We start from the raw sequence: 40,718 nt of genomic DNA, 5'->3' as shown, positions 1-40,718 counted from the left end.
CCAAATTACGAGAGTAGACGCGATCCGGCCAAAGTTTACAAGCACGGCTTTCAAGTCATTGAATGTAAACGGCTTGCTGGCGCGGGCGGCTGCCGCAGCGAGATGTGTATAACGCTATGACCTCCAGGCGCGTCCTTCGGAGGTCTCTTCGGCAGTGGATCGCGTTCTGATCATTGCCTATCGGAAGAAGAAAAAAGAGAGCCAGCGCCGTTTCTGGGCTCGCTTTGGCGTCACGCAATCGCGCGGCAGCCGCTTCGAGTCGGGCGCGGAGATCCCGGCGCCGGTGTCGATCCTGCTGGGTTTGTACTTCATGAGGACCGTGTCGGACGCCGATCTGGGTCGCGCCGAGCGTGTGATGTACAGCCGCGACGCGGCCGCGCTGCTCAACCCGGGTCAATAAGCCCAAGCTGCGCCGCGATCACGGCTGCCGCACGCCGCGAATTCACGCCGAATTTCGCCCTGATGTTTTTCATATGGAAGTTCACCACCGCTTCCGAGCAACTCAGGATGTGAGATATCTCCCACGTGGATTTGCCGCGTGCGGTCCATTTCAGACATTCTCGCTCGCGCGGCGTGAGCTTCGGCATCAAGGTCTGCGCATGTGAATTCAGATGCTGTTTGCTGGTGTCGATCACCAGGTCGCGCAACAGCACGAGGTTCGGCAACGCGGCGTTCACATGGCGCCTGAACCCGTCTGACGGCTTGTCGTCATTGACGAAGCACATCATGCCGGCTTCCTGATTCGGCCCATGAATTGGCAGCGTCACGCCCGCGCTCAGGCCGTACGAGCGAGCTTCCTCATACAGGGATTGCTGCGCCGGGCTGGCGAAAATCTCGGGCGTCCAGACCAGCGGCGATGAGCGTGACAGGCAGTGTGCGACCGTCGGATCGATATGCACCATGCCTTGCTCGTCGTACGTCTGGCGCCATGCCGGTGCGTAAGTGCTGCGCAGGTAAGCGTCCTCGAGACGCATGGTTGGCCGCGGCAGCATCGCGACCAGAATCTTGTCGAAACCCCACGTTTCGGCAAAGCCCGTAATCACGCCGAACCATTCCGCCTCGTCGGCGGCGTCCAGTAGCGGTGCCATCTGCTCGATAAAGTGTAGCGGCAATTTTTTGGCTCTCTCAGGCTCGCAAATATCCCGTTCGCGGTTATTGGCAGACAAACTTCGGTCCGCTCTTTTGGTCCGCATAATCTATCACTAAAAACTCGAACGCAATGCGCCGGTGCTCCGCGGGGTAAACGATAGCCGCCACGTGATAGCAACGCCGGCGTCGCCTATTATTATGCTGATTGAAATAAATTTTTAACCCGGCCGGGCTTCTCGGGTGCGCGGCGCGGCTAATCGGCATCCGGCGACAGATTTTAATATGTTTCGTTGACGGCATTATTTCGTCGCGCTTTAAACTAAATCGTATTTACTCGATTATCTCGGAAAGCGGGTTATTGCTCGCCGTGTCCTTGTTGCCAAAAAAAGCCTGCGCCGATTCCGCTGCCTACAGGCCCGCTTCATTGTTATACAAAAGGAAATTTCGTGATCGGCTCCCGCGCAATTCGCCGCCGACGGCATGCTGGGCGATCGTCACGCGCAGGTTGTTTGACAACATTGTGATGCCGATGCTACCGTGAAACCTCCGCCTAGCGCGTTTCCGCGTCAACCATCATGAACGAATCACCGCTTAGCGACGGCGAGTTCGCCGCGTCGGTCATGGCCGTGCCGCCGCTCGCGCGCCGGGCCGACTACACGCTCGACCCTGCCCAGAATCTCGCGCTGATCCGCCATATCGAAGCGGGCGGTGTACGCACGCTACTGTATGGCGGCAATGCGAACCTTTATCACGTCGCGGTCAGCGAATACCGCGAGCTGCTGGACCTGCTCGCCGAGGCCGCGGGTCCCGGGACACGGGTGATTCCGGCGCTGGGTCCCGACTACGGCAAGATGCTCGATGAGGCGCGCATCCTCGCGCAGACGCGTTACCGCACGGCGATGGTGCTGCCGCTCGGCGGCTTCACGACGTCCGAGGGCGTCGAGACGGGCCTCACGCGGATCGCCGACACGGCCGGCATGCCGCTCACGCTGTATATCAAGAGCGAAAACTACGTCGCTGTCGATACGCTCGCGCGGCTCGTCGAGCGTGGGACGCTGAGCGCGGTCAAATATGCGATCCCGCGCGACAACCCCGCTGACGATCCGTATCTGCGCCGGCTGCTGCAACGCGTGCCGGCCGCGAAGATCGTATCGGGCATGGGCGAGCGGCCGGCGCTCGTGCATCTGCGCGAGTTCGGGCTCGCAGCGTGGACGACCGGAAGCGGCTGTATCGCGCCGAGCATGGTGATGGCGCTGCTGCGCGCGGTGCAAAGCGGCCGGAGCGCCGATAGCGCCGGTAGCGCCGATCACGACACCGCCCAACGTCTCTACGATGCGTTCATGCCGCTCGAAACGCTGCGCAACGACATCTCACTGATCCGCGTGCTGCACGACGCAATCACGTTCACGGGCCTCGCCGACATGGGGCCGCTGCAGCCGCTGCTCAGTTCGACACCGCGCGAGCATCATGCGAAGATCGCGCAGACCGCGCGCACGCTGCTCGCTCTCGAGCGCGAGTTCGCGCGCACCCAATCGAACCGCCCCGACACGCAGACAACCCCATGACCGACCACAGCCGACGCTATCCCGATCCCTCCATCCGTGTGTTCGATCCGCGCTTCAAGTCGTTGATCATCGCGTCGGCGTCGGTCGAATGCTTGTATCAGGGCACGCGCTGGTCGGAGGGGCCGGTGTGGTTCGGCGATGGCCGCTATCTGCTGTGGAGCGACATTCCGAACGACCGCATCCTGCGCTGGGACGAAACGACGGGCGCGGTCAGCACGTTCCGTCAATCGTCGAACAATGCGAACGGCCATACGCGCGATCGCGAAGGGCGTCTCGTCAGTTGCGAGCACCTGACGCGGCGTGTGACGCGCACCGAGTACGACGGCTCGGTCACCGTGCTCGCCGATCGCTATCAGGGCAAGCGCTTCAATTCGCCGAACGACGTGGTCGTCAAATCGGACGGCTCGATCTGGTTTACCGACCCGACCTTCGGCATCGAAGGTTTCTACGAGGGCGAGCAGCAGCAGTCCGAGCTGAAGGCGTGCGTGTATCGGATCGACGGCCAGTCGGGCGAGGTGTCGATGGTCGTCGACGACGTGCTCGCCCCGAACGGTCTCGCGTTCTCGCCGGACGAATCGCTGCTGTACGTGGTCCAATCGCGCGGCGAGCCGCGCAAGATCCGCGTATTCGATGTCGAGGCCAATGGCAAAGGCACGACGCTGTCGAACAACCGCGTGCTGATCGACGCGGGTCCGGGCACCCCGGACGGTTTTCGTGTCGACACGCATGGCAACTTGTGGTGCGGGTGGGGCATGGGCACCGACGAGCTCGACGGCGTGCGCGTGTTCAGCCCGCAAGGCGAGCCGCTCGGCCACATCGCGTTGCCAGAGCGTTGCGCGAACGTTTGCTTCGGCGGACGGCATCGCAACCGTCTGTTCATGGCGGCGAGCCACGGGTTGTATTCGCTGTTCGTCAATACGCAGGGCGTACGCGGAGGTTGAGCGGTTGTCCGCTAACCAGACAACATGTATTGCTATCGCGGCGAGGGCTCGGGTTTGCCCTTAACCCGCGGTGCCGGGCATTGAACGACAAGGATTTCAGGTAAAACGAGCCATTTTCTCGTCCGACTCACACTCTCGACTATTTGCTTGACATCGGCTGTTGCGCTTCGCTATGTTCCCTTGGTAGAAAGACACCGCCCGCAACGCATCGACCAGCGGGCTTCCATACCAAGAAGCGAGGAGACGCAATGACTGTTTCGCACAGGTTGTCGTTCAAGCTGGTATCCGTCTGTATCGCCGCGAGCGCGGCGTTCACCCTTGCCGCGCACGCGGCCGATCCGGTCACGATCAATATCGTCGACGTGGCCGGCGATCTTCAACTCACGCAGAAGGGCTTCGAGGCGTTCAAGGCGAAGAATCCGAATCTCGTCGCGAACATCACGTTCACGAACGCGCCCGCGCCGCAATTGCCCGGCAAGATCAAGGCGATGCAGGCCGCGGGCCGCTCCGATATCGACCTCGTTTTGACCGGCACCGACGCGCTCGCGGCCGGCATCGAGCAGAACCTGTGGATCAAGCTGCTGCCCGACAACGCGGCGCAGTTCCCCGGCGTGCTCGACAAGTACGCGCCGGGCCCGCGCAAGATGCAGGATCTCGCGCAAGGCTACGGGCTCGAGGTCGCGTATATGCCGGCTGGTCCGCTGCTCGAATACAACCCGGCCAAGGTCAGCGATCCGCCGAAGACACCCGAGCAACTGCTGCAATGGTGCAAGGCCCACCCCGACAAGCTGATCTACGCGCGGCCGGCCAATTCCGGTCCTGGCCGCACGTTCCTGATGGGCTTGCCCTACGTGCTCGGCGACAAGGACCCGCAGGACCCGGTGCACGGCTGGGACAAGACGTGGGCGTTCCTGAAGCAGTTGAACGACTGCATACCGTACTATCCGGGCGGTACCTCGGCGGTGATGAAGGAACTGGGCGAAGGCACGCGCGACATGACCGTGACCGTGACCGGCTGGGACATCAATCCGCGCGCGCTCGGCATCGTGCCGGCCGACTTCCGCGTACAGCCGTTCGACAACATGACGTGGGTCAACGATGCGCACTACATGGTGATTCCGAAGGGCGTGCCGAAGGAAAAGCTCGACGTGCTGTACAAGATGATGAACTTTATGCTGGAGCCCGCGCAGCAGGCGCTGACCTATGACGACGGCTACTTCTATCCGGGTCCGGCGATCAAGGGCGTCACCGTCGAGCAGGCGCCCGCGCACAGCCAGGAGGTGCTGAAAAAGTATGGCCGCCCCGAATACGCGAAGATGTTGGCCGATCATCCGCATGCGTTGCCGCTGAACGCAGCGGCGATGGTCGCCGCCTTCAAGAAGTGGGATAGCGAGATCGGCGCGCAGAAGACCCAATAGGCCTTCACCAATGCGACGGGAAACGGGGCAAAACGCAGCGCGGCGTGAGGTTCCGCCGCGCTGCGTGTTTTCAGCGATCACGCGCGTCTCGGCTTGAGTGCCTGATGCGCCGCGCCCACCGCAAGCGCGGCACTCGCGACATCCGTCGCCTCACGCGGAGCAGGGAACCGCCATGAAGCATCACTTTGAGCAGTTGCGGCTCGATTCAGTGAGCCGCAGTTTCACGAACCCGCAAGGCCACGCGATCGCCGCGCTGCAGGGTCTCGATCTGACGATCCGGCGCGGCGAGTTCATCGCGCTGCTGGGGCCGTCGGGATGTGGCAAATCGACGGCGCTGAACTGCATCGCCGGGTTGCAGCCGCTCACCGGCGGCGGCATCTGGCTCGACGAGCGGCGCATCGACGTGCTGCCGCCGGAAAAGCGCGGCTTCGGCATGGTGTTCCAGAACTACGCGCTGTTCCCGCATATGAGTGTGCTGGAGAACGTCGGCTTCGGGCTGAAAATGCGCGGCGTCGGCAGAAGCGAGATCGCGCGCCGTGCACGCGAGGCCTTGAAACTGGTGCAACTGACCGGTCATGAGCACAAGCTGCCCGGCCAATTGTCCGGTGGCCAGCAGCAGCGTGTCGCGATCGCGCGTGCGATCGTGATCGAGCCGCCGCTGATCCTGATGGACGAGCCGCTGTCGAATCTCGATACGAAGCTGCGCATCGAAATGCGCGCGGAAATTCGCCGCATCCATACGCAGCTCGAACGCGCGACGCTGTACGTGACGCATGATCAGGACGAAGCGCTGTCGATGGCTGATCGCATCGTCGTGATGAGGGAGGGCCTCGTGCAGCAGGTCGCGACGCCGAAGGAGGTCTATACGCGGCCGCGCAATCTGCATGTCGCGCGCTTCATGGGTTATCGCAATGTCGCCGAGTTCACGCTGGAGGGCATGCAAGGCGATGGCGTCGTGGTCAGTGCCAACGGCGTGCGGCTCATCGGCACGCCGATGGCCGGCTTCGACGGCAAACGCGTGAGTGTCGCGCTGCGCCCCGAAGACATGGAGCGCGCCGAGCCCGGCGCCGACAACGCGTTCGAGGCGCTGATCGACGCGGTCGAGTATGGCGGCCACGATTCGCTGCTGCGCGTGAAGACCGCGTTCGGCGACGTGTGGGCGCGCGTGACCGGTGAATGCGCGGAGGGCGAGCGCATCACGCTGCGCGTGCGGCCGTCGTGCGTGCTCGTCTACGACGCCGAGGCCGCATGAACACGCCGACGCTTGTCCCCCCGCTTACGTCCCGCGCGCCGCGCGATGCCAAGGCCTGGCTCGTCGCGCCCGCGCTGCTCTTTATCGTCGCGCTGTTCATCTATCCGTTCGCGTATGGTCTCGCGCTGTCGTTCCGGCCGATGAACGGCGGCGGCGTGTGGGCCAACTATCTGACGTTCTTCACCGACACGTCGATGTGGCCGACGATTTTCGTTACGCTGAAGCTGTCGGTGCCGGCCACGCTGATCAACGTCGGCGTGTCGGTGCCAGTCGCGTTCGCGCTGCGCCGCTACTCGCGGTATCAGAAGATCGTCACGACGCTGTTGGTGATCCCGGTGACGCTCGGCACCGTGCTGATCGCCGACGGCATGCTCACGTACTTCGGTCCGCACGGCTGGCTGCCTCAGGCGTTGCAGGCGCTGCATCTGTACACCCAAGAGGTGCGGCTCACGCACAACTTCACGGGCGTGCTGCTGTCGCTGATCGTGTCGGGCTTTCCGTTCGCGTTTCTGCTGACGCTGTCGTACGTGACCGGCATCGACCCGACGCTCGCAAGCGCGGCCGCGACGCTCGGCGCGAGTCCGTGGCAGCAGTTTCGCCGCATCTATCTGCCGCTGCTCGTGCCGGGGCTCACGATGGCCGCGTGTCTGTCGTTCGTGCAGGCGTTCTCGGTGTTTCCGTCGGCGGTGCTGCTCGGCGCGCCCGCGGGTCCGACGCGCGTGATGTCGATTGCCGCGGCCGAAGCCGCGTTCGAAAGCTACGACTATTCGCTCGCATCGGCGATCGCGATGGTGATGGGGTTCGTGCAACTGCTGGTGGTCGCCGCGCTGCTCGGCGCGCGCCGCTGGTTCTATCGTGGTCCCGTAACGGGAGGCAAAGGCTGATGACGACCGATCGCCGCGCGACGCAGCCCGACTGGTCCGCGTCCACCTCCGCTTGCGCGGCGCCTCAGCCGGGCGACGGCGCCCGCGAGCCAGCGCAACGTGCGCGTCAGCGCGCGAATCTGCCGGGCCGCATCTGGCAGGTGCTGGTATGGGCCGTGATGGCGTTCTTCCTGATCAACGTCGTGCTGCTGATTGCGACCGTCGCGGTGAATTCGATCGCGACGCGCTGGTTCGGCACCGCGTTGCCGCAAGGCTTCACGTTGCACTGGTATGCGCAGGCGTGGAGCGACTTCCAGCTCGCGAGCGTGCTGTGGGTGACCGTGCAGGTGGTCGGCGCGGTCGTGCTGCTGTCGGTGCTGCTCGGCGTGCCGGCTGCGTATGCGCTCGCGCGCGTGCAATTCCGCGGCAAGCGCCTTGCGATGCTGATCTTTCTGCTGCCGTTGATGGTGCCGCCCTTCACCTACGGCATTCCGATGGCGACCGCGATGTACAAGGTCGGACTCGCCGGCACGCTATGGGGCGTAATTCTTGCGAATCTCGTACCGGCGCTGCCGTTCGTGATTCTCGTGATGACGCCGTTCATCGAGCAGATCGATCCGAATCTCGAAGCGGCCGCGCGCATTTTCGGCGCGAACACGTTCCGCTATTTCCGTTACGTGCTGCTGCCGCTGCTCGTGCCGGGCATGCTGGCGGCGGGGCTGCTCGTGCTGGTGCGCACGATCGGCATGTTCGAGCTGACGTTTTTTACGGCCGGTCCGGCCACGCAAACGCTGGTGGTCGCGTTGTACTACGCTGTGTTTTCGACCGGCGTGCGCGCGCCGCAATCGATCGATGCGATGGCGATGATCTATATGGCGATCACGTTGGTCTGGGTGTTGATCGCACTACAATTCGTGAGCCCGACGCAGATCGTGTCCCGCGTGAAAGAACAGAGGCGCTGACGCGTGGTCGGCGCCAATCGTGGAGTAGACGTTGACGAAGAGAAAGACCCCCGAGGAATTGCGTAGTCATCGCTGGTACGGCGCGAACGATCTGCGTTCGTTCGGCCACCGCTCGCGCACCGCGCAGATGGGCTACAACCGCGACGAATACGCGGGCAAGCCAGTCATCGCGATTCTGAACACGTGGAGCGAGATCAATCCGTGCCACACGCATTTCAAGCAGCGCGTCGAGGAAGTGAAACGCGGCATCTGGCAGGCCGGCGGCTTTCCGATCGAGCTGCCTGTGCAGACGCTGTCCGAGCCGTTCCAGAAGCCCACCACGATGCTGTACCGCAATTTCCTCGCGATGGAAGCCGAGGAGATGCTGCGCTCGTATCCCGCCGACGGCGTCGTGTTGATGGGCGGCTGCGACAAGACCACGCCCGCTTTGTTGATGGGCGCGATCTCGATGGATCTGCCCGCCATCTTTCTGCCTGCCGGCCCGATGCTGCGCGGCAACTGGAACGGCGTGACGCTCGGCTCGGGTTCCGATTCATGGCGCTACTGGGCCGAACTGCGCGCGGGCACGCTGACGCCGGACGACTGGCAGGGCGTCGAGGGTGGCATCGCGCGCTCGCCCGGTCACTGCATGACGATGGGCACCGCATCGACGATGACGAGCGCGGCCGAAGCGCTGGGCTTCACGCTGCCCGGCTTCGCGTCGATTCCCGCGCCCGATTCGCGGCATGCGCAGATGGCCGCGCAAACCGGCATGCGTATCGTCGAGATGGTGTGGGAGGATCTGAAGCCGTCGGACCTGATCACGGCGGCATCGGTCGATAACGCGGTGACGACTTGTGTCGCGCTGTCCGGGTCGACCAATTCGGTCGTGCATATGATCGCGCTTGCACGGCGCGCGGGCATCGAGTTGACGCTCGACCGCTTCGACGAGATCGCGCGCCGCACGCCCGTGCTCGCGAACATCAGACCGACCGGCGCCTATCTGATGGAGGACTTTTTCTACGCGGGCGGTTTGCGCGGGCTGCTCGCGGAACTGGGCGAACTGATCGACGGCTCGCAGAAAACCGTGAACGGCCGCACGCTCGGCGAGAACCTTGCCGGCGCGCGCATTTTCAACGACGACGTGATCCGCCGCCGCACGAATCCGCTACTGCGCGACAGCAGCCTCGCGGTGCTGCGCGGCAATCTCGCGCCCGACGGCGCCGTGATCAAGCCGGGCGCGGCCGAGCCGCATCTGCTCGTGCATACGGGCCGTGCGGTCGTGTTCAGCGACTACGACGACATGGCCGCGCGCATCGACGACGACGCACTCGACATCGACGAAAGCTGCGTGCTCGTGCTGCAGCACGCGGGGCCGGTCGGCGCGGGCATGCCCGAATGGGGTCAACTGCCGATTCCGCGCAAGCTGCTGCAAAAAGGCGTGCGCGACATGGTGCGTATCTCTGACGCGCGGATGAGCGGCACGAGCTATGGCGCATGCGTGCTGCACGCGGCGCCCGAGGCATTCGTCGGTGGGCCGCTGGCGTTGGTGCGAAGCGGCGATCTGATCGAGCTCGATGTGCCGCGCCGCAGGCTGAATCTGCTGGTATCGGACGAAGAGCTCGCGCGCCGCAAGGCCGCGTGGGTCAAACCCGCTGCGCGCTTCGAGCGCGGCTATGGCGCCCTGCATCAGGCGCACGTGATGCAGGCGGATCAAGGCTGCGATTTCGACTTCCTGCAGCGCGGCGGCGTGAGTCCCGATAGCTCGGGCGAGCCGGAGATTCACTGAGGTTCAATACCCAACGCGATACACGCGCCCCGTCTGCGCCCCTTCCACACTGCGCAGATAAGCAAGCGCCGCGCGTTGCGCGCTGACGGGCTCGAAGCCGCGAAAGAACGGCGCGTAAGCCTCCATCGACTCGGTCAGCACGGTCGGACTCACCACGTTAATGCGCAGCCCGCGCGGCAGTTCGATCGCGGCGCCGCGCACGAAGCCCTCGAGCGCGAGATTGACGGTCGTCGCGCTCGCCCCCTGCGGGATCGGCTCGTCGCCCAGAATGCCGCTCGTCAGCGTGAACGATCCGCCGTCGTTCACATACGGCAGCGCCGCGAATACGACGTTGATCTGGCCCATCAGCTTGTCGCGCAGCCCGACCCAGAACTGCTCGATGCTCATCTGCTCCAGCGGACCGAAATGCACCTTGCCGGTCGCGGTGACGACGCCGTCCACCTTGCCGATGTCGCGAAACAGTCGCTCGACGCTCGCCGGGTCCGTGCTATCGACGTGATATTGCCCGCGCGTCGCGCCCACCTCGATCACTTCGTGACGCGCCTTCAGCTCCGCGCGGATCGCCTGGCCCAGCGTGCCCGTGGCACCGATGACGACGATTCTTTTCATCCGCAACTCCGTTAAACGAACCCACGTTAAACCAGGCAAAGCACGCACCAGAATAAAACAGTGCGTGCTGCGTGATTGCCTGATAAATCGGAATAAACCCGGTAATTCAAACGCGCGCGTATAAAGGGATGATACGCGCGCGCCTATTTCACCCGATGTAATTCGATTACCCGCGCAGGCCGCAAATGATTGAGCGCATAGTGAATGCGGCCACGATCGTGGCGCTGTCCGACCGGACGCGGGTCGTCGTACTGATGGTCGGCCGAGTAGACGTCGAGCGGCTCGGCCATGCCCTTGTCGATCACCGAATAGCCCGGCTCGAGCGCGAGCAGCAGGTGGTTGCCGCCGACCCTGCTGTCGAAGCCGGCCATGCCATCGAGCGACTCGGGCACGCTGTTGTCGAGCGTCGCATTGCTGGTCGTGACCGCGTCGGGCGAGATCGCGCCGTAGCCCGCCAGACGGGCCGCTTCGCGGTTCTTGCCGTCGGTGTCGACCGTGCTGTCGTGCGTGCGGTCGTTGTGCAGGTCCGTGCTTCGTGGGTCCTTCGGGTCCGGTTTCGTACCGGCGTTTTCGGGTTTGCTGATCGCGCTGTTCATCGTGCATTCTCCTGAAGCGGACATTCGAAGAAAGAGCAAAAGCCGTTCCGACTGACACGGCGCCGCGGTGCGCGGGAGTCGCGATGCGTTGTCCGCCATCCTTCGATGCGAGTGGCGTTACCTCGCGATTAAACGGCGATGACGTCCGCGATTCATTTCGTTTTTTTCAATGGACGCGTATTTTCTACAGAGTATGATCTTACTCCTGCGACCGACGCGCGGATAAATTGACGGCATGCTCCGGCTGCTCCGGCATGGTGGGAAAAACTAACAAACAAATGGCCGCGCGACTGAGAAAATGTTACGGGGCTTCAGGGGCGGGTGACTCATGCACTTCGATGCTGCATTCACACATCGCGGCTATCTTTTGAATTGCGAACCGGCGCGCTCGGGCGACGGCTCCTGGCAACCGTATGTGGTGATCTCGCGCTCGAGCGACGGCGAACTGGTCGCTAACCGTTTCTTTCCCACGGAACTGCGCTTCTCCGACGAAGCCGCTGCCATCGCGCACGCGCGCGATTGGGCAGTGCGCTGGATCGACGCGAGCAGTCTGACTATCTGAAGTCAGGGAACGATGCGTGCGTGCCAGCGCACGTCGACGCAATGAATCCGAGCCGACCTGCGCGCTGCCGGGCGGGCACCGTTAAAACGCGGTAATCTCTGCTCGATAACCACTTCGAACCGTGCACGCCGCACGGCGCCGTCCCTTATGCCCAACGAGCCTTCCCATAACTGGGGCCTTGAACAGATCGTCGCCGACCTGCGCGCCTCGCGCGAGCAATTGCATCGCACGCGGCATCCGCTCGGCATTCGCGAATTGCCATCGCGCGAAGCGGTGGTCAATATCGTGGCCGGTCTGCGCGCCGCGATGTTCCCGACGCATTACGGCGCGCCCGATCTAACCGACGAAACGGTCGACTACTACGTCGGCCACACGCTCGAAAGCACGTTGCGGCTGCTCGCCGAACAGATTCGCCGCGCGCTGCGCTTCCTGCCCGAGTTCGGCGAGACGCCGGACGCCGAGTTGCGGGAGCGCGCGTTCGCGGTGGCGCGCGAGTTCGCGACGCAACTGGCGGGCATACGCGCGCTGCTCGTCAGCGACATCCAGGCTGCGTACACCGGCGACCCCGCCGCGCAGCACATCACCGAAATCCTGCTGTGCTATCCGGGCGTGTGGGCGATGACGCATCATCGGCTCGCGCATGCGCTGCATCGGCTCGGCGTGCCGCTGCTGGCGCGCTTCATCAACGAGATCGCGCACTCGGCGACCGGCATCGACATTCACCCGGGCGCGACGATCGGGCCGAGCTTCTTCATCGATCACGGCACCGGCGTGGTGATCGGCGAGACAGCGATCATCGGCGAGCGCGTGCGCGTGTACCAGGCGGTCACGCTCGGCGCGAAGAGCTTCGCGGCCGATGAGGACGGCACGCTGATCAAGGGCAATGCCCGGCATCCGATCGTCGAGGACGATGTCGTGATCTACGCGGGCGCGACGATTCTCGGACGCGTGACGATCGGGCGCGGGTCGGTGATCGGCGGCAACGTGTGGCTCACGCATAGCGTGCCGCCGGGCAGCAGCGTATCGCAAGGCAAGGTCCGCGAAGGAGAGCGCACCGACAACGGACGGCAATGATGCACGGCTAGCCGCCGCGCCCGCACGCCGGGCCGATAGCATCGCGTTGCGCCTAGCCGATCGGCCAATGGCGCAACCACGGCAACGCATGCATGCCATGCAGCCACACATGCTCGCCGATAAACCACGCGGCCGCCCACGACGCCGCGACGACGATCAGATCGCAGTGCCCGCTATTCCATAGATTCAACGAATGTCGCCCGGCGATCCACGGCACGCCGAGCGGATTCGGCCAGTCGGCGAGCAGATGCATCAGGCCGCCGCACGCGAAGCCGAACGCGGGCGCCGCGAAGATCGAATGTCCGAGCGTGTGATACGACACCGCGAGCAGCGCGAGCCAGCCGATGCCCCAATGTGTCAACGTGCGATGCGTGATCCACAGCCGCCGCGCGCGCGACCACCATGCGACTTCGAGCCAGTCCGGCGCGGTGCTGCCGGCCACGCCGGCGATGAAGCTCAGCAGCACGCCAGCATGAAACGGACCGCCGCCGTTGCGCGCGACGATCGCCGCCGCGATGATGCCGGCTGCGAAACCGGTCGCATGATGCGCTTTGCTGGATGCCATCGAAACTCGCGGCACACGTGCCGCGCGAAAGACAAAGGGCGGCTATGTTCGCAGATGGGCGCGTAAAAAATAGCCGATGCGCCAGATAAAAATTCGCGCACCGGCCTTCCGTGCATGACGCGCACGGCGTTCAAGCGCGCCGCGCCGCTCAGGTCGCGCAGCGCGCGATATCGAAGCGCATTTCCTCCTCGGGCGGATCGTCGGGCGCATTGGCCGGATGCACGACCTTGATGACCGTGTTGCCGTTGAGCGGGGTCAGCGTGACGAAGTACGAGTTGTGCGAATCGGCACCGACCGCAAGTTCGGTCGCCGCGCCGGCGTGCGAGGTGCGCACGCGCGGCAGACGTTCTTCGAGGCAGGCGGCGATGGACGCAGGCGTGCGTGACGACGACACGTACACGAGCGGTGCGGACGCATCGCGCGCGGGGCCGCCCGATGAACCGCAAGCGGCGAGGGTGGCGGTGAGGGCGACAGCTGGGGCAAGCAGGAGAAGTCTTTTCATGATCCGATCGTCGGCATTCCCGGTCATGCATGGGAAGGGTGAGGCGCGGGCGAAGCGCGATGCGCTGACGTACAGCGCGATGCTTCGCGACGAAGCTGCCGTGCAGGCGGCGCGGTTTCGCGGCGTCGCACGGCGGCCGGGGCAGTATACCGAGCATGTGTCGACGTCGTCACTAGCGCGGCCATGCGTTTATTGGTGTCGATTCGCAGCGAAGTGTAATTGCCGCTATGCGGATATTTAATTGCGCGCCTTACAACGGTTTATTTCCGAATCGGGGATTATGTGAATTAATCGCGTAAGTGCAGGTCCGCAAAAGGAAATTATTTTTACGATGAATGGCGGGAGCCTCGCGGCGAGCAGAAGGGCAAAGCGGACGAGGCCGTTTGCGCTGATTCCCACGATTTTGCGCAATGCAGTCTTTCGAAGAAAGCCTTAAATCGAGGGGGGATGCCACTTATAATTTTGGTAGACCCCTTCGACCAAAGGGTGTCTTTTTCATTTTTACACGCGGCTTTCGGGCCGCGTTTTTTTATCTGAAATTTAAAGCGGATTTATAAATCGTCGCGTAGGTGAATATAACTTTTCGCGCGTTGAGCGGCTGCGCCGTTCCGAACGCGCCTTGTCCGTTCGTCAGAGCGAGCAGGGCCAGGCGGGCAGGGCAGGTAGAATCGCGGGTTCGAAATCTGTTTGTGCGCCCCGCGAAGTGAGTGAACCTGTGATGACCGACACGCCCTTTCCCTCGACCGACACGAATGCCGAGTTCCTCGGACCGGACGACAGCGTGCATGAAGAACGTCTGTGGCGCGACAACGGCTGGACCGCGCGCATCATCAAGAACGAAGACGACGAAGGCTGGGCCGTCGAAATGATCAAGGACGGCGAGGCGGAGCCTGCGCTCGTCGGACCGTGGACGATGGGCCGCAACAAGAAGGATCCGAAGCCGCTCGACGTATCGGCGTTCAACACGCTCGTGAAAACCGCGGCGGAAGTGCTGCGTCGTCACGAGCAGCAGCTGCGCGCGCAACTGCACAAGACGGTGCGTGTGCCGGGCGCGGACGGCAACGGCGAACTCGACATCATGCTCGACATCGTCCCCGACGAAGACGAGCCGTATGCACTGTTGAGCGCGCTCGATATTTTCGGCGAGCAGATCGCGCAAGTGCAGGTTGCGCCGACGTTCAAGCTCAGCAAGGCGAGCGCCGCGGCGTGGGTGGCAAACGAGTTTCGTCGGCCGGGGTAAGTGGCGGTTGTAGGCGCAGTTGCGTCGTGATCGGATCCGCTGGTCGCTGACACTGCCGGCGATCATGGCGCAGTTGGCAGAGCGGCGCTGCTATTTCATTGGCCACTCCAAGTGGCTCGTGGTCGAAGATATCGACGATCGTGGCGAAACGGTCGAATACGACGTCTCGCCAAACCCTAGCTGCGCTTGCAGAAAATCGCGGTGATGAGCGGCGCGACGTGATGCACGATCGCCGTGCTGCCGGCGTTTTCAAGCGCGCTTTTAACGTTGTCGTCGCTGCCGAACACGACCGCGCCATATGCGGACTGGGCGACCGGTTCGCCGTCGCCGACCCGGAACATCGGGTCGTCCTTTTCGAAGCCCACCACCGCGAATACGCGGAAACCGAACGCGGTCAGATGCGCATCGGGCATCGGCGAGAACGCGTTGATCGAGTTGCTTTCGACGTGACTTGGCTTCGGTTTGATCAGCTGCTGCTGCATCAGATCGGCAATGAACTGGTGGCCGCTCTCATTGCATGTCAGCGGCGTGTCGAGCTCCACGGCGAACGAGGAAAGGGGCAGCGCGGCGGCGGCAAACAGCAGAGGGACAAGGAGACGGTTCATGAGCGTAGGCGGGCGTCAACAGTCGATGTCGTGGATTAGCAACCACTGCGCCATCCCCCGGGGGGCACGAGCGGTGCTGCACATCGAACAGATTCCGCGTGACTGGCACAACTGGATTCGCACTTTACAGCGATTCGGTGAATTCCGCTTTGTGACGGACACACGAACGGCATCTGCAAATTGCAGAGCAACGTATGGCATAACAGCAAGCTTTCGGAATCCCGTATATATTTCCGCCTTATGACTTCGCAACCCCGACCTCCAATCAACGTTCCGCCGCCACGTACGTGGGACGCCCGGCTCGCCCGCCGGCTCGTGACACCGCTAGTCGACACCTGGGTCTCCCCGAACCATTTGACCACGCTGCGCCTGCTGATCGGCGTCGCAGGCGCGCTGTGCCTTGCGCACGGGGGATTCGCGTGGGCCAATGCGGGCGCACTGCTGATCGTCCTGTCGAATTTCGTCGATCACACGGACGGCGAACTCGCGCGAGTGGGCGGCAAGTCGAGCCGCATCGGTCATTTTTACGACCTCGCCTGTGATGCGCTCGTGACCGTGATGCTGTTCGTCGGCATGGGTATCGGTGTCGGCGGCGCGCAGATCGACGCTTTGAAGCTCGCGCCCGGCGTGCTCGGCGCGGTGGCTGGTGTCGCGGTCGCCCTGATCTTCTTTTTGCGCATGCGGATCGAGGAAATGGTCGGCAAGGCCGGCACGAAGCAGGCGTCGATGGGGGGCTTCGAAACCGAGGACGTGCTGTACCTGCTGCCCATCGTCACGCTGACGAATGTCGTCGCGCCGTTCGTGGTGGTCGCGTCGATCGGCGCGCCGCTGTTCGCCGTATGGGTGGTGATCGACTACTGGCGCGTCGCGCGCCGTAGCGCTCGCCCGACGGCCAAGGCCGCCAGCGCGTCTGAATCCCGTCAACAGTGGGCCAGCAAATGAATCTGCACGCCGAAGACGACGTGATCGCGCCCGTGTCGTCAGGCACGCCCGTCGCGGCGCTCACGCCCGCGCCCGATGCCGACCGCGCGGTCGCGAGCCGTACCCGCACGTTCGACAACGCGCGTCTGCGTAAAGACTTCGCCGCGCAGGACGCGTTTCTGTATCTGGACGATTTCCTCGCGCCGGAAGTGACCGCGCAGCTGGTACACAGCGCGCGCTCGCTGCTCGACGAAGTGAACCGCAACTATCTGCCGGGTCACAAGCAGGGCGGCAGTGTCAGCCGCCATACGATCGACCGTCTCGCGCCGTTCATCGCGGAGCTGTATCGCTCGAAGGAGTTGATCGGCTGGCTCGAGCAGCTGAGCGGCGATCAGTTGCAGGTGTCGCCCGCCGACGATCCGCACGCCTACGCGCTCTACTACTACACGCGCCCCGGCGACCATATCGGCTGGCACTACGATACTTCGTATTACGAGGGACGCCGCTACACGCTGCTGCTCGGCGTGATCGACGAATCGTCGTGCCGGCTCGACTACGAACTGCATACGCGCAATCCGGAGGTGCCGGACCAGCCGGGCTCGGTGCAGATTCCGCCGGGCGGCCTCGTGTTTTTCGATGGCGACAAGCTGCGTCATCGCATCACGCCGGCCGGGCCGAACGAGATGCGTGTGTCGCTGACGTTCGAATACGTCACCGATCCCAACATGCGGCCGTGGCGCCGCTTCCTTTCCAACATGAAGGACGCGATCGCGTACTTCGGTTTCCGCCAGGTGTTCCGTCAGATGGCCTCGCGCGGCAAGGACGCCGCGTGAGTCGGGCGGCCTTGCTTCTGCTGTCGATCGGCTCGGCGCTGTTCGTCGGCCTGCTCGCCTGGCAGGGCTTCGGCTCGGTGGCGTCGACCTTGCTCGCAGCCGGCTGGGGCCTCGCGGTCGTCGCCGCGTTCCACGTGGTGCCGCTCGTGCTCGATGCGGCTGCGATCGCCGTGCTGTTCAGGCGCGACCACCCCTCGCGTGACGGTGCGCATGAAGGTCCGGCAAGCGGTGCAACCAGCGGCGCGACGAGCGCTGCACGAGCCGAACCCTCGCTGCGCAATGCGCTGTCCGCGCGCTGGATCGGCGAGTCGGTGAATAGCCTGCTGCCCGCTGGGCAGATCGGCGGCCCGGTGGTGATGGTGCGTCAACTGTCGCAGCGCGGCATGCTGCTGCGCGACGCGGCCGCCGCGATCACCGTCAGCACGACCTGGCAGGCGCTCGCGCAAATCATGTTCGCGCTCGGTGGCCTCGCGATGTTCGGCGCGTACGCCGCGCATGGCACGCTGCACGACCTGCGCACCGCAACGCTGATTGCGACCGGCGTGCTCGGCGCGCTCATCGCCGCGTTCTATTTCGCCCAGCGGCGCGGTCTGTTCGGCCGGCTGCTGGGCGTGGTGTCGAAGGTGTTCGGCAAGCGCGACTGGTCGTCGCTGATGACGCGCGCGGAAGCCGTCGATGCCGCCGTGCAGTCGCTGTACCGCGAGCGCGGCCGCGTGGCGGCGAGCTTTGCGCTGAGCCTCGTGGGATGGGTCGTCGGCACGGCCGAGGTATGGCTCGCGCTGCGTTTTCTCGGTCATCCGGTCGGCTGGATCGACGCGCTGCTGCTGGAAAGCATCGGCCAGGCGATTCGCGGCGCGGCCTTCATGATCCCGGGCTCGCTCGGCGTGCAGGAGGGCGGCTATCTGCTGCTCGCGCCGCTGGTGGGTTTGCCACCCGACGCGGCGCTGGCGTTGTCGCTCGCCAAGCGTGCGCGTGAACTCCTGCTGGGCCTGCCGGGCCTGCTTGTATTGCACTTCAGCGAACGAAGCTGGCAACGGCGGCGCGCTCCACGGCGCGTGCCGGTTGCCGATTGACCTCCGTACTTTTTTCAAAGGACCGCGCATGCGCGCAATCATTCTCGCAGCGGGCCTCGGCCTGCGTCTCCAGCAGCCGCCGCAAGCCCAGTTTCCGAAATGCCTGTTGCAGTTCGACGGCATGAGCCTGCTCGAACGGCATCTGCAGATGCTCAAAACCGCCGGCGTGACCGACGTCGTGCTGGCGCTCGGTTTCCAGCCGGAATCCGTGCAGGCGGAACTCGCGCGCATCGACTGGCCGCACAAGGTCGAGACCGTGCTCAATCCGCGCTTCGATCTTGGCAGCGTGCTGACCGTGCATACCGTTGCCGACGCGTTGACGCGCGGCGGCGACGTGCTGCTGATGGACGCCGACGTGCTGTACGACGAGCGCATCCTGAGCGCGCTGGTGGCGGGCGAGTCGGTGAACCGTCTGCTGATCGACCGCGATTTCGAAGCGGGCGACGAGCCCGTCAAGCTGTGCCTGAAGGACGGCGTGCCGGTCGAGTTGCGCAAGCAGCTGGCGGTCACTCTGGAGTACGACACGATCGGCGAGTCGGTCGGTTTCTTCCGCTTCCGCGAGGAAACCGCGCGACGCTTCACGCAGATCGTCGCGGGCTATATCGACAGCGGCCGCGCGAACATGCCGCACGAAGAGGCGGTGCGCGACCTGCTGCTCGAGCGCAGCCAGGTGTTCGACACGGCCGAGGTGAGCGGCGCGCCGTGGATCGAGATCGACTTTCCGAACGACGTCGCGCGCGCCGCCAGCGAGATCCTGCCGCAGTTGCAGCCGCTCGTCAGCGCATCGCGCTAAGGCGTCCGTGCCGCGCGCGAAGATGCACGGCAGCGCGCGATGGCACACGGCAAAATCCCCTCGCGCGACAACATTTGTTGTCGCCGCGATGCCATAATCGACGCTTTCCATTGATGGCTGGCCGCCCGTCGCCATGACAATGCTGCTCGCTTTAGGCGCTTTCATCGTTCCGCTGATCGTCGCGTGCGCGATGTTCATGGAAAACGTGGACGGCACGGTCATCGTGACGTCGCTGCCGGTTCTGGCACGCGACCTCGGTCATGATCCGATCACGCTGAAGCTTGCGGTCACCGCGTATGTGATCGGCCTTGGCGTCTTTATCCCGATCTGCGGCTGGGTCGCCGACCGCTTCGGTTCGCGCACCGTGTTCCGCACCGCGATCGGCATCTTCATGGCGGGCTCGCTGCTGTGCGCGGCCTCCACTTCGCTCGATACCTTCGTGCTCGCGCGCTTCGTGCAGGGCATCGGCGGCGCGCTGATGGTGCCGGTGGGCCGCATCATCATCTTCCGGTCGCTGCCGAAGTCGGAGTTCATTCGCGCGATGAACTATCTGACGGTGCCGGCGTTGCTCGGTCCGGTGGTCGGGCCGCCGCTCGGCGGCTTTATCACGACCTATCTGCACTGGCGTCTGATCTTCGTGATCAACGTGCCGATCGGCCTGCTCGGCATCTGGCTCACCAACAAATACATCGCCAATACGCGCGAGCCGCATCCGGGCCGGCTCGACTGGCTCGGCTTCGCGCTGTCGGCTAGCGGGGCTTCGCTGTTCATGCTCGGGCTCTCGCTGGTCGGCGGCGAACTGGTGTCGACGGGACAATCGGTCGGCATGTGCGTGACCGGCATCGTGTTGCTGCTGCTTTATGTGCTGTATGCGAGCCGCGTCGCGCTGCCGGTGCTCGATCTGCGTTTGCTGCGCATTCCAAGTTTTCATGCGAGCGTGATCGGCGGTTCGCTGTTTCGGATCGGTCTTGGCGCCGTGCCGTTCCTGTTGCCGCTCGCGTTGCAGGAAGGGCTCGGCATGACCGCGTTCAGAGCCGGCGCGATCACGTGCGCGTCCGCGTTCGGTTCGATCTTCATGAAGACGGTGGCGTCGCGCATTCTCGAACGCTTCGGCTTTCGTACCGTGCTGATGGTCAACGCCGCGTGCGCGGGTCTCGCGATCGCCGTGTACGGGTTGTTCTTTCCCGGCACGCCGCATTGGGTGATCTGGTGCATCGTGCTGGTGGGCGGCTTCTTTCCTTCTCTGCAATTCACGTCGCTCAATACGCTGGCCTATGCCGATATTCCGGGCAGCGACGTCGGCCGCGCGACGAGTGTCGCGAGCGTCATCCAGCAGATGTCGCTCGGCCTCGGCGTGACGATCTCGGGCATCGTGCTGCAGATTTCGCATCGTGTGCAAGGGCATCCGAACATCGTGTTCTCCGATTTCTGGCCGGCGTTTCTCGTCGTCGGTCTGTTCTCGTGCCTGTCGATTCCGATTACGCGGCGGCTGCCGCGAGACGCGGGCGATGAGATCTCGCGCGGCAGTCGCGGGCGCGCGTAAGCCATCATACGGATGCCGTCGTCGTCGATGAGGAGGTCATGAAGTTGTTTCGCAACGTCAAAGCTTCAACCAGTGCTTCGATCAGCGGTCTTGCCCTGATCGCAATCCTTTGCGTTTCAACCGGGTTTCTCGAGGCGGCGCCTGCTGTCGCGAAAGCGCCCGCGAAGACGCAACCGGCCGTGCTTGCCGGTTCGGCGATTGCGGTGCCGGACTCATACAGCGCCGATGCCGCCGAGCAGATCTTCAACGAAGGCGGCAATGCGGTCGATGCGGCCGCCGCGATCGCCTTCACCCTTGCGGTCACGTTCCCGGATGCGGGCAACATCGGCGGGGGCGGGTTCATGACGCTGTACGTCGACAACAAGCCGTATTTCCTCGACTATCGCGAACGCGCGCCGCTCGCCGCGACGAAGAACATGTATCTCGACGACAAGGGCGAGATCATCAAAGGCATGAGCCTGGTCGGCTATCGCGCGGTGGGCGTGCCAGGCACCGTTGACGGCATGTGGCAAGTGCAGCGCCGTTTCGGCAAGCTGAAATGGCAGCAGGTGCTCGCGCCGGCTATTCACTATGCGCGCGACGGCTTCGTGGTCGCCCCGCAACTGCAGAAGCTGCGCGACGACGCGGCGAAGAACTTCGCGGGCAAGACCAATTTCGACACCTACTTCGGCAATCTGAAGCAGGGCGTCACCTTCAGGCAGCCTGACCTTGCCGCGGTCCTGCAGCGTATTTCCGATCAGGGCGCGAAAGATTTCTACACGGGCAAGACTGCGGATCTGATCGCCGCTTCGATGCGCGGCCACGGCCTGATTACGAAGGCCGATCTCGCGCAGTACAAGGCGGTTTGGCGCGAGCCGGTGCAGGCGAACTGGAACGGCTACCGCGTGATCACCGCGCCGCCGCCGAGTTCGGGCGGCGTCGGGCTCGTGCAACTGCTGAAGATGAAGGCCGATATCGCGCCCGAGTTCAAGAACGTGCCGCTCAATTCCGTGCAATACGTGCATCTGATCGCGGAGCTCGAGAAGCGCGTGTTCGCGGACCGCGCGCAGTATCTCGGCGACCCGGATTTCTACAAGGTGCCGGTCGCGCAACTGATCGACGACCCGTATCTGGCCAAGCGCGCGGCCGAGGTCGATCCGAATATGCCGTCGGACACGAAGAGCATTCAGCCGGGGCTCGGGACCTCGATGCCGGAGAAGGCGGAGACTACGCATTTTTCGGTGGTCGACAAATGGGGCAACGCGGTGTCGAACACGTACACGCTGAACGGCGCGTTCGGCTCGGGCGTCGTGGTGGATCGGGCAGGCATCGCGCTGAACGACGAGATGGACGACTTCTCCGCGAAGCCGGGCGCCGCCAACATGTTCGATGTGGTCGGCAGCGACGTGAATGCGATCGAGCCGAAGAAGCGCCCGTTGTCGTCGATGGCGCCGACGATTCTGACGAAGGACGGCAAGGTCGCGCTCGTGATCGGCACGCCGGGCGGATCGCGGATCTTCACGACGATCTTCCAGGTGATCAACGACATCTACGACTTCGACATGCCGTTGCCGGATGCGCTCGCCGCGATGCGTTTCCATCACCAGCTATTGCCGCCGAATACGATCTATTCGGAGCCGTACAAGCCGATCGAGGGCGAACTCGCCCAGCAGCTCGAGGCGAAAGGCTACAAGCTGGAAGGGCAGGAATTCACCGGCGATGTTCAGGTGATCAGGATCGATGGGGACGAGCCGGAGGCGGCGGCCGATCCGCGCGGGCGAGGGGTGGCGCGGGTGGTTCGGTAGGGAGGAGAGCCGGTTGCAGCCATTCTCTTCGACGATCAGCCTAGTCCTGATCGACTTCGGGCCATAGTCTCGGGAATAGAAATCGAAGACTTTTCAATGGGAGTCCGAACGAGAGATTGCCGCGATGGGAAGGCGAGTCGAGCAGTCCAATATCAAGTAGAGAGCGCGTAATCCGGCGAGCCAGAACATCAGTAACGCCAAGTATCTGATTGAATTCGGCGCGGCTGACTGCACGCCGCGTCGCCACAAACTCCATCGCCAGTGCCGAGGCCTCCGGTTTGATCACCGATTTTTCGGAGCCGATCATCCACGGATTCGAATCGAGGTAGCGCAATAGATCGAGCAGGCGATCTGCAATGCCATCGAACTCGGTCATACGAACCATAAAGCTTACCTGGTCCAGGCAGCAATCGAGAAAGAACCGCGCGAAACGCACCAGGCCTTCCTGGGATAGATTGCCTCGGCCATCGAGGTCATTGCGGCGCGTCTGGTCGGCTTCGCTCAATCTTGCGTAGTACAGCTCATGTTCGCGTGCGAGACCGCGAAGCGGAGACCATAGGCCATGCGTCAAGTCGGCCGATCGTAAAGCGAGATGTGAATGCAGACGTGCCACCCGGCCATTGCCGTCTGCGAACGGGTGAGTCCATGCCAACCGATGATGCGAGCAGGCGATGCCGATCAACTGATGGTCCTTGATCCGTAGGCGCGCATATCGCTTGGCCCATGCATCGAGCAATGGCGCGATCATTTCAGGTTCTGGCGCGAGATGCCGGCCCACGGTGACGTCCGATTTGCGAAGTTCGCCCGGCACGATTGGTTCGCCCTCGCTGGTAAATCTCTCAGCGACCGGCAAATAGGAAAAAAATCGCTCATGAATGGCCGTAAGTCGTGCGGGCTCGAACAGGGCGGGCGTCGCAAGCAAATCCCACTCTTCTTCGAGCGAGGATTCCGTTGCAATATGCGCCATCGCAAGGCGCTGCTTTTTGCGCTCGGCGACGTCAGCTGAATAGTCGCGCTTGAGAGCGGCCTCGATCCTGGCGGGCGTGGTGTGCTGGCCTTCGATCTTATTTGTGTAGTACGAATTCATCGCACGCAATTGCGGGACGAGCGCCGCGGCAAATGGCGTCCCGCTTACGGCAAGGAGCTTTTGCGATGAGTCGACGAGTTCGGTCGTGCGCTCGATCAGCGGATCCAATACCCGGTCCTCAGGAAACAAGGGTTCGAACGATACGACGGTCGTCATCGCGGATTGTAGGGTTTAATGTAGAGTTAGATGTTGTTGATTATATCGTTCAATAAATTGATTTATAAGGATTTTAATTATTTCTTGTAGAGTCTAATGTAGGGTTTGCGGTAGGGTGGCGCCTGACTGTCCACCCCGCAGTCCCCCGGCAATCCCCCGGCAATCCCCCATCACCCAGCCTGCTCCACCGGCGTCACCGTCAACTCCACCCGCTGCGCGCCGCGCAACACCGTCACGTTGACCGGCTTGTCGATACGCGAAGCATCGAGCGTGCGTTGCAGTGCATCCACATCCTGCACCGGCTGCGCGTCGATCGCGACGATCGTGTCGTCGGTGCGCAAGCCGCCGAGCGCCGCCGGACTGCCTTTGACGATCTCCATCACGCGCACGCCGCTTTGCGTGCCGAGCTCGAAGTAGCGCTGCACGCGCCGCGACAGCGGCGTCGTCGTGCCGGCCACGCCGATATACGCGCGTCGCACGCGACCGTGCGCGAAGATCTGCATGATGACCCACTTCGCGGTATCGATCGCGGTCGCAAAACAGATGGCCTGTGCGCCAGGAATGATCGCGGTATTCACGCCGATCACCTGACCCGCCGAATTGATCAGCGGTCCGCCCGAGTTGCCCGGATTCAATGCCGCGTCGGTCTGGATCACGTCGTAGATCATGCGGCCGGAGTTCGAGCGCAGCGACCGGCCGAGCGCCGAAACGACGCCGGTCGTCACGGTCTGTTGCAGCCCGAGCGGGTTGCCGACCGCAATGGCGATCTGCCCGACGCGCAGCTTCGATGATTCGCCGAGTTCGACATGCGGCAGCGGTTCCGGCGAACCGATGCGCAGCACCGCGAGATCGCTGCCGGGATCGTCGCCGACCAGATCGGCGTCGAACTTCGCGCCGTCGGCCAGCGTCACCTGGATATGCGTCGCGCCATGCACGACGTGGCTATTGGTCAGCAGGTAGCCGTCGGGCGTGAACAGGAAGCCCGAGCCAGTGCCGCCCCGCACGCCGCGCCCATGCGCGGACGCGTCGCCGGGCAGCCGGCGTTCGACGGCGATAAACGCGACCGCCTGCTGCACGCGCTCCAGTGCACCGATCACGGTGCGGGAGTAGGCGTCGAGCAGCGCGTCGTCGTCGTGGGTCAAAAGGTCGGTGGATTGGGGCCCGGGGGCGTCGGATGCGGCGCTCGACAGGTCATCGATGAAGCGTGGGCGGCTTCCCATAACGATGCTCCGGATAGACGGGCTCCGAGATGCGGGGCGCCGCGCGAGTTTTCAAGTGCATCGCGGGGGCGTCGGCGGCGTCCCGGCCGCGCCGCCAGACCGGTGGCCACTGCTGCCCGTGAGACACTTTCCCGGGCGGGCCGTCGCTCGCCGCTCGCTCGCGCCACGGAGACCCTGCTCATGTCCGCATCTAACGCTTCAGCGCCGCAATCCCCGCAGCCGGGTCCACGCATCGAGTCGCTCTGTGCGATCACGCTCGCCACCAGCGACATGCAGCGCGCCGTCGCGTTCTACGAAGCGCTCGGCTTCCCGATCAAGTTCGGCGGTCCGCGCGAGGCCTTCACGTCGTTCGCGTTCGGCAGTTCGTATTTGAACCTGATCGCCGATGCGCGCGCGCCGGTCAACTGGTGGGGGCGCGTGATCATCTACGTGTCGGACGTCGACGCGTTCCATGCCAGGGCGGTGGCGGCAGGCTTGCAGCCGACGTTCGCGCCGTCGGATGCGCCGTGGGGCGAGCGCTATTTTCATATCACCGATCCGGACGGCCACGAACTGAGCTTCGCGCGGCCGCTGCCCTAGCGGCGGAAGTCGGGGCAAACTCGCTATCATGGGGTTATCACGCATGTGCAGCGGCCGCCCACGCGGTAACACGGCTGACACCTCGCGCTTCGATAATCGAACGCGACCGCGTCGCGCTAGCCGCCGCGCGCCATCCCATTCCTGTTGCGAGGAGAGCCGCAATGAAAGAGCCGGACCCGAGACCCGATATCGAACTGACGGCGGAGCGGCAACGCCGTTTCGAGGAAGACCTCATCGATGCCTACGACGAAGAACTCGAAATGGAGGTCGACGACCGCATCATCGACGGCCCGGACGGCTTTACGCCCGAGCATCGCGAGGCGCGCAAGCAGTACTTCCGCGAACTGTTCCGGCTGCAGGGAGAACTGGTCAAGCTGCAGGACTGGATCGTCGCGACCGGGCACCGGCTCGTCGTGATCTTCGAGGGGCGCGACGCGGCCGGCAAGGGCGGCGCGATCAAGCGCATCACACAGCGCCTCAATCCGCGCGTGTGCCGCGTGGCCGCATTGCCCGCGCCGAACAATCGCGAGCGCACGCAATGGTATTTCCAGCGCTATGTATCGCATCTGCCGGCGGGCGGCGAGTTGGTGCTATTCGATCGCAGCTGGTACAACCGCGCGGGCGTCGAGCGCGTGATGAACTTCTGCACCGACGAGGAATACGAAGAGTTTTTCCGCTCGGTGCCGGAGTTCGAAAAGATGCTGGCGCGCAGCGGCGTGCAGATCCTCAAGTACTGGTTTTCGATCACCGACGAAGAGCAGGAAATCCGCTTCCAGAACCGCATTCGCGATCCGCTCAAGCAGTGGAAGCTGAGTCCGATGGATCTGGAAAGCCGGCGCCGCTGGGAAGCCTATACGCTGGCGAAGGAGGTGATGCTGCAGCGCTCGCATATCCCCGAGGCGCCGTGGTGGGTCGTGCAGGCCGTCGACAAGAAACGCGCGCGCCTGAACTGCATTCGGCATCTGCTGAGCCAGGTGCCGTATCACGAGATCGAGCATCCGCAGATCGACTTGCCGTCGCGTGTCTATCACGAAGACTATAGCCGTCAGCCGGTGCCTCAGTCGATGATCGTGCCCGAGGTGTATTAAAAGCGGATCGTATGAAATAGCCGGCCAACGAAAAAGCGCGGTACGTATATCAGCGTACCGCGCTTTTCTTCTTGCTTCGCCCCGCCAGATCGGCGAACTCAGAACACCGAACGGAACACCCAGAACAGTGCGCCCGCGAGCGCGATCGACGCGGGCAACGTCAGCACCCATGCGAGGATCAGACTGCGCACCGTGGCCCATTGCAGACCCGAGCCGTTGGCCGCCATCGTGCCGGCCACGCCGGAAGAGAGCACATGGGTCGTCGACACCGGCAGACCGTAGAGGTCGGCGGCACCGATCGTGACCATCGCGACGAGTTCAGCCGACGCGCCCTGGCCGTACGTCAGATGCTGTTTGCCGATCTTCTCGCCCACCGTAACGACGATGCGCTTCCAGCCGACCATCGTGCCGAGACCCAGCGCGATCGCGACCGCCACCTTGACCCACGGCGGAATGAACTTGGTCGCGTGGTCGATCTGGGTTCTGAAGTTGGCAATGATCTTCGCGTCTTCGGGCGAGAACTGCGGCTGATTGGCCTTCTGCATCAGACGGATCGCCTCGGAGGTGACATACATGTTGTTGCGCACGTTATCGACGATGCCTTGCGGCACCGCGGCCATCGAGCCCGACTCGGCGACCTGGCGACCGATCTGCTCGGTCAGCTGCTGCAGCGCCGGCAGCGTGGCGGGCGTCAACTGACGGGTGCGCACGAAGGCCTCGACGTCGGCGCGCGGATCCGCGGAAGGCGCCGCGCCCTGCGTGTAGCGCGACAGCGTCGCCGCGGTTTGATGCGCGACCGCGACGAAGTTCTGCGTTTGCGCCGGCGTGACCGCCTTGTTCAGCGCGTAGGCGGTGGGCACGGTACCGATCAGGATCAGCATGATCAGCCCCATGCCTTTCTGGCCGTCGTTCGAGCCATGCGCGAACGACACGCCCGTGCAGGTCAGAATCAGCAGGCAGCGAATCCAGAACGGCGGCGGCTCCTTGCCCTTCGGCTCGGCATACAGCGCGGGCACGCGCACGACGGCCTTCAGGATCAGCAGCAGCAGGCCCGCAAGCAGAAAGCCCACGATCGGCGAAAACAGCAGCGACTTGCCGACGCCGAGCGCCTGATTCCAGTCCACGCCACTGGTGCCGTTCGCACCATGCAGCATCTGATTCATCAGACCTACGCCGATGATCGAGCCGATCAGCGTGTGCGAACTCGAAGACGGCAGGCCCAAAGACCACGTGCCCAGATTCCAGATGATCGCGGCGATCAGCAGCGCGAATACCATCGCGAAGCCGGCGCTGCTGCCAACCTGCAGAATCAACTCGACGGGCAGCAGTTGCAGCACGCCGAAGGCGACCGCTCCGCTCGACGTCAGCACGCCCAGAAAATTCCACGTGCCGGACCAGACCACCGCGATATTCGGCGTCAGCGAGTGGGTGTAGATGACGGTGGCGACCGCGTTGGCCGTATCGTGAAAGCCATTGACGAACTCGAAGCCGAGCGCGATCAGCAGCGCGACACCGAGCAGCAGATACGGCAGTACCGAGCTTTCGCGTACGGGCTGCAGATCGTCTATCAGATGAACGCCGCAGTACACGACGCCCGCGATGAGCAGGGCAACGAAAATAACCAGGCCCGCGTTACGGCCTTTGCCGCTGGCGGCGCCTGGTTGCGGATACGAAAGTTCCGGCATGACGTGAGCCCCAAAAAGTGGTCGCAGAGTTCTTGATGCTGCTTTCGCTGTGTGTCGCAACGATGACAACTACGTGACGGCATTGGGGGTGCGGGAAAAGCAGGCGCGGCGCGGCCTATGCTATGCCGCTCACGCCGGTAAATGCTACGCAGGCTGGCGGACGGGAATAGTAAGATGTCCGAACCGGACTAAGCAAGTGATGAATAGCACGAGCGGCGAGCGGGCTTCGGTTGCGCTTACGATGCGCTGACTACTTCGCCGCTTGCGCTGCCACCGAGGGTGCGTTTATAAGCTTGCGCGACGATTTCCGCCGGTACCCCTTGCGACGGATCGCGGCCCATCGATTCGAGCGTTTCGGCGACCCACCCCGGGCTGACCACATTGACGCGGGCCTTGCCTCGCAACTCGAGCGCGGCCGAGCGAGCGAACGCTTCGACACCCGCATTGACGATGCTGACCGCGGCGCTGCCTTCCATCGGCTGTTGCGCGAGCACGCCGCTCGTCAGTGTGAACGAGCCGCCTTGCGACACATGGTCCACGCCGCAGCGCACCAGATTGACCTGCCCCATCAGTTTGTTGGCAAGACTAAAAGAAAAGTCTTCGTCGCCAAGCGCCGCGAGCGGCGCGAATTTCGCCGAGCCGGCCGCGCAGATGATCGCGTCGAAGCTGCCGGCTTGCGCATACATCGCTTCGATGCTGCGTTTGTCCGACAGGTCGACGTGCAGTTCGGAGCCTTTGCGGCTCGCGCCGACCACGTCATGCTCGGTGGCGAGCAGCCTCACGATGTGCGAACCGAGCAGGCCGGTCGCACCGACAACGAGTATTCGCATACATCCTCCTAAGGTCTGTTTGCGGCATTTGCCGCACTGCACACTGCATCGTCGCCGGAGCACTCGCCGAAGCGTGCAACGCGCGATCCTATCGGTCGAGGATAGACGCTGCCGGCGCGACGCGCCAACGCGTGAGGGAAGAACCGGCTGACACGCGCCGCGATCCTCCTGAGCATCATTTTTGCTACGCTGGAAGTAAGGTCATGTTTCCGGGGAGCGTCGATGAAGCAAGACAGCGAGACAGTCGACGAACCGGTAGAGGACGAACCGGCACAGCGAGCCTTCACTTCCTACGCAGCACCGCTCGTCGACGAGGCGATCCGGCTCGCCAAAGGGGTGCACGGCGACGCGTCACCCGAAGCGCTGCACAAACTGCGCGTTTCACTGCGGCGTTTGCGTTCGTTATGGTGGGCTTTCGCACCGCTGCTCGACAAGGGCGAAAATTCCCGGCAACGCGCGGTCTACAAGTTTCTCGCCACCGCGGCGGGTAAAACGCGCGATTGGGACATCCTGATCGCGTTGCTCAGGCAGCAAGACAGCGGCGCGCAAGCATTGATGCCGAAGCTCGAGCAGGCGCGCCGCGACACAGTGGCGACCAGCCGCGAGACGTTGTTGAACGCCGACGTCAAACACCTGCTGCGCGATGCGTTGGCCACCACTTCCGCGCAACTGCACGCCACGCACGATTCGGCTATTGCGCTGCGCAAATTTGCCGCTCGACGCATAGGGGCGTCGGAGCGCTCATTGAAAAAGCGCATCAAACGCGCGCCATGCGAAACGCTCGAATTACGCAGCCTTTCACGATGTCAGAAAAGCGGGCAAGAAACTGCGCTATCTGTTCGAGTTTTTCGGGCCGGTGCTTAAAACCAGCCATAAGCGCACGCTCAAGCGCCTGAAAAAAATCCAGAAGCGCTTCGGCATGCTCAACGATACCGTCGCGAGCGAAACGCTGTTGCGCGACAATGCCGCGTCGCTTGCCGACGCGGACCACATCGAAGCCGCGTTGGGTTGGCTCGACAGGAAACGCAAACGCCGCTTGCGCGCGGCGTCGGAGCTACTGGGCTGAGAGAGCGCGTTCGGTCCTCGCTAGCGCGGAGGATCCGCAGCCCAAAATGCACGGCGCACCGCGCTGCGGTCCGAAAGAATAGTCCGCGAAGGAGGCGAGGGGCGTGGCACCGCATGGGCTTTCGCTGCGTCATCGGCTGCGCCTGACGCCGTTCGAGCCGGGATGACCCGCTATGTTGGCAACCGCCCGTGGGTGGCCGGCGTCGCCGGCACGCTCGTCGCGTTGGCGATGTCGATCCTGACAGCGGTGGAGGTCGGCGAAGGCCGGAAGCGGGCGCGACGCGACAACAAACCGTTGTCGGTGCTGTTCATCGATATCGATCACTTCAAGCGTTTCAACGATACCTACGGCCATGAGAGCGGCGACGAGGTATTGGTCGCGGTGGCTGATTGCATCGCGTCCGTGGCGCTGCGCTCGGCCGATCTGGTCGCGCGCTACGGCGGCGAAGAGTTCGCGGTGGTGCCTGCCGGATACGACCGCGCAGGGCGCGTTCGCGGTCGCGGAGCAGATTCGTCGCAAGGTGGAAAACCAGGTCATCGTGCGCGAACACGATGCGCCGCAGGCGGTGACGGTGAGCGTCGGCTGCGCAACGGCGCTGCCGAGCGCCACGGATGTCGCGAAGGGACTCGAGCTGATGGCCGCCGCTGACGGACAGTTGTATGTGGCGAAGAACGAAGGGCGCAATCGCACCCGGTCGGCGCAGTGGGACGAGGATTCGGCGACGCAGGGGGTCTCGCGCACGGGGCGGCGCCTTAACGCCAGGTGTTCGTTCGCGTGAGCGTGAGCGCCTTCCCGGGCCCAGATTGTCGCGACGCAGCGCAATTCAGGCGCGCTCCGCACTGCGCGGCGCGAAGCCGCGCAACGTCACCGCCGCTGGCGTTTCGTCCAGCAACGCCGAGCGCGGCCGATTGGCGGCCGCACCATCCGCGTGAGCCAGCAAGCCCACCGGGAAGCCACGCCGCTGCCATGCATCGAGCCCGCCGCGCAGTGCGCGAATCCGCGTGTAGCCATTGCTGCGCATATGTTGCGAGACTTCGAGCGCGGTCGCGCTGTCCGGGCAGATGCAATAGATGACCATGTCGTGCGTGCGCAGCGCGCCGTCGATCTGCTCAGGCGAATGCGGATCGAGCGCGCGCGCGTCGGGAATCTGGCGTCGCACATCGAGCAGCGGAGCGCCGGGCCGCGCATCGAACACGCGGGACGGCGCCATGCGGCGCAGGCGGCCGGAGCGCCGCCAGCGCGACGGCATGCTCGACGCGGCGGCACTTGCCGATGAAGCCTGCGTCGGCGCGGCCAGCATCGGCGCGGCTTGGGCCGACGTGGCTCGCGTGAACCGGCGCCGTTCGTAATATCGCAGATACAGCCGGTAGAGCAGATAGACGAGCGCCACCGCAAGAAGAATGTCGGCGATCGTGCCGCCGCGCTGCTCGACGAACGCGCGCAGCATATGCACCTCGCGTTCCACGGCCGCGCCGCCGAGCAGCCAGAACGTCGCCCACGCGATCACGCTCGCCAGATCCCATAGTGCGTAGATGCGGATGTCGACGGCGGTCGTACCCATCAGCGGCGGCGTAATCAGGCCGAGGCCGGGCACGAACTTAGAGATCGACACGAGCGGCACGCCATAATGTTCGAATAGCGCGCGCGCGGTTTCCAGCCTCGTATCGACGGCGGGCGACAAGCGGCCGAGCCACGCGAGCAGTTTGCGTCCATACAGACGGCCCGCCGCGAACCAGGTGCCGTCGCCGATCAATGCGCCCAGCACCGCCGCGCCGAGGGTCGGCCAGAACGCCAGGGTGCCCGCAGCGATCGCCGAGCCCGCGAACAGCAGCATCGGCACGGCCGGAATCGGTACGCCGAGGCGCGTCAGCAGGACGTTGACGAACACGATAGCGCTGCCCCAGGTTGAAACCGCCGACAACGGAAACTCGACCAATTGAGGCGCTCCTGTTGCTGCTGTTGGGCTGGCATACGTGGACGGCCGGTGTCGACCATCGGCCTCAATCGTCAATACGCAACTAACTGTCAACCCCGCGTGCCCACCGCAAGGTGGCCGGCGCGCTCGAAGAGAGTGCGCGCGAGCGCGCACGCTGGATTCGCAGGGGCGGGGGCTGCATCGTCAACGAACCACAAGCGGTCCCCGGGTCCACCTCATCAGGCATTCGGCATCGCCACCACGCCCGGATTCCCGACGATCGCCAGAAACTCCCGCCGTGTCGACGGATCGGTGCGGAACGTGCCGAGCATGCGCGACGTGACCATCGTGACGCCCGCCTTGTGCACGCCACGCGTCGACATGCACTGATGCGCGGCTTCGAGAATCACGCCCACGCCGGCCGGCTGCAGCACCTCGTTCAGCGTATCGGCGATCTGCACTGTCATCTTTTCCTGGATCTGCAGCCGTTTCGCGAACGCATCGACGAGGCGCGCGAGCTTCGAAATGCCGACCACGCGATGGTTCGGCAGATACGCCACGTGCGCGCGTCCGATGATCGGCACCATATGGTGCTCGCAATAGCTTTCGAAGCGGATGTCCTTCAGCACGATCATTTCGTCGTAGCCGTCCACTTCGGAGAAGGTACGCGCGAGGATGTCGCGCGGATCGACCTGGTAGCCGACGAAAAACTCGTCGTAAGCGCGCGTCACGCGTGCCGGCGTGTCGATCAGGCCTTCGCGCTGCGGATCGTCGCCGGCCCAGCGCAGCAGCACGCGCACGGCTGCCTCGGCTTCTTCGCGGCTCGGGCGTTCGGCGGCCACTACGGGTTTGGTCTTCTTTGCCTTGCTGCTGGTCATGCGTCGTCCTCCTGGATCGCGCGTCGATGCTGCACGGCGCGCGGGGTCAGTAACTGAGGTCATTGTTCCATGTTTTGCGCCGAAGGTGCCGATGCCCGTTTCGCGGCCGGGGCAGTCGCGGGCGTGCTGCGCACGGCTACTTCGGCCATTCGTCCATCGCATCGTTGAACAGCTCGGCGACCACGCCGCGCAGCCAGCTGCCGCGCGGATCGTTATGAAACTTGCGATGCCAGTGCTGTCGCAGGTCGAAGCGCGGCAGCGGCAGCGGCGGCTCGACGAGCATGATCGACGCATGCTCCGACACGTACGCGAAGCCGATCGCGTGCGGCACGGTCGCGAGCAGGTCGGTGCGCGCGAGGATGAAAGGCAGGCTCATGAAGTGCGGCGTTTCGAGCACCGCGCGTCGCTTGATGCGCTTCTTTTCGAGGTACTGCTCGAGCACTTCCTGGCTGCGTCCCTCGGCGCGCACGACCGCATGCCCGGACGCCACGTATTGCTCGAGCGTGAGCGGCCCCTTCGACAGCGGATGTCCGCTGCGCATCAGGCAGATGAAGCGATGCGTGAAGAGCCGCTGCTGAAAGAAGTTGTTGCCCGCCAGGTCCGGAAAATAGCCGACGGCGAGGTCGACATCGCCCGATTCGAGCCCGCGTTCCACTTGCGACGGCGACAGCGTGACCGAGCGCAGTTTCGCGGACGGCGCGCGCTCGGCGAACAGCTGCAAAAGACGCGGCAGAAACACGATTTCGCCGACGTCGGACAGCGCGATCGAAAACGTGTGCGTGCTCGTCGCCGGATCGAAATCCTGCACGTCGAGCATGCCTTTCTCGATGCGCAGCAACGCGTCGCGCGCGGCGGGCAGGATCGCGAGCGCGCGCGGTGTCGGCTCCATGCCTTTCGATGTGCGCACGAACAGCGGATCGTCGAAGTATTCGCGCAGGCGCCCAAGCGCGGTGCTCACGCGCGGCTGGCTCACACCGAGCTGCTCGGCGGCGCGGCTCACGTTGCGCGTGTCTTCCATCGCGACCAGATAGGGGATCAGGTTCAGATCCAGATGTGTCTCGGACATGCTTGTTATGGCTCGCGGGGCGGGCAGGGCAAGGGAATGCTTATGCCGTATCGCTATAAAGCCTAGTTGAAAAATCGCCCATAAGCATAGTGGGATTTTGCGCGGCCGGCATTTTCGCGCGCAGGGCGAGCGCTGGACGAGGGCATCCCGGACCTTCGCCGCCGCGCGCGGCGACCTATGATGAAGGGGGTTTCCCTGCCTTGACAACCCGCCCACAGGACAACCATAATCGCCGAAGCGTTCGCTAAACGAATCACTGTTCACGCAACGAACAATTCAGCGGCGAAGCAATCGAAGGCGCCAGCCCGCTCTCCCCCTCGCGAGCCGTCGCCAGCATGCCCGGAGACTGTTTCCGCGCGAGCCTTGCCGGTTACGGCTGTCAGCCCAGCGGCACGTAGCGCCCCCAAAGGAAATTCGACATGATCAACAAGATTTTCGAGACACTTCAATCGGCGGTCGCCGATGTCCACGACGGCGCGACCGTCATGATCGGCGGCTTCGGCACGGCCGGCATGCCGTCCGAGTTGATCGACGCGCTGATCGAGCAGGGCGCGCGCAACCTCACCATCGTCAACAACAACGCAGGTAATGGCGATATCGGCCTCGCGGCGCTGCTGAAGGCCAAGCGCGTGCGCAAGATCATCTGCTCGTTCCCGCGCCAGACCGACTCGTATGTGTTCGACGCGCTCTATCGCGCCGGCGAAATCGAACTCGAACTCGTGCCGCAAGGCAACCTCGCCGAGCGCATCCGCGCCGCGGGGGCGGGCATCGGCGGCTTCTTCACGCCGACCGCGTACGGCACCAAGCTCGCCGAAGGCAAGGAAACCCGTCTGATCGACGGCCGTCACTACGTTCTCGAAGCGCCGCTGCACGCGGACTTCGCGCTGATCAAGGCGTACAAGGGCGATCGCTGGGGCAACCTGATCTATCGCAAGACCGCGCGTAACTTCGGACCGATCATGGCGAGCGCAGCGAAGACCGCGATCGTGCAGGTGTCGGAAGTGGTGCCGCTCGGCGGCCTCGATCCGGAAGAAATCGTCACGCCCGGCATTTTCGTGCAACGCGTGATCGCGGTGCCGCAAGCGGCGCATGCCCCCACGCCCAATCCTCACGACGCTGCTGCCTGACCCGGAGACCGACATGAAGAAACTGACTCGCGATGAAATGGCCAAGCGCGTTGCCCAGGACATCCCTGAAGGCGCTTACGTGAACCTCGGCATCGGCGTACCGACGCTGGTGGCGAACCACCTCGCCGCTGACAAGGAAATCTTCCTGCACAGCGAAAACGGTCTGCTCGGCATGGGCCCGGCACCGGCGAAGGGCCAGGAAGACGACGAACTGATCAACGCCGGCAAGCAGCACGTCACGCTGCTGACGGGCGGCGCCTACTTCCATCACGCGGATTCGTTCGCGATGATGCGGGGCGGCCATCTTGACTTCTGCGTGCTCGGCGCATTCCAGGTGTCGGCGAAGGGCGATCTCGCGAACTGGCACACCGGCGCACCCGACGCGATTCCGGCGGTCGGCGGCGCGATGGACCTCGCGATCGGCGCGAAGCAGGTCTACGTGATGATGGAGCACCTGACCAAGCAGGGCGAGAGCAAGATCACCGCCGAGTGCTCGTACCCGGTCACCGGTATCGGTTGCGTGACCCGTATCTATACGGACCTCGCAATGATCGACGTCACGAAGGAAGGCCTCGTCGTGCGCGAGATTTTCACGGACATCGGCTTCGACGAACTGCTGAAGCTGACCGGTGTGCCGATGACCGACGGCACGCAGGCCGCGCGCGCGGCCTGATGGTTGGCTGAGGCGTCGCGGCGGCGGTCTGCTTTGCGGCCGCGTCGATGGCGTCTCGTCTGAAAGCGGCATTGCGCGAACGGGCCAGCGCTGACGGGGCGAACTCCTCGTCAGCGCTGGCCTGGCAACTTCAGCGACGGCTTGACCGCGTTTGGCGCACAATACGCAGCACATACCGCGGCATACGCACGGCACGAGCGCTTGCTCCGCCACGGCGTCTGCTTCGAACCGCCGCGCGCCGTGCCGCTTCTTCGCTTCCGATTCCCTCAAACATCGTCGTCACCATGCTCGACTCCAGCGCCCGTCTGACTGGCCTTCTTTGCGGCACACAGCCGATGAACGACATCTGGGCGCCGCGTGCCACGCTGCAGCGGATGCTCGACGTCGAAGCCGCGCTCGCGCGTGCCTCTGCCGCGCACAAAGTCATTCCCGAATCCGCCGTCCCTGCGATCGAAGCGGCCTGCCAGGCCGACCAGCTCGACGCCGACGCGCTCGCACGCGACGCCGCGCTCGGCGGCAACCTCGCGATTCCGCTCGTCAAGCAACTGACTGCACGCGTCAAAGCTGCCGATGCCGAAGCTGGCAAATACGTGCATTGGGGTGCGACGAGCCAGGACATCATCGACACCGCGACGGTACTGCAACTGCGCGACACTTTCGGCCTGCTCGACAGCGGCCTGCAAGCCACCTGCGACGCGGTCGCGAAACTCGCGGCCACCCATCGCGCGACACCGATGATCGGCCGCACGTGGCTGCAACAGGCGCTGCCGATCACGCTGGGTCTGAAGTTCGCGCAATGGCTCGACGCGCTGTTGCGTCATCGCGAGCGGCTCGGCGCGTTGCGCGAACGTGTGCTGGTGCTGCAATTCGGCGGCGCGGCCGGCACCCTCGCGAGTCTGCGCGAGGCGGCGCCGCAGGTCACGCAGTCGCTCGCCAAGGAACTCGGCCTCGCGGTACCGACCTTGCCGTGGCACACGCAGCGCGATCGCATCGCCGAGACGGCGTCGCTGTTCGGCATGCTGATCGGCACGCTCGGCAAGATCGCGCGCGACGTGTCACTGCAGATGCAAACCGAAATCGACGAAGTCGCCGAACCGGCCGCGGCCGGCAAGGGCGGATCGTCGACGATGCCGCACAAACGCAACCCGGTCGGTTGCGCGGCGGTACTGACGGCCGCGACGCGCGCGCCCGGCCTCGTGGCGACCGTGTTCGCCGGCATGGTGCAGGAGCACGAACGCGCGCTCGGCGGCTGGCAGGCCGAATGGGACGCGCTGCCGGATCTCGCGCGCCTCGCGGGCGGCGCGCTCGCGAACATCGAACAGATCGCTGCGGGTCTGAACGTCAACGAAGCGCGCCTCGCCGCGAATCTCGACGTCACGCACGGCCTGATCCTCGGCGAAGCGGTGATGCTCGCGCTCGGCGATTCCATCGGCCGGCTCGACGCGCATCATCTGGTCGAGCGCGCGTCGAAGGCGGCGATCCGCGACGGCAAGACGCTGTATGACGTGCTCGCCGCCGACTCGGCCGTCACCGAACATCTTTCGCTCGAGCGCCTGAAGCAGCTGCTCGATCCCGCTCAATACGTCGGCCAGGCGCACGCATATGTCGACGCCGCGCTGGCGCTTCACACCACGCGCGCGCAGCGCGCCCATTCCAAGGAGTAACCGGCATGCCCTACGCCGCAGTCAACGGCACCGAGCTTCACTATCGTATCGACGGCGATCGTCACGGCCACGCGCCGTGGCTCGTGCTGTCGAATTCGCTCGGCTGCGATATGTCCATGTGGACGCCGCAGGTCGCGGCGTTGTCGAAGCACTTCCGCGTGCTGCGCTACGACACGCGCGGCCACGGTCATTCGGAAGCGCCGAAGGGTCCGTACACGATCGAGCAGCTGAGCGGCGACGTGCTCGGCCTGATGGATACGCTGAAGATCGCGCGCGCGAATTTCTGCGGCATATCGATGGGCGGCCTGACCGGCGTCGCACTCGCCGCGCGTCACGGCGACCGCTTCGAGCGCGTCGTGCTGTGCAACACGGCCGCGCGCATCGGCTCGCCGGAAGTGTGGGTGCCGCGTGCCGCGAAGGCGCGCAGCGAAGGCATGTTTGCGCTCGCCGACGCGGTGCTGCCGCGCTGGTTCACGGCAGACTTCATCGAGCGCGAGCCGGTCGTGCTGGCGATGATCCGCGACGTGTTCGTGCATACCGACAAGGAAGGCTACGCATCGAACTGCGACGCGATCGACGCGGCCGACCTGCGGCCCGAAACGCCGGGTATCAAGCTGCCGACGCTCGTGATCAGCGGCACGCACGACCTCGCCGCCACGGCCGCGCAAGGCCGCGAACTTGCGCAGTCGATTCCGGGCGCGCGCTACGTCGAACTCAATGCCTCGCACATCTCCAACATCGAAAAGGCCGGTGAGTTCACGAAGACCGTGCTCGACTTCCTGACGGAGGCAAAATGAACGACGAAGACCGTTACGAAGCCGGTATGGAGGTGCGTCGCGCGGTGCTGGGCAACGCGCACGTCGACCGTTCGCTCGCGAACCGCACCGAGTTGACCGAGGAGTTCCAGAACCTGATCACGCGTTACGCATGGGGCGAGATCTGGACGCGTGAAGGTCTGCCGCGTCATACGCGTAGCCTGCTGACGATCGCGATGATGGTGGCGTTGAATCGCAGCGAAGAACTCGCGCTGCACCTGCGTGCCGCCAAAAACAACGGCGTGACGCGCGAGCAGATCAAGGAGGTGCTGCTGCAGACCGCGATTTACTGCGGCGTGCCGGCGGCCAACTCCGCATTCCATCTGGCCGACAAGCTGTTTCGCGAGGATGATGCGGCGGCCCCGGCGGCGAAGTCGTAAAGACTGAGCACACGTAACTGGCCCTGCGCATCGCGCAGGATCAGATCGAAGGTGAGGGCAGGCGTGCTCACGACGGACTCCGCAGCTTACGCAGGAAACGCTGCACGGCCACCCGCACGATCTGCTGCACCCGACGGTGGGTCGCCTTCGACACCGCGCGCAGTTCATCGAGCAGTTCCTGCGGCAAGTACTGGCGGTAGGAAGGGGTGCGGTAGCGGCTGGCCATTTCAGTTCGTCCATTCCGACCGGCCGCGACAGGTCAGGACTGTCTTGCGTTCAATGCAGGCCAGCGGGCCAGGGCAATGAACCACAGCAGAATGACGTTCACCACCGGAATGAAGGCGAGCAGCGACCAGGCGCCCGCATATCCCGCCTTCTTCAGGATCAGCCATAGCGGGATAATCTCCGCGATGACGACAACAAGAACAAACACCAGCCAGTGCCATATGGAAAGAGCGCCCACGCACACCTCCATTTTTTAAAGTTGACGGGCAGAGCTGAGTATAACGGCGCACGGCTAACTCCTTTTTCAATATTTCCGGCTGCCATCGATGCCGCACAGCCGCTGCGCTTTACGCGCGTAGTCCTGCAACGCGGTCAGTTTCCGTATGGTCGCATCCCCGTCGCTGGTGATACCGGGAAGATCGTCAGCAGCCGCTGCGTCAAGTCCGGCTGTACCGGCTCCATCAGCTCCAACCATCCGTTCGCATCCGACCGTGCGGGAGGCGGCCAGACACTTCCGCGCCACGCAGCAGGCCGTACTCGACGCGTGCGAAGACTGGGAGGGCGATGGTTACATGCGGCCCGCAACGGGGCTTTCGCGCCGGAAGCGGTATCGGATCGATTGCCCGCCTTGGCGACTATCTCGTGGAAGCCTACAGACAGACCCGAACCAGACGTACAGGCCGCGCGGGCAACGGGTGTAATGACTGAAACAGAGCGAGGCAGGAGCCTTATGACGCGCCGCTCGCAGGCAAAAAAAGACCCGCGCGATGCGGGTCCGGGTCTGAACTGGCGCGGTTCACTCGATATGCCTGTACCGAGTGTCCCCGCCGCCACGCTGCAACTGTTTCGAAACGATAAGAAACTGCTCGTCACTAATCGTACACTCCAGTTCGCCTATCTCGTACACAGCAATCAGCTTGATCTTATTTCCGTTTCGCTCCTCAAAGGTAATCTGATAGACCCCGCGCCACATTGGTTCGCCATCCTCATATTTACCGATCTTCTCGGACGCCAGTCGCACGGCCCTTGTTTTCGTAGCATCGAAATCCAGGGAGAGGATGTCAGTTTTTCTTAGCGCCATCTGGGCCACATAGGCCGGAAACCGGTCGCCGCATGGCGGGTATGGTCCGGGTTCCGCCATGCATAGCGCGGGAAGGGATAGCAGCAGGACTGCAAAAGCGTGTTTCATGGTTTCAAAGGACCTCACTCTATCTGCTTGAACATTCTGTCAGCCTCGACTCTTGACAGCAAATGCTTCGAAACGACAAAAACCTCTACGGCACTCATTGAGCATTCAAATTCGCCAGCGTCGTTCACAGCAATCACCTTGACCTTGTTTCCGTTTTTTTCGTGAAAGGTGATGTGATAGACCTCACGCCACAACTGTTCGCCATCCTCATCTTTTCCTATTTTCTCGGACGCCAGTTGCACGGCTTGGGTTTTCGTATAGTCGATATTGCCAAGCATGCCAGCCTTTTTTAGGCTGTTTTCGGCGATGTTGGTCGGCCACCCGTCGCATGGCGGGTTCGGTCTGCCTTGCGCCAGGCATAGCGCGGGAAGGGATAGCAGTAGGACTGCAAAGGTGCATTTCATGGATGTTTCACCCTAAGGCAACGCTGAACAAGCCGCCGCAAATCTCGATTTCAAAATGATTCGAGGTCTGATCACCGTGAGCGGAGCTTTGACCTCTGGTTTTCGGCCCTTTC

General features: G+C 63.9%; 40 protein-coding genes and 3 pseudogenes. 26 read left to right on the top strand and 17 right to left on the bottom strand.

Annotated features, from left to right (window positions below; translation table 11 throughout):
• Positions 1-121: 121 nt before the first annotated feature.
• Positions 122-400, top strand: a pseudogene (locus HWY30_RS33325) (helix-turn-helix domain-containing protein); the annotation flags it as partial.
• Here the strand turns inward: HWY30_RS33325 and HWY30_RS33320 are convergent.
• Positions 384-1,088, bottom strand: a complete 705-nt coding sequence (locus HWY30_RS33320; RefSeq protein WP_090807322.1) for a helix-turn-helix transcriptional regulator — start codon at positions 1,086-1,088, stop codon at positions 384-386. The pseudogene HWY30_RS33325 and the gene HWY30_RS33320 overlap by 17 nt on opposite strands.
• 576 nt (positions 1,089-1,664) lie before the next feature.
• On the opposite strand from HWY30_RS33320, the gene HWY30_RS33315 reads away from it, so the two are divergent.
• From HWY30_RS33315 to araD, 7 genes are all read left to right on the top strand, one after another.
• On the top strand, positions 1,665-2,654 hold the full coding sequence (locus HWY30_RS33315; protein ID WP_090807320.1) for a dihydrodipicolinate synthase family protein: 990 nt from the start codon (positions 1,665-1,667) through the stop codon (positions 2,652-2,654).
• Entirely contained in the window at positions 2,651-3,595 is a 945-nt protein-coding gene (locus HWY30_RS33310) for an SMP-30/gluconolactonase/LRE family protein (protein WP_090807318.1), read from the top strand. The genes HWY30_RS33315 and HWY30_RS33310 overlap by 4 nt, the downstream gene beginning before the upstream one ends.
• A gap of 248 nt (positions 3,596-3,843) precedes the next feature.
• Complete coding sequence (locus tag HWY30_RS33305; protein WP_090807316.1) at positions 3,844-5,013, top strand: extracellular solute-binding protein; 1,170 nt, start codon at positions 3,844-3,846, stop codon at positions 5,011-5,013.
• A 172-nt stretch (positions 5,014-5,185) separates the two neighbouring features.
• The gene (locus tag HWY30_RS33300) at positions 5,186-6,265 is read left to right on the top strand and encodes an ABC transporter ATP-binding protein (protein WP_090807314.1); all 1,080 of its coding nucleotides are present in this window, start codon (positions 5,186-5,188) and stop codon (positions 6,263-6,265) included.
• Positions 6,262-7,149 carry an ABC transporter permease gene (locus HWY30_RS33295; RefSeq protein ID WP_090807312.1) on the top strand — a complete coding sequence of 296 codons (888 nt, stop codon included), beginning with the start codon at positions 6,262-6,264 and terminating at the stop codon, positions 7,147-7,149. Before HWY30_RS33300 ends, HWY30_RS33295 begins: the two co-directional genes overlap by 4 nt.
• Positions 7,149-8,090, top strand: coding sequence for an ABC transporter permease (locus tag HWY30_RS33290; RefSeq protein ID WP_090807310.1), 942 nt, complete (start codon positions 7,149-7,151; stop codon positions 8,088-8,090). Before HWY30_RS33295 ends, HWY30_RS33290 begins: the two co-directional genes overlap by 1 nt.
• A gap of 31 nt (positions 8,091-8,121) precedes the next feature.
• A complete protein-coding gene (gene araD / locus HWY30_RS33285) occupies positions 8,122-9,858 on the top strand; it encodes an L-arabinonate dehydratase (RefSeq protein WP_090807308.1) in 1,737 nt (578 codons plus the stop codon).
• Between the two features lie 3 nt (positions 9,859-9,861).
• Here the strand turns inward: araD and HWY30_RS33280 are convergent, their stop codons facing one another.
• Together HWY30_RS33280 and HWY30_RS33275 are read right to left on the bottom strand one after the other, a co-directional pair.
• A complete protein-coding gene (locus HWY30_RS33280; protein ID WP_090807306.1) occupies positions 9,862-10,467 on the bottom strand; it encodes a short chain dehydrogenase in 606 nt (201 codons plus the stop codon).
• Between the two features lie 143 nt (positions 10,468-10,610).
• Positions 10,611-11,063 (bottom strand): DUF3005 domain-containing protein, encoded by a 453-nt coding sequence (locus HWY30_RS33275; protein ID WP_090807304.1) that lies wholly within the window; start codon positions 11,061-11,063, stop codon positions 10,611-10,613.
• Positions 11,064-11,391: 328 nt separating this feature from the next.
• On the opposite strand from HWY30_RS33275, the gene HWY30_RS33270 reads away from it, so the two are divergent.
• Together HWY30_RS33270 and epsC are read left to right on the top strand one after the other, a co-directional pair.
• On the top strand, positions 11,392-11,625 hold the full coding sequence (locus tag HWY30_RS33270; protein ID WP_013092363.1) for a hypothetical protein: 234 nt from the start codon (positions 11,392-11,394) through the stop codon (positions 11,623-11,625).
• A gap of 147 nt (positions 11,626-11,772) precedes the next feature.
• Positions 11,773-12,699: a serine O-acetyltransferase EpsC gene (epsC, locus tag HWY30_RS33265; RefSeq protein ID WP_090807303.1), complete on the top strand. Its 927-nt coding sequence runs from the start codon at positions 11,773-11,775 to the stop codon at positions 12,697-12,699.
• A gap of 52 nt (positions 12,700-12,751) precedes the next feature.
• Here epsC and HWY30_RS33260 read toward each other — a convergent pair whose 3' ends face one another.
• Complete coding sequence (locus tag HWY30_RS33260) at positions 12,752-13,264, bottom strand: metal-dependent hydrolase (RefSeq protein ID WP_090807301.1); 513 nt, start codon at positions 13,262-13,264, stop codon at positions 12,752-12,754.
• A gap of 148 nt (positions 13,265-13,412) precedes the next feature.
• Positions 13,413-13,766 carry a hypothetical protein gene (locus HWY30_RS33255; protein ID WP_090810230.1) on the bottom strand — a complete coding sequence of 118 codons (354 nt, stop codon included), beginning with the start codon at positions 13,764-13,766 and terminating at the stop codon, positions 13,413-13,415.
• Positions 13,767-14,484: 718 nt separating this feature from the next.
• On the opposite strand from HWY30_RS33255, the gene HWY30_RS33250 reads away from it, so the two are divergent.
• Positions 14,485-15,006, top strand: a complete 522-nt coding sequence (locus tag HWY30_RS33250) for a hypothetical protein (protein WP_090807297.1) — start codon at positions 14,485-14,487, stop codon at positions 15,004-15,006.
• Positions 15,007-15,182: 176 nt separating this feature from the next.
• Here HWY30_RS33250 and HWY30_RS33245 read toward each other — a convergent pair whose 3' ends face one another.
• Positions 15,183-15,611 carry a hypothetical protein gene (locus tag HWY30_RS33245; protein WP_090807294.1) on the bottom strand — a complete coding sequence of 143 codons (429 nt, stop codon included), beginning with the start codon at positions 15,609-15,611 and terminating at the stop codon, positions 15,183-15,185.
• Positions 15,612-15,851: 240 nt separating this feature from the next.
• Between HWY30_RS33245 and HWY30_RS33240 the strand changes: the two genes are divergently transcribed.
• The 6 genes from HWY30_RS33240 (at position 15,852) to ggt (ending at position 22,558) form a co-directional block, all read left to right on the top strand.
• Positions 15,852-16,553 carry a CDP-alcohol phosphatidyltransferase family protein gene (locus HWY30_RS33240; RefSeq protein WP_090807292.1) on the top strand — a complete coding sequence of 234 codons (702 nt, stop codon included), beginning with the start codon at positions 15,852-15,854 and terminating at the stop codon, positions 16,551-16,553.
• Positions 16,550-17,365 carry a HalD/BesD family halogenase gene (locus tag HWY30_RS33235; RefSeq protein WP_090807290.1) on the top strand — a complete coding sequence of 272 codons (816 nt, stop codon included), beginning with the start codon at positions 16,550-16,552 and terminating at the stop codon, positions 17,363-17,365. The genes HWY30_RS33240 and HWY30_RS33235 overlap by 4 nt, the downstream gene beginning before the upstream one ends.
• Positions 17,362-18,438, top strand: a complete 1,077-nt coding sequence (locus tag HWY30_RS33230; protein ID WP_090807288.1) for a lysylphosphatidylglycerol synthase domain-containing protein — start codon at positions 17,362-17,364, stop codon at positions 18,436-18,438. Before HWY30_RS33235 ends, HWY30_RS33230 begins: the two co-directional genes overlap by 4 nt.
• 28 nt (positions 18,439-18,466) lie before the next feature.
• Entirely contained in the window at positions 18,467-19,231 is a 765-nt protein-coding gene (locus HWY30_RS33225) for a phosphocholine cytidylyltransferase family protein (protein ID WP_090807286.1), read from the top strand.
• A gap of 139 nt (positions 19,232-19,370) precedes the next feature.
• Entirely contained in the window at positions 19,371-20,774 is a 1,404-nt protein-coding gene (locus HWY30_RS33220) for an MFS transporter (protein ID WP_090810228.1), read from the top strand.
• A gap of 38 nt (positions 20,775-20,812) precedes the next feature.
• Positions 20,813-22,558: a gamma-glutamyltransferase gene (ggt, locus tag HWY30_RS33215; RefSeq protein WP_090807284.1), complete on the top strand. Its 1,746-nt coding sequence runs from the start codon at positions 20,813-20,815 to the stop codon at positions 22,556-22,558.
• A 40-nt stretch (positions 22,559-22,598) separates the two neighbouring features.
• Here ggt and HWY30_RS33210 read toward each other — a convergent pair whose 3' ends face one another.
• Positions 22,599-23,753, bottom strand: a complete 1,155-nt coding sequence (locus HWY30_RS33210; RefSeq protein ID WP_244145105.1) for a Fic family protein — start codon at positions 23,751-23,753, stop codon at positions 22,599-22,601.
• A 218-nt stretch (positions 23,754-23,971) separates the two neighbouring features.
• Positions 23,972-25,021, bottom strand: coding sequence for a S1C family serine protease (locus HWY30_RS33205; RefSeq protein WP_090807281.1), 1,050 nt, complete (start codon positions 25,019-25,021; stop codon positions 23,972-23,974).
• A 180-nt stretch (positions 25,022-25,201) separates the two neighbouring features.
• Between HWY30_RS33205 and HWY30_RS33200 the strand changes: the two genes are divergently transcribed.
• Positions 25,202-25,600 carry a VOC family protein gene (locus HWY30_RS33200; protein ID WP_090807279.1) on the top strand — a complete coding sequence of 133 codons (399 nt, stop codon included), beginning with the start codon at positions 25,202-25,204 and terminating at the stop codon, positions 25,598-25,600.
• A gap of 161 nt (positions 25,601-25,761) precedes the next feature.
• Positions 25,762-26,688: a polyphosphate kinase 2 gene (ppk2, locus tag HWY30_RS33195; protein WP_090807277.1), complete on the top strand. Its 927-nt coding sequence runs from the start codon at positions 25,762-25,764 to the stop codon at positions 26,686-26,688.
• A 98-nt stretch (positions 26,689-26,786) separates the two neighbouring features.
• On the opposite strand, the gene HWY30_RS33190 is transcribed toward ppk2, so the two are convergent.
• The gene (locus HWY30_RS33190; protein ID WP_090807275.1) at positions 26,787-28,373 is read right to left on the bottom strand and encodes an inorganic phosphate transporter; all 1,587 of its coding nucleotides are present in this window, start codon (positions 28,371-28,373) and stop codon (positions 26,787-26,789) included.
• Between the two features lie 236 nt (positions 28,374-28,609).
• Positions 28,610-29,203 carry a short chain dehydrogenase gene (locus HWY30_RS33185; protein WP_090807273.1) on the bottom strand — a complete coding sequence of 198 codons (594 nt, stop codon included), beginning with the start codon at positions 29,201-29,203 and terminating at the stop codon, positions 28,610-28,612.
• 222 nt (positions 29,204-29,425) lie between these two features.
• On the opposite strand from HWY30_RS33185, the pseudogene HWY30_RS33180 reads away from it, so the two are divergent.
• Together HWY30_RS33180 and HWY30_RS33175 are read left to right on the top strand one after the other, a co-directional pair.
• Positions 29,426-30,269 (top strand): annotated as a pseudogene (locus HWY30_RS33180) (CHAD domain-containing protein).
• Between the two features lie 267 nt (positions 30,270-30,536).
• Positions 30,537-31,047: pseudogene (locus tag HWY30_RS33175) on the top strand (GGDEF domain-containing protein); the annotation flags it as partial.
• A gap of 45 nt (positions 31,048-31,092) precedes the next feature.
• Here the strand turns inward: HWY30_RS33175 and HWY30_RS33170 are convergent.
• The 3 genes from HWY30_RS33170 to HWY30_RS33160 form a co-directional block, all read right to left on the bottom strand.
• Positions 31,093-32,205 carry a VTT domain-containing protein gene (locus HWY30_RS33170; RefSeq protein WP_090807271.1) on the bottom strand — a complete coding sequence of 371 codons (1,113 nt, stop codon included), beginning with the start codon at positions 32,203-32,205 and terminating at the stop codon, positions 31,093-31,095.
• 218 nt (positions 32,206-32,423) lie between these two features.
• Positions 32,424-33,062, bottom strand: coding sequence for a GTP cyclohydrolase I FolE (folE, locus tag HWY30_RS33165; protein ID WP_090807269.1), 639 nt, complete (start codon positions 33,060-33,062; stop codon positions 32,424-32,426).
• 136 nt (positions 33,063-33,198) lie between these two features.
• Positions 33,199-34,128 (bottom strand): LysR family transcriptional regulator, encoded by a 930-nt coding sequence (locus tag HWY30_RS33160; protein ID WP_090807267.1) that lies wholly within the window; start codon positions 34,126-34,128, stop codon positions 33,199-33,201.
• A gap of 419 nt (positions 34,129-34,547) precedes the next feature.
• Between HWY30_RS33160 and HWY30_RS33155 the strand changes: the two genes are divergently transcribed.
• From HWY30_RS33155 to pcaC, 5 genes are all read left to right on the top strand, one after another.
• The gene (locus HWY30_RS33155) at positions 34,548-35,255 is read left to right on the top strand and encodes a 3-oxoacid CoA-transferase subunit A (RefSeq protein ID WP_062131411.1); all 708 of its coding nucleotides are present in this window, start codon (positions 34,548-34,550) and stop codon (positions 35,253-35,255) included.
• Positions 35,256-35,268: 13 nt separating this feature from the next.
• On the top strand, positions 35,269-35,928 hold the full coding sequence (locus tag HWY30_RS33150) for a 3-oxoacid CoA-transferase subunit B (protein WP_018423570.1): 660 nt from the start codon (positions 35,269-35,271) through the stop codon (positions 35,926-35,928).
• Positions 35,929-36,212: 284 nt separating this feature from the next.
• Positions 36,213-37,592 carry a 3-carboxy-cis,cis-muconate cycloisomerase gene (locus HWY30_RS33145; protein WP_090807265.1) on the top strand — a complete coding sequence of 460 codons (1,380 nt, stop codon included), beginning with the start codon at positions 36,213-36,215 and terminating at the stop codon, positions 37,590-37,592.
• 5 nt (positions 37,593-37,597) lie between these two features.
• Positions 37,598-38,389 (top strand): 3-oxoadipate enol-lactonase, encoded by a 792-nt coding sequence (pcaD, locus tag HWY30_RS33140; RefSeq protein ID WP_090807263.1) that lies wholly within the window; start codon positions 37,598-37,600, stop codon positions 38,387-38,389.
• On the top strand, positions 38,386-38,787 hold the full coding sequence (gene pcaC, locus HWY30_RS33135) for a 4-carboxymuconolactone decarboxylase (RefSeq protein ID WP_090807261.1): 402 nt from the start codon (positions 38,386-38,388) through the stop codon (positions 38,785-38,787). The genes pcaD and pcaC overlap by 4 nt, the downstream gene beginning before the upstream one ends.
• A gap of 67 nt (positions 38,788-38,854) precedes the next feature.
• Here pcaC and HWY30_RS33130 read toward each other — a convergent pair whose 3' ends face one another.
• The 4 genes from HWY30_RS33130 to HWY30_RS33115 form a co-directional block, all read right to left on the bottom strand.
• Positions 38,855-39,013, bottom strand: coding sequence for a hypothetical protein (locus tag HWY30_RS33130; RefSeq protein ID WP_167368722.1), 159 nt, complete (start codon positions 39,011-39,013; stop codon positions 38,855-38,857).
• A gap of 33 nt (positions 39,014-39,046) precedes the next feature.
• Entirely contained in the window at positions 39,047-39,250 is a 204-nt protein-coding gene (locus HWY30_RS33125) for a Sec-independent protein translocase family protein (RefSeq protein WP_008922557.1), read from the bottom strand.
• Between the two features lie 558 nt (positions 39,251-39,808).
• Entirely contained in the window at positions 39,809-40,201 is a 393-nt protein-coding gene (locus HWY30_RS33120) for a hypothetical protein (protein WP_090807259.1), read from the bottom strand.
• Positions 40,202-40,215: 14 nt separating this feature from the next.
• Positions 40,216-40,605, bottom strand: coding sequence for a hypothetical protein (locus HWY30_RS33115; protein ID WP_090807257.1), 390 nt, complete (start codon positions 40,603-40,605; stop codon positions 40,216-40,218).
• Positions 40,606-40,718 lie beyond the last annotated feature (113 nt).

Source organism: Paraburkholderia tuberum STM678, assembly GCF_902833905.1.
Classification (GTDB): domain Bacteria; phylum Pseudomonadota; class Gammaproteobacteria; order Burkholderiales; family Burkholderiaceae; genus Paraburkholderia; species Paraburkholderia tuberum.
The sequence above is the reverse complement of the archived record's forward strand: the minus strand, read 5'-3'. Positions and strand labels throughout refer to the sequence as shown.

Bases quoted from the DNA above. Each gene is read 5' to 3' on its own strand.
- HWY30_RS33320 (WP_090807322.1), bottom strand. From the start codon at position 1,088: ATGGCACCGCTACTGGACGCCGCCGACGAGGCGGAATGGTTCGGCGTG.
- HWY30_RS33315 (WP_090807320.1), top strand. From the start codon at position 1,665: ATGAACGAATCACCGCTTAGCGACGGCGAGTTCGCCGCGTCGGTCATG.
- HWY30_RS33310 (WP_090807318.1), top strand. From the start codon at position 2,651: ATGACCGACCACAGCCGACGCTATCCCGATCCCTCCATCCGTGTGTTC.
- HWY30_RS33305 (WP_090807316.1), top strand. From the start codon at position 3,844: ATGACTGTTTCGCACAGGTTGTCGTTCAAGCTGGTATCCGTCTGTATC.
- HWY30_RS33300 (WP_090807314.1), top strand. From the start codon at position 5,186: ATGAAGCATCACTTTGAGCAGTTGCGGCTCGATTCAGTGAGCCGCAGT.
- HWY30_RS33295 (WP_090807312.1), top strand. From the start codon at position 6,262: ATGAACACGCCGACGCTTGTCCCCCCGCTTACGTCCCGCGCGCCGCGC.
- HWY30_RS33290 (WP_090807310.1), top strand. From the start codon at position 7,149: ATGACGACCGATCGCCGCGCGACGCAGCCCGACTGGTCCGCGTCCACC.
- HWY30_RS33280 (WP_090807306.1), bottom strand. From the start codon at position 10,467: ATGAAAAGAATCGTCGTCATCGGTGCCACGGGCACGCTGGGCCAGGCG.
- HWY30_RS33275 (WP_090807304.1), bottom strand. From the start codon at position 11,063: ATGAACAGCGCGATCAGCAAACCCGAAAACGCCGGTACGAAACCGGAC.
- HWY30_RS33270 (WP_013092363.1), top strand. From the start codon at position 11,392: ATGCACTTCGATGCTGCATTCACACATCGCGGCTATCTTTTGAATTGC.
- epsC (WP_090807303.1), top strand. From the start codon at position 11,773: ATGCCCAACGAGCCTTCCCATAACTGGGGCCTTGAACAGATCGTCGCC.
- HWY30_RS33260 (WP_090807301.1), bottom strand. From the start codon at position 13,264: ATGGCATCCAGCAAAGCGCATCATGCGACCGGTTTCGCAGCCGGCATC.
- HWY30_RS33255 (WP_090810230.1), bottom strand. From the start codon at position 13,766: ATGAAAAGACTTCTCCTGCTTGCCCCAGCTGTCGCCCTCACCGCCACC.
- HWY30_RS33250 (WP_090807297.1), top strand. From the start codon at position 14,485: ATGACCGACACGCCCTTTCCCTCGACCGACACGAATGCCGAGTTCCTC.
- HWY30_RS33245 (WP_090807294.1), bottom strand. From the start codon at position 15,611: ATGAACCGTCTCCTTGTCCCTCTGCTGTTTGCCGCCGCCGCGCTGCCC.
- HWY30_RS33240 (WP_090807292.1), top strand. From the start codon at position 15,852: ATGACTTCGCAACCCCGACCTCCAATCAACGTTCCGCCGCCACGTACG.
- HWY30_RS33235 (WP_090807290.1), top strand. From the start codon at position 16,550: ATGAATCTGCACGCCGAAGACGACGTGATCGCGCCCGTGTCGTCAGGC.
- HWY30_RS33225 (WP_090807286.1), top strand. From the start codon at position 18,467: ATGCGCGCAATCATTCTCGCAGCGGGCCTCGGCCTGCGTCTCCAGCAG.
- HWY30_RS33220 (WP_090810228.1), top strand. From the start codon at position 19,371: ATGCTGCTCGCTTTAGGCGCTTTCATCGTTCCGCTGATCGTCGCGTGC.
- ggt (WP_090807284.1), top strand. From the start codon at position 20,813: ATGAAGTTGTTTCGCAACGTCAAAGCTTCAACCAGTGCTTCGATCAGC.
- HWY30_RS33205 (WP_090807281.1), bottom strand. From the start codon at position 25,021: ATGGGAAGCCGCCCACGCTTCATCGATGACCTGTCGAGCGCCGCATCC.
- HWY30_RS33200 (WP_090807279.1), top strand. From the start codon at position 25,202: ATGTCCGCATCTAACGCTTCAGCGCCGCAATCCCCGCAGCCGGGTCCA.
- ppk2 (WP_090807277.1), top strand. From the start codon at position 25,762: ATGAAAGAGCCGGACCCGAGACCCGATATCGAACTGACGGCGGAGCGG.
- HWY30_RS33190 (WP_090807275.1), bottom strand. From the start codon at position 28,373: ATGCCGGAACTTTCGTATCCGCAACCAGGCGCCGCCAGCGGCAAAGGC.
- HWY30_RS33185 (WP_090807273.1), bottom strand. From the start codon at position 29,203: ATGCGAATACTCGTTGTCGGTGCGACCGGCCTGCTCGGTTCGCACATC.
- folE (WP_090807269.1), bottom strand. From the start codon at position 33,062: ATGACCAGCAGCAAGGCAAAGAAGACCAAACCCGTAGTGGCCGCCGAA.
- HWY30_RS33160 (WP_090807267.1), bottom strand. From the start codon at position 34,128: ATGTCCGAGACACATCTGGATCTGAACCTGATCCCCTATCTGGTCGCG.
- HWY30_RS33155 (WP_062131411.1), top strand. From the start codon at position 34,548: ATGATCAACAAGATTTTCGAGACACTTCAATCGGCGGTCGCCGATGTC.
- HWY30_RS33150 (WP_018423570.1), top strand. From the start codon at position 35,269: ATGAAGAAACTGACTCGCGATGAAATGGCCAAGCGCGTTGCCCAGGAC.
- HWY30_RS33145 (WP_090807265.1), top strand. From the start codon at position 36,213: ATGCTCGACTCCAGCGCCCGTCTGACTGGCCTTCTTTGCGGCACACAG.
- pcaD (WP_090807263.1), top strand. From the start codon at position 37,598: ATGCCCTACGCCGCAGTCAACGGCACCGAGCTTCACTATCGTATCGAC.
- pcaC (WP_090807261.1), top strand. From the start codon at position 38,386: ATGAACGACGAAGACCGTTACGAAGCCGGTATGGAGGTGCGTCGCGCG.
- HWY30_RS33130 (WP_167368722.1), bottom strand. From the start codon at position 39,013: ATGGCCAGCCGCTACCGCACCCCTTCCTACCGCCAGTACTTGCCGCAG.
- HWY30_RS33120 (WP_090807259.1), bottom strand. From the start codon at position 40,201: ATGAAACACGCTTTTGCAGTCCTGCTGCTATCCCTTCCCGCGCTATGC.
- HWY30_RS33115 (WP_090807257.1), bottom strand. From the start codon at position 40,605: ATGAAATGCACCTTTGCAGTCCTACTGCTATCCCTTCCCGCGCTATGC.